Origin of the sequence: Kosakonia sp. R1.Fl (assembly GCF_023516815.1) — a bacterium.
Lineage (GTDB): Bacteria > Pseudomonadota > Gammaproteobacteria > Enterobacterales > Enterobacteriaceae > Kosakonia.
The window spans coordinates 1,426,803-1,484,047 of record NZ_JAMGSQ010000001.1 but is presented as its reverse complement, the minus strand read 5'-3'; the positions used below and the strand labels follow the sequence as shown (position 1 = coordinate 1,484,047).

Genomic DNA, 57,245 nt, shown 5'->3' with positions numbered 1-57,245 from the left:
CGACGCTAACCGCTTTGGACAGAAGAATGGCCTCGGTTTCTGGCGCTATAAAGAAGACAGCAAAGGCAAACCGAAGAAAGAAGAAGACAGCGCCGTGGACGGTATGCTGGCGGAAATCAGCAAAGGCAAAAACGACTTCAGCGACGACGACATTATCGCGCGCATGATGATCCCAATGGTCAACGAAGTGGTGCGCTGCCTTGAAGAAGGCATTATCGCCAGCCCCGCAGAAGCAGATATGGCGCTGGTTTACGGCCTGGGCTTCCCTCCGTTCCACGGTGGTGCGTTCCGCTGGCTGGATACCATCGGCAGCGCGAAATACCTCGATATGGCGCAGCATTATCAGCACCTTGGCCCGCTGTATGAAGTGCCGGCCGGGCTGCGTGAAAAAGCGCGCCACAACGAACCTTACTATCCTGCGGTTGAACCTGCGCGCCCGGTGGGCGATTTGAAAACGGCTTAAGGAGTCACAATGGAACACGTTGTCATTGTCGATGCGATTCGCACCCCGATGGGCCGTTCAAAAGGCGGCGCATTTCGCAATGTGCGGGCGGAAGATCTTTCCGCTCACCTGATGCGTAGCCTGCTGGCGCGTAACCCGGCGCTGGACGCCACCGCCATCGACGACATTTACTGGGGTTGTGTGCAGCAGACGCTGGAACAGGGCTTCAACATTGCCCGTAACGCCGCGCTGCTGGCTGAGATCCCACATTCTGTCCCCGCCGTAACGGTTAACCGTCTGTGCGGCTCCTCAATGCAGGCGTTGCACGATGCCGCGCGCATGATCATGACCGGCGATGCGCAGGTTTGTATGGTCGGCGGCGTGGAACATATGGGCCATGTACCGATGAGTCACGGCGTTGATTTTCATCCGGGCATGAGCCGTAACGTTGCGAAAGCGGCGGGAATGATGGGGCTGACTGCTGAAATGTTATCGCGCATGCACGGCATCAGCCGTGAAATGCAGGATGCCTTTGCCGCTCGCTCCCATGCTCGCGCCTGGGCTGCGACGCAATCCGGTGCGTTCAAAAATGAGTTGATCCCTACCGGCGGCCACGATGCGGACGGCGTACTGAAACAGTTTACCTATGACGAAGTGATCCGCCCGGAAACCACAGTCGAAGCACTGTCAACGCTGCGCCCGGCCTTTGATCCGGTAAGCGGCACCGTTACCGCTGGCACCTCTTCCGCGTTGTCAGACGGTGCATCAGCCATGCTGGTGATGAGCGAGAGCCGCGCCCGTGAGCTAGGTCTGAAGCCGCGCGCGCGCATTCGTTCGATGGCGGTGGTTGGCTGCGATCCGTCGATCATGGGCTATGGCCCGGTTCCGGCCTCTCAACTGGCGCTGAAAAAAGCCGGATTGACCGCCAGCGATATCGACCTGTTTGAGATGAATGAAGCGTTTGCCGCGCAGATCCTGCCGTGTATTAAAGATCTGGGCCTTATGGAGCAGATCGATGAGAAGATCAACCTCAACGGCGGCGCGATTGCGCTTGGTCACCCGCTGGGATGCTCCGGAACACGTATCAGCACCACGCTGCTGAACCTGATGGAACGTAAAGACGCACAATTTGGTCTGGCGACCATGTGCATCGGGTTAGGTCAGGGGATCGCTACGGTGTTTGAACGCGTTTAGCGCTTCAGGCAGGAAAAGTGCTATCTCAATACCATGAACGCCAGAGCAAGGCAGCAACAGAGCGGATCCCCGGCGTGCAGCCGGGGTGAGCAAAAGCAGCCAGCAGTGCGGATGGCGATTAGGGCAAAGAGAAAAGGTCTGTCAAGCCATTGGTGCCAGAGCAAGGCGGCAACTGAATGAATACCCGGCAGCATAGTGGTATGTAACCGGGGTGAGCGAAAGTAGCCAACACGCGATGGCGTCAAGGGTAAAGAGAAGGTTTAGTTGCCGTTCTTCCCGCCTGTCAGGGGCGGGTTTTTTATTTCTGTTATCCGGCAGGCAACCACCGCATAGAGTAAAGAGAAAAGGCGATATCAAAGCTGCTGGCGGCAGATCAGGGCAGGAATAAATCATTCCCCGGCAGCATAGTGAACTATGTGACCGGGGAAAGCGAAGGCAGCCAGCGCGGCCAGAGTGACAAAGGTGAAGACAGGCTTAGATAAACGCAAACGCATCGCCAAACAGGCGATCTTCACGTGCACCGCGCTCATTACAGAACAGATCGCGGGCAATTTTCGCCATCTCGAAACGGCCTGCAATATAGATATCGTGCTCGGCCAGCGAACCGAAATCCTGCAATACCGCAGCCAGCACAGTGCCAGAGCGGCCGCGCCAGCCCGCTTCCGGCTGCTCAACGACGGGCACAACACGCAGATTCGGATGATCCACCGATAACGCTTCCAGCTCGCTTAAATCGTAGAGATGTTTCTCTTCGCGACCACCCCAGTAAATGGTGATGTCACGATTCGGGTTTTGCGCCAGAGAAGTCAGCAAAATAGAGCGGACATACGAGAAGCCGGTACCACCGGCAATCAGCACCATCGGACGCTCTTCATCGTCACGCAGCCAGGCCTCGCCGTGCGGAATATCGATAACGATTTCCCGATCTTTCAGAATGCGATCCATCACCGCCATCGCGTAGAGATTCAGCTCAGACGCGCCAATATGCAGTTCGATAAAATCATGCTGATCCGGCGTCGAGGCCATAGAGAACGGGCGCTTGTCTCGCTCATCCATCACCACCATCAGATACTGGCCCGCGCGGAACGAAAAAGCCGCCTCCGGCACTAAACGGACACGATATACGGTATCAGTGATGGCCTCTACCGAGGTCACTTTACAGCTTAAGGTTGTCATGCGCTCTCTCTGTCGGGTCTATTTTCGTCGTTCAGTATGGCCAGTTCATCCCAGATGGCGTCGATTCTTGCCGTAACTTCCGGGTCTTTCTTGATGGGGCGGCCCCATTCACGCTGGGTCTCGCCCGGCCATTTATTGGTGGCATCCAGTCCCATTTTGGAGCCCAGTCCGGAAACCGGCGAGGCAAAATCCAGATAATCAATCGGCGTGTTTTCCACCAGAACCGTATCCCTCGCAGGATCCATTCGGGTGGTAATCGCCCAAATAACGTCATTCCAGTCGCGGGCGTTCACATCGTCATCGCACACGATCACAAACTTGGTGTACATAAACTGACGCAGGAAAGACCAGACGCCCATCATTACGCGCTTGGCGTGACCGGGATACTGTTTCTTCATGGTGACTACCGCCAGGCGATAGGAGCACCCTTCCGGCGGCAGGTAAAAATCAACGATTTCCGGGAACTGCTTTTGCAGGATCGGCACGAACACTTCGTTTAGCGCCACGCCCAGCACTGCCGGCTCATCTGGCGGACGGCCAGTATAAGTGGAGTGGTAAATCGCATCTTCGCGCTGCGTAATATGGGTAACCGTAAACACCGGGAAATTATCAACTTCATTGTAATAACCGGTGTGATCGCCATACGGGCCTTCCGGCGCCATCTCACCCGGCTCAATATAGCCTTCCAGCACGATTTCTGCACTGGCCGGAACTTCAAGATCGCTTGATACGCATTTCACCACTTCGGTTTTTGTGCCGCGCAGTAACCCGGCGAAAGCATATTCAGACAGCGTATCCGGCACCGGCGTGACCGCGCCAAGAATGGTTGCCGGATCGGCACCCAGCGCCACCGCAACCGGGAAACGTTCGCTAGGATGCGCTGCCTGCCACTCCTGGAAATCGAGCGCGCCGCCGCGATGGGAAAGCCAGCGCATGATTAATTTGTTTTTACCGATCAGCTGTTGGCGATAAATACCCAGGTTCTGTCGCTCTTTGTGCGGGCCACGCGTCACGGTCAACCCCCAGGTGATCAGCGGCGCGGCGTCTTCGGGCCAGCACTGCATAATCGGGATGTTGCGCAGATCAACATCATCACCCTGCACCACTTTTTGCTGGCAAGGAGCACCGCGCAGACGCTTTGTCGGCATGTTCAGCACTTGCTTAAACTGCGGCAGTTTATCAAAGAGATCGCGAAAACCTTTTGGCGGCTCCGGTTCTTTGAGAAATGCCAGCAGTTTGCCCACGTCCCGCAACGCGCTGACATCCTCTTGCCCCATGCCCAGCGCTACGCGGCGCGGCGTGCCAAATAAGTTGCACAGCACTGGCATGGTGTAGCCTTTGGGATTTTCAAATAACAACGCCGGGCCACCCGCACGCAGCGTGCGATCGGCTATTTCCGTCATTTCCAGATAAGGGTCAACCGGAAGAGTGATGCGTTTCAGCTCGCCCTGCTGCTCAAGCAGGGTCAGGAAGTCGCGTAGGTCGTTGTATTTCATGCGGTCTATTATCGCCTCCAGGTAAGGGGCATATTATACGGTGTTCGCCCGGCGGTTGCTGTATTTTTGTTAAATCTGCGTGAATTACAACGACATCTTTTGGCGCAGGTTATAATCAACTTAGCCATCATGCTGCGGTTTTGATATTCTTGCGCCCGAACTTACGGAAAAGAGTCATTATGCGATCCTGGTATCTACTTTACTGCAAACGTGGCCAGCTCCAGCGCGCCCAGGAACACTTAGAACGCCAGGCGGTTAGCTGTCTGACGCCTATGATTGCACTGGAAAAAATGGTGCGCGGCAAACGCACAACAGTGAACGAACCTCTTTTCCCGAACTATTTGTTTGTGGAGTTTGATCCTGAGGTGATTCATACCACCACGATCAACGCCACGCGCGGCGTCAGCCATTTCGTCCGCTTTGGTATGCATCCGGCAACCGTTCCGCAATCCGTTATTCAGCAACTTTCTCTTTATCAGCCAGAAGGGATTACCGACCCTGACACGCCTTATCCAGGCGATGATGTGGTGATCACCGAGGGCGCACTCGAAGGTTTACAGGCAATCTTTAAAGAGCCGGACGGCGAGGCGCGCTCCATGCTCTTACTCCACCTGCTTAACAAGCAGGTACTGCAAAGCGTCAAGAACACCGATTTTCGCAAGGCGTGAGCGTCGCGTTAAAAATCCACGCCGAATAACCGTCGCACGTTCTGATCCGTTACTGAACCTAGCCACTGAGTCTCTTCCCCACGAAGCCCGGCAACTGTGGCAAGAATATGCCCTAACAGGGCCGGTTCATTACGCCGCGACGCAGGCTTTGGTTTGAGATCGCGCGGCAACAAGTAGGGCGCATCGGTTTCAATCAATAGCTGCCCGGCGGGGATCAGCGGAACCACTTCACGTAATTCCAGCCCGCGACGTTCATCGCACACCCAGCCGGTAATGCCTAAGTAGATGCCGCGATCGAGACACTCTCGTGCTTCCTGCGCCGAACCGGTGAAACAGTGCAGCACCGCACCAGGCAACTTATCCAGCCACGGATCCAGCAGCGCCAGGAACCGTTCATGCGCATCGCGGCAGTGCAGAAACACCGGCATGTTTAGCTCGGCGGCCAGCGACAGCTGCGCACCGAAAGCGTACTCCTGCTCCTGCGGCGTCGAAAAATTGCGGTTGAAATCCAGCCCACATTCACCCACGGCAACGACTACCGCTGTAGCGGCCAGCGTGCGGATCGCCTCTGCGGTTTCATCGGTCCAGCCACTACTGTCATGCGGATGCACACCGGCAGTGGACCAGCAATGACGATAGCGTTGAGCAAGTTGCTGTGCCTGCTGGCTTTCATGCAGGTTAGTTCCGGTAATGAGCATACCCGTCACACCCGCCGCTTGCGCCCGCGCCACGATGTCATCCCGCTCTTTTGCAAACTGGCTGCTGGTTAAATTCACACCGATATCAAACATGCTTTTTCCCATACAACAACCGCCCTGTCGGGCGGCTGGTAATTACTCTTCGCTGGTTTCTGTTTCGTTCTCTTCGTCCGGAATGCGGCGCTTGCCGACATAGAAGCGAGCAAAAAAGACGCCGACTTCGAACAGGCAATACATCGGGATTGCCAGTAAGGTCTGCGAGAAGACATCCGGCGGCGTCAATAACATACCGACAACGAACGCGCCGACCAAAACGTACGGACGTTTTTGCCGCAGATCGGCAGGTGTGGTCACGCCCATCCAGCACAGCAGCACAATAGCAACCGGCACTTCAAACGAAACGCCGAAAGCCATAAACAGCGCCATCACGAAGCTAAGATAACTGGCAATATCGGTAGAAACCTGCACGCCTTCCGGCGCGGTGTGTGTCAGGAAACCGAAGGCCAGCGGGAACACTACGAAATAGGCGAATGCCATACCGATGTAAAACAGCAACGAACTGGAAACCAGCAGTGGCACCACCAGACGACGTTCATGCTTGTATAACGCCGGAGCGACAAACGCCCAGACCTGATACAAAATGACCGGCGCGGAAAGGATCAGCGACACCATAAAGGTTAGCTTGATCGGCGTAAAAAACGGTGAGGCCACGTCGGTGGCAATCATCGTCGCGCCCAATGGCATCTGCTTGATGAGCGGTGCTGAAACCAGCTGATAGATATCATTCGCGAAGTAAACCAGCGCGAGGAAAATCACGATAACGGCGATAATGCAGTTCAGCAGACGCTTACGCAGCTCAATAAGGTGTGCGATCAGCGGTTGGGTATCGTCTACAGCCATGTTCAGGATTTATCACTTGAAGAAGGTGTGGAGTCGGAAACCGGCGAGGCCGTTTGCACCGTGGTAGTCACCTGCGGCGCTTTTTTCGTTTCTGCAGCATCGGGGACTTGCTGCGGTGAACTGGCCTGGTTTTCAGCGGCGGCTGGCGTAACGCCTTCATGCTGCGCGTCGTTATCTTTCACCACCGGGTTATGGATGGTATGAGCTTCATCACTGGCTTTTTCGGCATCGTTAGCGCTATAGGAGCGTTTCATCGATTCCGCCGCCTGGCGCAGCTCATCCATCGACTGCTTTAACTCTGGCGTCAGGTTTTCCAGGCTCGCTTTTTCCACCTTTTTCAGGCTGTCCTGGAACTCCTGCAGCTTCAGTTCCTGCGTCAGTTCATTCTGCACCGTCGTTGCCAGCGAGCGCAGCGCGCGAACCCAGCCCGCCACCGTGCGCACAGCCACGGGCAGCCGTTGCGGCCCTAATACCACCAGGCCAATGATGAAAACGAGTAACAGTTCGCCAAAACCTATATCGAACACGAATTACACCTGCTCTTTGTCGTGACGTTTTTCGTCTTTTTTAGCGTCGTCGGATGTCTTGCTGTCGGAAAGAGACTTTGCCGTAAAATCAGCATCTTGTGCCGATTTATCCTGCTTTCCCTCTTTATCGTCATCACCCATGGCCTTTTTGAAGCCTTTAATGGATGCGCCAAGGTCGGAACCAATAGAACCGAGTTTTTTGGTGCCAAACAGCAGCACAACGATGACCGCAATAATCAACAACTGCCAAATGCTGATACCACCCATACATAGTCCTCTGTAACAGATGATGTTAAAAACAGGCCCCAGTATACACTTTATCCATTAAGCTGCCTCTTTGTTGACAGCTTCTGTGCACCAGGCCCACCCGGGCGGCGTTTCGCTTAACGTGTTTTATACCAACCCACAAACCAGGCCAGAACGCCACCTACCATTAGCCATGCAGGCGTTAAACCCCACTCTGGTCGATTAATCAGTAACAATGTGCCGCTCAATAATAAGGTCGCGCCGATACCAAACAGATAACGAGATTGCCCCTGCCGAACATGGTTTACCTGTAATTCATTGGCAATCTTATCCACGCTTTGCTGCAAATGCTTGCCTTGCTGCAACCCGTTGTAGATCAGTTCAGGAATTTCCGGCATTTTCTCGATCCAGAATGGGCCTTTCTCTTTCAGCGCTCTGACCAGCGCTGGAATACCCACCTGATCTTTGATCCACGTTTCAAGGAAAGGTTTCGCGGTTTTCCATAAATCCAGTTGCGGATAGAGCTGACGGCCGACACCTTCGATATAGAGCAAGGTTTTCTGCAACAGGACCAGTTGCGGCTGCACTTCCATATTAAAGCGACGTGCCGTATTGAAGAGGTTGAGCAGCACATGCCCAAAGGAGATTTCCGCCAGCGGCTTTTCAAAGATCGGCTCACACACGGTGCGAATGGCAAACTCGAACTCTTCTACATTGGTATCCGGCGGAACCCAGCCTGAATCCACATGCAGCTCCGCCACTTTGCGATAGTCGCGGTTAAAGAAGGCAATAAAGTTTTCCGCCAGGTAGCGCTTATCTTCTTTGTTCAGCGAACCGACAATACCGCAGTCAATACCGATATATTGCGGATCTTCCGGGTGATCGTAGCTGACGAAAATGTTGCCAGGATGCATGTCGGCATGGAAAAAACTGTCGCGGAAAACCTGGGTGAAAAAGACCTGCACACCGCGTTCGGCCAGCAATTTTAAATTGGTGCCGTTTTTCTCCAGCGCCGCCACATCGGAAACCGGAATGCCATAAATACGCTCCATTACCAGCATATTTTGGCTGCAATAATCCGAGTAGATTTCCGGCACGTACAGCATTGGGCTGTTTTCAAAGTTGCGGCGCAATTGGATCGCGTTAGCGGCTTCACGCAGCAGATCCAGCTCATCAATCAGCGTCTTCTCATACTCTCGCACCACTTCACGCGGGCGCAGGCGACGACCATCCGGTAACAGGCGTGGAACCCAGCCCGCCAGGCGGTAAATCAGTTTCAAATCCGCTTTGATCACCGGCAGGATGTCCGGGCGGATGACCTTAATCACCACCTCTTTGCCACTCTCTTTCAACCGTGCTGTATGCACCTGCGCAATGGACGCAGAGGCCAGCGGTTCAATGGCGAAGTCATCAAACCAGGTTTCCACCGGCAGATCACCCATCGCTTTTTCAATCTGCTTTTTGGCGAGATGACCATCGAAAGGCGCAACGCGGTCCTGCAACATTGCCAGTTGATCGGCAATCAGCGGCGGGAATAAATCGCGGCGAGTAGACAACATTTGCCCGAATTTAATCCACACCGGCCCCAGTTCCTGCAAGGCAAGACGCAGGCGTTCCCCAAGCAATTTTTCTTTGTGCCGGTTTGGCATCCAGAACAGCGTCCGCCGCCATAACCGCAGCGGCAGAGTGATACGCATTTTGGGAATGAGCTCATCAAGCCCGTAACTTAAAAAGGTTTGGATGATGAAATAGAGGCGCCGTAATTCTCCAGGCGTCATTTGCCCTCCAGTTTATCCAGGCGTTTGGCTAAGGCATCCGCAGCCCTTTCCACAGCAGCCGTTTCTTCAGCAAACCAGGCAACTTCCAGTGCGCCCGGCGCAAGGCGCCACTCTTCCGTCAGCACTTCAGCGACATAGCGTTGCTGGCGTTGAAAACCGTGTTGCAGAAAGCGTGCCCCGCCGCGCAGGAATTTACTGATCCCCTCGGCGGCGATATCGCCTGTCCATGGTGCGAGGATCTCGGCAGGATCGAATTCCGCCAAATCCATCAGCGAAACCAGGTTTTGCACCACCTGTATATCGCCCTGCACTTCCAGCTCGCCGCTGCGAATAAGCGCGGTCAGCTGCTGGCGGTCACGCAGCTTCGGCAGTACCCGCAGTTGCGTAATCACGGAACAGTCGGCCTCCCCTTCCCACTCGCCTAATACATCAATCTGGCGCTCACTGAACACCAGCACAAAGGGGGAAGAGAACTCTTGCAGCACTACGCGCAACACCTTGCCATGCAAACGCTGGCGCGCGGGTTTCAGCGCGCCTTCACGGTATAAAAACGTATTCAATACACGTTCAATTCCGGCGGCAACCATCGGCTTAAAAGGCATACGCACTCCTGTCAGAATTTGTAGCCACGGTGCAGAGCAACGATACCGGCCGTCATGTTGTAGTAATCGACGTTTTCGAAACCGGCGTCCTGCATCATCGCTTTCAGGGTGTCCTGATCGGGATGCATACGGATAGATTCGGCAAGATAACGATAGCTTTCCGCATCGTTTGCTACCAGTTGACCAATACGCGGCAGAACGTGGAAAGAGTAAGCGTCATAAGCTTTGCTTAGCGGTTCAATAATTGGCTTGGAAAATTCGAGCACCAGCAGGCGGCCGCCCGGTTTCAAAACGCGGAACATGGAGCGCAGCGCTTTCTCTTTTTCCGTCACATTACGCAAACCAAACGAGATGGTGATGCAGTCGAAAGTATTGTCCGGGAACGGCAAGGCTTCAGCATTTGCCTGCACATATTCTACGTTACCGATCACGCCGAGGTTGCGCAGTTTTTCGCGCCCCATTTTCAGCATCGAATCGTTAATATCGGCCAGCACAACCTGGCCGGTTTCGCCCACCAGGCGGGAGAACTTCGCCGTCAGATCGCCCGTACCACCGGCCAGATCGAGAACTTTCTGCCCGCGACGCACGCCGCTGCAATCAATGGTAAAGCGCTTCCATAAACGGTGAATGCCCATCGACATCAGATCGTTCATCACGTCATATTTTGACGCGACCGAATGGAAGACATGCGCCACCATGTCGGCTTTGTTTTCTTTGGCGACGGTCTGAAAACCAAAGTGTGTTGTCTCTTTTGAATCTTCCGCCATCTTAGTGCCTGCTATTCAAGAAATTGTTTGTGAAGTGTATCAGATTGGAGGCGATTGCCCTACGATTCAACCACCCGAAGAAGCCTTCGATTCAGGCTCATCGCCCGCGGCCATGCTATCTAATGCATTGTCTTCAAAGCAATCGAGGGAATCGTTTTGCCCGGAACGCAAACGGAACTCTTCGTCCTGATCCTCTGCTTGCGCCGCCAATTCCGGATTAATCTCGCGTTTGATTTCGACACCGAGCCCGCGAAACGCCTCTGCCTGAGCCAGCAAATTGCCGCGCCCGGAACTCAGTTTTTTCATCGCCTGACGGTAATTGTCCTGCGCTTTATCCAGACTCTGGCCAATGGATGACATATCGTCAACGAACAGGCGCATTTTGTCATACAGGCGGCTCGCCCGCTCCGCGATCTGCTGCGCATTGCGGCTTTGGTGTTCATAACGCCACAGGTTGGTGATGGTGCGTAGCGCCACCAGCAGTGTCGTCGGGCTGACCAGCATAATGTTGTTTTTCAGCGCTTCGGTGATCAGTTCGGGCTGCCTGTCCAGCGCAATCAGAAAGGCCGGCTCCACCGGGATAAACATCAACACATAATCCAGGCTGCGCAGCCCCGGCAGTTGCTGATAATCCTTACGACCAAGCAGACGAATATGGTTGCGTACCGAGGCGATATGTTCCTGTAACGCGCTTTCGCGCGTAAAGTCGTCGTCGGCATTGAAGTAACGCTCATAGGCAACCAGCGTCATTTTGGCGTCGATAACCACGTCTTTGCCCTGCGGCAGACGCACGATCACATCCGGCTGCATCCGCGCGCGATGGTCATTTTCAATACTGACCTGGGTTTCGTATTCATAACCTTCACGTAAACCAGAGGCTTCCAGCACGCGGGTCAGCACCACTTCGCCCCAGTTACCCTGAGTTTTGTTATCGCCTTTCAGCGCGCGCGTCAGGTTTATCGCTTCCTGCGCCATCTGGGCATTCAGCTGTTGCAGATTGCGAATTTCATGCGCCAGCGTATGCCGTTCACGCGCTTCCTGACCAAAACTCTCCTGCACCTGGCGACGAAAGCCATCAAGCTGCTCGCGCAGCGGCATTAGCAGACCGTTCAGACTTTGTCGGTTTTGTTCATCGACGCGGCGATTGCTCTGCTCAAAGATGCGGTTAGCGAGATTTTCGAACTGTTCGCTCAAGCGCTGCTCGCTGCTGTGCATCTGGCGCAACTTCTCTTCGGCATGTAACTGCGTAGATTCGAGCCGGGTCGTTACCTCGCGCAAATCTGCTTCCAGCGAGCTATTGATATGTTGCAGGCTACGCAGCTCGTTATTGAGCAGCTCGCACTCTTCGCGCCAGTGTTCGTTTTGGGTTATCTGCTGCCGGGCGGCGCTCAGTTCGCTAAAGACATCTCGCTGCTCCGCGAGCAGATCCGCCTGCTGCTGCGCCCCGCGCCAGCTTGCTGCCAGCCAGCCGACCAGTAAACCCGCCAGCGCAACGGCTGCCATGACGATGATTGAAGTGTCCACCACGTCCCCTTCGTGATAACGCATATAGCGGAGGATTGTGCTGTATAAACGTCCAGTTTGGAAGGGGTTTTCCTGCGAAGCAGTACGCAAAAAGAAAAGGCCGAACGCGTCGGCCTTAGCAAATGGGAAGGTGAATTACAGAAGACGACGCGCCGCTTCCACCACGATTTTCACCGCGTGGCTTTCGGTCTGCTTCATGGTTTCCGCATTCGGGATCTCTTGCTGGGTGCGGTTTACAATCACACCGGCAACCATACCGGCACGCAGCCCCTGGCTTGCGCACATGGTCAGCAGCGTGGCGGATTCCATTTCATAGTTCATCACGCCCATGGACTGCCACTCTTCCATGGAACCTTTAAAGCGGTTCACCACGCGACCAGAGAAGGTGTCGTAACGCTCCTGGCCTGGGTAGAAGGTGTCAGAAGAGGCGGTAACGCCGATATGTTTCGTTGCGCCAATCGCATCCGCTGCGGCAACCAGCGCGGTAGTGCACTCAAAATCCGCCACTGCCGGGTATTCCATCGGCGCAAAGTGCAGGCTCGCGCCGTCAAGGCGCACGGAGGCGGTGGTGATCAGCACGTCGCCAACATTAATGTGCGGCTGAATCGCACCGGTGGTGCCCACGCGCAGGAAAGTGCGGATGCCAAGCTGCGCCAGCTCTTCTACGGCGATAGAGGTTGACGGGCCGCCGATGCCGGTGGAGCAAACGATAACCGGTTTGCCATCCAGCTCTGCACGCCAGCTGGTGAATTCGCGGTGGGATGCCAGTTTAACCGGCTTATCCATCAGCGCGGCGATCTTTTCCACACGCTCCGGATCGCCAGGGACGATGGCCAGCGTAGCCCCTTGTAAATCGTTTTTGGTGAGGCCGAGATGAAAAACATCAGACTTGGACATAACAGACTCCTCTGTGGTCGGTTTTATCAGTAGAGGCAAAAAGATACTTTACAGAAGGCACGGACATAATTTCGTGACTGATATCACCATGAATGAAACTGATTGCATTTCATTTCCATAAATTAGTGATTTACATCACATTAACACGCCATATCCCACAACTCAGCAGCAAAGATAGTCTACGGCACGGTGATTTGCGCGCGCGGCAACTCTTCCCGTCTATAGTTATTGAAGCGCTAAAAAAGGTATGGAGAATGCCATGACAACCAACAACACACCAGGCTTTGCACCTGCGGCTTCACCCCTTGCTTCAACCGTTGTTCATACGTCGGAAGACGCCTTAATCGCAGGCGAAACGTCTATTCCGACACAGGGCGAAAATATGCCCGCTTTTCACGCCCGACCGAAAAATGCAGAAGGTCCCTTGCCGATTGTCATTGTGGTACAGGAAATTTTCGGCGTGCATGAGCATATTCGCGATCTGTGCCGCCGTCTGGCGCTGGAAGGCTACCTCGCCATCGCGCCGGAGCTCTATTTCCGTCAGGGCGATCCAAATGATTTTGCCGATATTCAAACCCTGCTGAGCGGCCTGGTAAGCAAAGTACCGGACGCGCAAGTGCTTGCCGATTTGGATCACGTCGCCAGCTGGGCGGCGCGTAACGGCGGGAACGCTCACCAACTCTTAGTGACCGGTTTTTGCTGGGGCGGGCGTATCGCCTGGCTGTACGCCGCGCACAATCCGCAGTTGAAAGCCGCTGTCGCCTGGTATGGCAAGCTGGTGGGGGAGAAATCGCTCAATTCTCCGCGCCATCCGGTGGATATTGCCACTGAACTTACCGCGCCAGTGCTCGGTTTATATGGCGCACAGGATACCGGCATTCCGCTGGAGAGCGTGGAAACCATGCGCCAGTCGCTGAGAGCCGCGAACGCCAAAGCGGAAATCATCGTCTACCCCGAAGCGGGCCACGCGCTTAATGCGGACTATCGTCCGAGCTATCACGCAGAATCCGCCGCTGATGGCTGGCAGCGGATGCTGGCATGGTTTGCGCAGTACAGTAAAAAGTGACGGTGTGCGCCGGAGTAAATGCCCGGCGCAGCTCATGCTGCTTCGAGACGCCAGCCCTGGGTCAAACGTACCGCCACGACCTGTTTGCATTGCAGCGGCGCATGATGAAAGGCACTCAGCGTTTGCCCATCGCGCAGGCGTAAATCAAGCAAATAGCGCTCGCCCTGATAAATGCAGCTTTGTACCTCAGCGCTCAGACCCTCACTCGTTACCTGCACATGTTCGGGGCGAACCAGCACTGGCTGGTGAAGATCCGCGCCAGTATGCGCCAACCCAGCATGCATTTGCGCGCCATCCAGTTGCTGTACCCCGGCGGGCGTCGCCAGCATCAGCACGCTGCCTTTACCAATAAAACGCGCCACCCAACCATTCTGCGGCTGCTGATACAGCGCTTGCGGTGCGCCCCACTGCATCAGTTCGCCCTGGTGCATTACCGCGATATGGCTGGCGAGCGCCATCGCTTCCGCCTGATCATGGGTGACATAGACAAACGTCGCGCCAGTACGGCGATGAAAATCACGGAAAGTCTGTTCCATGGTGGCACGCAGATGGCGATCGAGATTCGCCAGTGGTTCATCAAGCAGCACCACTTGTGGTTCTGCGACCAGACAGCGCGCCAGCGCCACGCGTTGACGCTGACCACCGCTTAACTCTTGCGGCGAACGTGCGGCGTAAGCACCCAGTTCAACCACCTCCAGCGCGTCCATCACCTGCTTGTGACGCGCAGCGCCGTTCACATTGCGCAGCTTTAGCGGGTAGCCAACGTTCTCGGCAACCGTCATATGCGGCCACAACGCGTAAGACTGAAAGACCATCCCCATATCGCGCTGCTCTGGCGGTGTGTGCAGCGTTTTATCCGCCAGCAGACGATCGCCCAGCCATAAGCGCCCTTCGCTCAATGTCTCCAGCCCGGCAAGAATACGCAGCGTGGTGGTTTTGCCGCAGCCGCTTGGCCCCAACAGGGCGGTAAACGCCCCCTGCGGAATGGTCAGATTGATATCCCGCACCACGGTCTGATCGGCAAACGCTTTGCGTAGATGTTCCAGTCTCAGCTCTGCCAAGGGATCACTCCTTTCGGTAAATAGCGGCCAAGCGCGCTGAGTAGCAGCATTACCAGCGCCACCAGAATGACAACCAGCACGGAAAGCGCCGATGCCAGCACCTTATCGCCGCTCTCATCAAGGTTAAAAATCACCACGCCCAGCGTCTCTTTCCCGGCGCTCCACAGCAGCGCCGAGACGGTGAGTTCATTCACCGCTGTGAGGAATACCAGCAACGCCCCGGCAAACGCCGCCGGTGCCAGCAACGGCAGGACGATATGGCGCAGCCGCTGAGAGAAATTCGCCCCGGCAAGGCTGGCGGCTTCTTCCATTGCGGGATCCAGTTGCAGCATGCTGCTGTGCACTGGCTTCAGACAAACCGTGAGGAAACGTGCGAGGTAGGCGAAAAAGATAATGCCCAGCGTGCCGCTAAGGCTGACATCGATCAGCGGCAATGGGCGAGCAAACAGCAGAATACAGGCAATCGCCAGCACCACGCCGGGCAAGGTATAAGGAATGTCGATAATTAAATACAACCAGCGCAACGGCCGGGTCGGGTAGCGCACCAGCAGCCACGCCAGCGGCAGGCTGAGCAGCATCAACACCAGGGCGGCAGAGATCGATAAAAACAGGCTGTTGCTGAGCGCGCGTAACGTGGCGCTTTGCGCATCAAAGATCCCTCTCCAGGCGGCAAAGGTAAGCGTTTCACTATTCAGCGCGACGCCAAGTGTCGGCACCAGCGAGGTGGTAATCAGCGCCAGCAGCGGCGCGAGCAGGATGACACACAACACCGCCGCCAATAATAACTCGACCGCCAGCCGCCATTTGCCGAGGGTGAAACCCAGCGCGCGCCCCGCCATGCCAATCAGCGGCAGCGCATAACGCCGCTGCATGTGGCCTTGCAGCGTGACAATGCCAATTGCCAGCATCCCCATCAGCACCGACAGCGCCGCCACGTCGTTCAGCATCGCCGGGCCAAAGCTGGAAAGCGTCTGATAGATATACACAGGCAGTACAAAGTAGGAAATCGGGATGCCCAGCATCGCCGGAATACCAAAATTACCGAGCGCCGAAACAAACGCGATCGCCGCCCCGGCCCACAATGCAGTACGGCACAGCGGCAACACAATGTCGAAGAACACCCGCCACAACGATGCGCCGTGTAATCGTGCGGCTTCAATATGCTCTTTTGGCAAACACTGTAGCTGGGTGCGCAGCGCCAGAAACACCAGCGGCGTATGCTGAATACCGAGCAGCAGCGCAATTCCCTCGGCAGAATAGAGCGGGTTGCTGCTGCCAAACCCTGGCGCAAGACCAATGCTATTGAGCAAGATGCTGCCCGGCCCCAAAAGTTGCAGCCAGCTTAACGCGGTGACCTGCGGCGGGATCATCATCGGCAGCATAAACAGAAATACCCACAGCTGTTTGAGGCGGATATTGGTCAGCGCCAGGCAAAAAGCGAACAGGCTACCCAGCAGCAGTGACAGCAGCATGCCCAGCCCACTGGTATACAGGCTGTGCCACAGCGCAAGCCAGGTGGAAGGGTTACTCAACACGCGCCACAAACTGCTGTCGCTGCCGTGGCGCCCGTCAACCAGCGCAGAGACCAGCAACCGCAGGCTGGGCAGCAGGCTCAGTAGCGCAACAAGAAACAATAACAGCCAGAGCAGCCCTTTTGCCGGGCCGCCGCTGGCGTGCTGGCGCAGCGTCATACTGGTCATCAACTAGCGGTTTCCGAACAGGTCGGCAAAGCGCTTTTTATTGGCTTCCGTCTCGGCCAACGCTTTTGCTGCATCAAACGGCATCAGCTTGATGCTGTCGCGCGGCGGGAATCCGGCCGGAACCGGCAGGTTGGCATCGGCGGGCAGGTAGCCCTGCTGGAGCACCAGTTTTTGCCCCTCATCCGAGAGCACAAAGTCGATAAACGCTTTCGCCGCCTGCGGGTTTTTCGCGTTTTTCATCATCGCTACCGGCTCGGTAACAATGCTGACGCCCTCTTTCGGGAAGACGAACTCAATCGGTGCGCCTTTGGCTTTTTCGCGGATCGCCATGTAATCCACCAGCACGCCATAGGCTTTGCTGCCGGACGCAATCGCGCTCATCACCGCGCCGTTACCGCTTTGCGGCATCGCACCGTTCTCTTTTAGTTTCTCGTAGTATTGCCAGCCGAGCGCCGGATCGTTCATCAGCGTCGCCTGGTGAATTTGCGCCGCGCCGGAATAGAGCGGGCTTGGCAGCGTGGTCATGTTTTTCAGTTCCGGTTTGAGCAGATCCTGCCAGGAGGTTGGCTTAACCGGGGCTTTGCTGTGATACGCAATACCGGTGGTGATCAGTTTGGTGCCGTAGTAGTAGCCCTCTTTGTCATACAACTGCGCATCAAAACGCGTCGCTTGCGGTGATTTATACGCCGCCAGCAGGTTTTGCTGTTTCAGGGACTCCATGGTCACGCTGTCGGCAATCAGCAGTACGTCCGGGGCGGCGCTACCGGCGGCTAACTCTGCCTGCAAACGCGCGGTCAGCCTGGTAGTTCCGTCGCGGATCCATTTCACTTCAATGTCCGGGTGCGCTTTTTCAAAGGCGCTGACGGTCATTTGCGCATCTTCATTGGGCTGGCTGGTATAGAGCGTCAGCGTGGATTTGGCGAAAGCCGACGTACTGATCACGGCCAGCAGTACCAACGCCAGCGCACTTTTTTTACTCATGGTTCAGTCCCCTGTGTTTTCGTTGCGACGATTAAAACAAGGGAGTTTGACAAAAATGTTACCGAAGCGATGTTGGCTTGTTACAGAGGGATGACGCGCCGCCGGCTTCACACCGGGCGGCGCGGTAAAGCTTACTGTTGGCGCAGGTTCTGCGCGGCTTTCACCATGTTTGCCAGCGCGCTACGGGTTTCCGGCCAGCCGCGGGTTTTCAGACCGCAGTCAGGGTTCACCCACAGGCGTTGTGCCGGGATACGCTGCGCGGCTTTTTGCAGCAGTGCTTCGATCCACTCGACACTCGGTACGTTCGGCGAGTGAATATCATAAACACCCGGGCCGATTTCGTTCGGGTACTCAAACTCTTCGAACGACTCCAGCAGTTCCATATCCGAGCGCGAGGTTTCAATGGTAATCACATCGGCATCCAGCGCGGCGATGGAATCCATGATGTCGTTAAACTCGCAGTAACACATGTGGGTGTGGATCTGCGTGTCATCTTTCGCCACCGCCGCGTTGATGCGAAAAGCCTCCACGCCCCAGGCCAGATAGGCGTCCCAGTCGCTGCGACGCAGTGGCAAACCTTCGCGCAGTGCCGGTTCATCAATCTGGATAATGCCAATCCCTGCCGCTTCCAGATCCGCCACTTCATCACGCAGTGCCAGCGCAATCTGTTTGGCGATGGTTTCGCGGCTCACGTCTTCACGCGGGAACGACCAGCAAAGAATGGTCACCGGGCCGGTCAGCATCCCTTTCACCGGTTTATCGGTCAGCGACTGCGCGTACTTCGCCCACTCAACGGTAATCGCTTCCGGGCGGCTGACGTCGCCGATAACCACTGGCGGTTTCACGCAGCGGGAGCCGTAGCTCTGCACCCAGCCGTTTTGTGTAAAGACGAAGCCGTCAAGGTTTTCACCGAAGTACTCCACCATGTCATTACGCTCCGCTTCACCATGCACCAGCACGTCTAAGCCCAGACGTTCCTGCTCGACAATCGCCTGTTTGATATGTTCGGCGATACCCGTGCGGTAATTACCCGCATCAAGATTGCCTTTTTTGAAATCCAGGCGCAGGCCGCGAATCTCGGTAGTCTGCGGGAAAGAACCGATAGTGGTGGTCGGCCAGGCGGGCAGCTTAAAGCGCTCGCGCTGGGCTTTCGCACGTTCGGGGTACGGGCTGTTACGCTGGCTGTCATGCGCGGTGATCGCCGCCAGACGCTGTGCCACTGCCGTGTTGTGAACGCGCGTAGAGTGGCGACGCGCCTGAATCGGGGCGCTCCATTCCACCAGTTTTTCCGTATTACCGCTGTTCAGCGCATCGCGCAGCAGCGCCAGTTCCTGGCATTTTTGCAGGGCGAAGGCGAACCAGCTTTTCACTTCCGCATCCAGTCGCGTTTCGACACTCAGATCGATCGGGCTGTGCAGCAAAGAGCAGGAAGAGGCAACCCACAGCGGACGTTTACCGACCACTTCGTTGATTTGCGCATATTTCTCGGTGAGATCGGCGCGCCAGACGTTACGACCATTCACCAGACCGGCAGAGAGCAGCCAGTCAGCAGGCAGACGCGAGTGCAGCTCGGCCACGTTGTCCTTGCCGTGTACCAAATCAACATGCAGCCCCTGCACCGGCAGCGCGGTGATCACATCAAGGTTCGGCGTCACACCTTCAAAATAGGTGGTCAGCAGCAGCTTCAGCTGGCCGGAAAGCGCGTCGTAAGCTGGTTTAAACGCATCCAGCCAGGCTTGTGGCAACTCCAGCACCAGCGCCGGTTCGTCGATTTGTACCCACTCAATACCGCGTTTTGCCAGCTCGCCGAGCACCTGTTTGTAGACCGGCAGAATGTCGTTCAGCAGGCTTAACCGATCAAACTGTTCGCCTTTCACTTTGCCCAGCCACAGGTAAGTGACCGGGCCCAGCAGCACAGGTTTCACCTTATGGCCGAGCGCCAGCGCTTCGTCTACTTCGTCCAGCAGTTGCGTCCAGGTCAGTTTGAACTGCTGGCCTTTGCTGAACTCCGGCACCATGTAGTGGTAGTTGGTGTTGAACCATTTGGTCATTTCCGCCGCTGCCGCCGGTTCGCCGGTTGGCGCGCGGCCACGGCCAATGCGGAACAGGGTATCGATATCCACGGAACCGTCGTTGTTCTGATGACGAGCCGGCACATTGCCCAACAGCAGGCTGGTGGTCAGAACATGGTCGTACCAGGCGAAATCGCCCACCGGCAGCAGATCGATACCGGCCTCATTTTGCTGCTCCCAGTGGCGGGCGCGCAGTTCGCGTCCTACCGCCAGCAGCTCTTCACGGGTGGAGTTACCCGCCCAGTAGCTCTCTTGCGCTTTTTTCAGCTCGCGACGCAGGCCAACGCGAGGGAAACCGAGGGTGTGATTAAGAATTGTCATTTTTAGCCTCTTCAATTGGGTTAATCCAAAGGATTTCGGATTAAGGGAAGGCGGCAAGTTCATGAATCCCCAAGAGCTTACTGAAGTAAGTGACTGGGGTGAATGAGCGCAGCCAACGCACTATTAATTCGAAAGACGCAGGATTTTTAGACGTCCAGATGTTTACACATCTATAATTCGCAAGTACTGTATATTCCTCAAGCGCAAAATGTTCATGCCGGAGTGAAGGACTTTCATGATCGAAATTAAACACCTGAAAACGCTACAGGCGTTACGAAACAGCGGGTCGCTGGCGGCAGCGGCGGCAACGCTGCATCAAACGCAGTCCGCGCTTTCCCACCAGTTCAGCGATCTGGAACAGCGCCTTGGCTTTCGTCTGTTTGTGCGGAAAAGCCAGCCGCTACGCTTTACGCCGCAGGGTGAAATTCTGTTGCAACTGGCAAATCAGGTGCTGCCGCAGATTAGCCGCGCGCTGCAGGCCTGCAATGAGCCGCAGCAAGCCACGCTGCGCATCGCTATTGAGTGCCATAGCTGTATTCAGTGGCTGACACCTGCGCTTGAGAACTTCCGCCAGAACTGGCCGCAAGTGGAGATGGATTTCAAATCCGGCGTCACGTTTGATCCGCAACCTGCGCTGCAACAGGGCGAGCTGGATCTGGTCATGACCTCCGACATTCTGCCGCGCAGCGGTCTGCACTATTCGCCGATGTTTGATTTTGAAGTGCGGCTGGTGCTCGCCCCCGATCATCCGCTGGCGGCAAAAGCGCGCATCACGCCGGACGATATCGCCAGCGAAACGCTGCTGATCTATCCGGTACAACGCAGTCGCCTGGATATCTGGCGTCACTTCCTGCAACCGGCGGGCGTAAGTCCGTCGCTGAAAAGCGTTGATAACACGCTGCTGCTGATTCAGATGGTTGCCGCGCGGATGGGCATTGCGGCGCTGCCGCACTGGGTGGTGGAGAGTTTTGAGCGCCAGGGTCTGGTGGTGACCAAAACCCTGGGCGAAGGATTGTGGAGCCGGCTGTACGCCGCCGTGCGCGACGGCGAGCAGCGTCAGCCGGTAACGGAAGCGTTTATTCGCTCAGCGCGGAATCACGCTTGCGACCATCTGCCGTTTGTGCGGAGCGCGGAGCGACCCAACGGCGATGCACCCACAGCGAGGCCATTATCACCGCACCACCAATAATAAAACTCGGCCAGTGCGGCTGTTCCTGCCAGATAGCAAGGTTAACCAGTAACCCGGCGGGAACATGCACATTGTTCATGATGCCGAGCGTCCCGGCGTCCACCTGTGTTGCGCCGTAGTTCCACATAAAATAACCCAACCCGGATGCCACCACGCCAAGCCACACCAGCACGCTCCATTGCAGCGTCGTGGTCGGCAATTTCTGCGGATTACCCATCACAAACCACGCCACAACGGCGACCACGAATGCGCCAAGATAAAACCAGGCGAACGCGTTGTGTTGCGGCATCGGGCGCGTCTCCATCAGGCGTTTGTAGCCGACCATACCAATGGCAAAGCTGATATTCGCCAGTTGCACCAGAATCAGGCCAATCCAGAAGTGATCGCTCACTTTGTCGTAGCGAATAATCGCCGCGCCAATTACCGCCAGCCCGGCGCTCAGCGCGTAGCTCCAGCGCAGCCCGCGCTTACTGAGCAGATCGTAAATCAGGGTGACATACAGCGGTGTGAAAACGGTAAACAGCAGGAATTCAGACACCGTCAGGTAGAGATACGCCTGGAAGCTGAACAGGTACATAATGCCCAGCTGCAACGCGCCCACCAGCATGTACAAACCAATGGTCTTGAGGTTATGCCCACGCGCACGCAGAAACGGTAAAAAGACCAGCGCCGCCAGCCCAACGCGCATCAGCACGGAGAAATAGCTGTCGACATGGCCCGCAAGGTATTCGCCAATCAGGCTAAAAGAGAAAGCCCACAAAATAGTGGTGATGATGAGTAACGCCACAATGAATGTCTCTTCGATGAGTGGACAGGCATTGTAGCGAACTCAGTTGCGCAAAGTTTGAGTATTTAGTTGACGAGTGGTTAATTTAAGACCACTCGTCAATCTTATTCGAGGAACAGCTTACGCAGGTAATGCGGTACGGCGTTATCGGCGTTGGTGCCAATCACTTCCAGCTCCGGGTGCAGTTCTTTCAGACGCTGGTGAGCGTTACCCATAATGCAACCTTTGCCCGCCATCGACAGCATTTCCGCGTCGTTCATGCCGTCACCAAAGGCGATGCACTCTTTCAGGCTATAACCCAGCGCGCCTGCGACAGCTTCCAGCGCATGGCCTTTCGACACGCCGCCCGCCATCACTTCCAGGCAGGTTAAGGTAGAGAAACTGACGTTCACGCGATCGCCCCAGCGGGCGTTGATGGCCTGTTCCAGCGGCAGCAGTTTTTCATGGCTTTCACATGTGAAGAAGACTTTGCTGATCCCTTCCGGCTCAAGCAAACCCGGCTCATACAGCGAATACTGGAATACCGCTTCTTTAAAGAAACGCATCTCATCCGGGCGGTGGCGATTCATGAACCACTCATCGTTGCGGTAGACGTTGGTAATGATATCCGGCTCGTTATGCACCACGCCGAACAGATCGGTGGCGATGTCGCGATCCAGGTTATGGGTGAACACCAGATTGCCATCGGTGTCGTGTACCCGCGCACCGTTGGAGGTGATCATATAGGCTTTAATGCCCAGATTGTCGCGGATTTGCCCGACATCCACATGGTGGCGGCCGGTGGCGAAGACGAAGTTGACGCCGCGCGCGGTAAGCAGTTTTAACGTTTCTTTGGCAAAGGGCGACAGTGTGTGGTCGGGGGAGAGCAATGTGCCATCTAAATCAGATGCAACAACCTGGTACATAAGAAAATTTAACCTCAATAATTCATCAGTTATGCCGGTCGAAGAATTCGACGATGGCGTTGAGCGCGACCGAGCGCATGGCGTCCTTTTCAAAAAGGATCTCATGGTACGCGCCTTGTATGACCAGCGGTTTCCCCCCTTCACAAGGGTGGCCCGCTGCGGCGCGTCGTTCACAGAAGCGTTGATGCATGCGGTTATCCACCACGTGCTCCTCTTCTGCCTGAATAATCAATGTCGGCGTGGCGTCTTTTTCCGCCCCCGCCAGCGCGTGTTCACCGGCTAAGATCCCTTCGCGTACCCAGTGCCAGGTGGGCCCGCCAACGCGAAGCTGCGGTTCATCGGCATAAAAACGCAAATTACGGCGATAGCGCTCGCGGCTGTGGGTTAACACGTTTATCGCGAACGGCAACGGGCGCCAGCTCCCGGTGCCAATAGCGTAACCTTCACGAAGACTCGGGTAGCTTTCAGCCCAGTCCAGCAACGGGCGCACCATCCATTCAGGCAGGCGAATGATAATGCCGAACATGGGCGCGCACAGGGCAATCGCATCGCAGGCTTGCGGATAGCGCTGTAAAAACAGGGTGGAAATGGCACCACCCATCGAATGGGCAAGAATATAGCGTTTGCGCCACGGCCCGCTGGCCACTTCCTGATCCCAGAACGCCGCCAGATCGTCGACATAATCGCTGAATTTCACCACATGGCCACGATGCGTGTCCGGCAACATTCGCCCGGAACGCCCCTGGCCGCGATGATCGATAATCAACACGTCATAACCGAGGTGGAACAGGTCATACGCCAGCTCTGCGTATTTTACGTAGCTTTCGATGCGGCCGGGACAAATCACAATAACGCGGTCGTTACTTTGCGCGCGAAAACGGACAAAACTGACCGGCACATCGTCCACGCCGGTAAAGACCGCTTCTTCCCGCGAACGCCAGAAATCCATCAGCGGTCCCATGGTAAAAGCCGCGAACGCTTTTTCTCTGGTTTCCCATGTCGATTTGTGCCGAAACATTGGGATTTCGCCCCTTTTAGCCATGTAAAATCGTTTTTTTGTGACCAATAGCAAATTCCGCTGCCAATAGCGTATTGTGGCATAAAAACCGATATCCAGGGAGTTTCTCATGACCTTCGAATGGTGGTTCGCCTACCTGCTGACATCCTTAATCCTGAGCCTGTCCCCCGGCTCCGGCGCGATTAACACCATGTCCACGTCCATCAGCCACGGTTATCGCGGCGCGGTGGCGTCGATTGCCGGGCTACAAACCGGTTTAGCCATTCACATCGTGCTGGTCGGTGTCGGTTTAGGCACATTATTTTCACGCTCGGTGCTGGCCTTTGAAGTGCTGAAATGGGCGGGCGCGGCTTATCTGATTTGGCTTGGCATCCAGCAGTGGCGCGCCGCGGGCGCTATCGATCTCAATACGCTGGCAAAAACCCAAACGCGCGGGCATTTGTTTAAACGCGCCGTATTCGTCAACCTGACCAATCCGAAGAGCATTGTTTTTCTCGCCGCGCTGTTCCCGCAGTTTATTGTCCCGCATCAACCGCAAGTGATGCAGTACGTGGTACTCGGCGTCACCACCATTGTGGTGGATATCATTGTGATGATTGGCTACGCCACGCTGGCGCAGCGCATTGCGGCATGGATCAAAGGCCCGCGCCAGATGAAAGCGCTGAACAAAGTGTTCGGTTCGTTGTTTATGCTGGTCGGCGCGCTGCTGGCATCGGCAAGACACGCCTGAGAAGAGAGCCGGATAGGGCTATCCGGCGTTTATCGCTTAGCGGGAAATAATCAGGTGAATACCAAAACCGGCGAACAGTGCGCCAGCAAAACCATCAATCCACTTCGCCAGACGCTGATAACCCCGACGGATTTGCGGTAAGGCGAACAGGCTGGCGACCACGGTAAACCAGGCAAAAGTTTCCACCGCAATCAGCATAAAAATACCCCAGCGCGCGCCAGCGCCCACGCTATCGCCAACAAACAGTGAAAACACTGAGCCAAAGTAAATGATCGCTTTCGGGTTAGCGAGATTGGTCAGCAACCCTTTGATAAAGCTGCGTCCGCTGGCGGCCAGCTCAACCTGCGGCGCGTCGCTACTTTGCGGACCTTTTTTCAGCGCGCCGCGCAACATCTGATAGCCCATCCAGCATAGATACAGGCCGCCGCCGACCATAATGATGTTATGCAGCCACGCCATTTTTGCGAGGATCAGGTTCAGGCCGAGCAGTGCCACGCCTGCCCAAATCATGACGCCGGTGGTGATACCGAGCACGCCCATCATCGCTTCTTTGCGCGAGCGGCTGACGGCGGTTTGTGAAACGAAGAAGAAATCGGGGCCGGGGCTCATCAGTGCGACGATATGCACCAGCGCCACGGTGAGAAATAACATCAACATAGATAACTCGCGGGAAAATAGTTCAGGGGGAAACCATCCTCCCATTTTTTTCGCAGGCTGACTACTCTTCTTCGCCGTCAACATGCGCGCGAATCAACGCCATGAACTCCTGGCCGAAGCGTTCAAGTTTGCGCGTACCCACCCCGTTGACACTGAGCATCTCACCGGGAGAGAGCGGCATCTGTTCGGCCATTTCAATCAGTGTGGCGTCGTTAAAGACCACGTACGGCGGAATGTTCTCTTCATCGGCAATCGCTTTACGCAACTTGCGCAGCTTGGCGAACAGCTTGCGGTCGTAATTGCCAACCGCCGCTTTCTGCATCACTTTTGGTTTCAGCGCCACCATACGCGGCACCGCCAGCATCAGTGGGACTTCACCGCGCAGCAGCGGACGCGCCGCTTCGGTGAGTTGCAATGCCGAGTGCTGAGCAATGTTTTGTGTGGCGAAGCCTAAGTGAATCAGTTGGCGGATCACGCTCACCCAATGTTCGTGGCTCTGCTCGCGACCAATTCCATACACCGGTAATTTGTCGTGACCAAACTCGCGGATGCGCTGATTATTCGCCCCGCGCAGCACTTCCACCACATAGCCCATACCGAAACGCTGATTCACGCGGTAAATAGCCGACAGCGCTTTTTGCGCGTCCTGTAAACCGTCGTACTGGCGCGGCGGATCGAGGCAAATATCGCAGTTACCGCAGGGCTCCTGGCGACCTTCGCCAAAGTAGTTCAGCAACACCAGACGGCGGCAGGTTTGCGCTTCGGCAAACGCGCCCATCGCATTGAGCTTGTGTCGTTCGATATCCTGCAACGGCCCGGCGGGTTTTTCTTCCAGGCAGCGGCGCAGCCACGCCATATCCGCCGGATCGTAAAACAGCATCGCTTCCGCAGGCAGGCCGTCACGTCCGGCGCGACCGGTTTCCTGATAATAGGATTCGATATTGCGCGGAATGTCAAAATGCACCACGAAGCGCACGTTGGGCTTGTTGATGCCCATACCAAACGCCACCGTCGCCACGACAATTTGCAGGTCGTCGCGCTGGAACTGTTCCTGTACGCGCGCCCGCACCTCGTTTTCCAGCCCGGCATGGTAAGCCGCCGCGCTAAAACCGCGGCTTTGTAAACGGGCGGCGGTGTCTTCCACTTTCGCCCGGCTGTTGCAATACACGATGCCGCACTTGCCGCGCTGCTCCTGCACATAACGCAGTAGCTGATCGAGCGGCTTAAATTTTTCCATCAGCATGTAGCGAATGTTCGGGCGGTCGAAGCTGCTGACCTGAATCAGCGGATCGTGAAGCCCCAGCAAACGTTCAATGTCGCGGCGGGTTGTGTCATCGGCGGTGGCGGTGAGCGCCATAAACGGCACGGAAGGCAGCATCTGGCGCAACTGACCCAGCGCGGCGTATTCCGGGCGGAAATCATGGCCCCACTGGGAAATACAGTGGGCTTCGTCCACGGCCAACAGCACCGGATTCCACTGGCGCAGCTGATCGAGGAAGTTGTCGAGCATCAGGCGCTCGGGAGCGATATAAAGCAGGCGAATCTGGCCGTTGCGACAGCCGTTGATCACCTCAAACTGCTGTTCGCGACTCTGGGTAGAGTTCAGGCATGCTGCAGCAACACCGTTTGCCAGTAGCTGATCGACCTGATCTTTCATCAGAGAGATGAGCGGTGAAACCACCACCGTCAGGCCATCTAATACTAGCGCCGGAATTTGGTAACACAGGGATTTCCCACCGCCGGTCGGCATCACCACCAGGCAGTCGCGGCCGCTGAGCACGGTGTCGATAATATCCTGCTGGCCCGGGCGGAATTGCTGGTAGCCGAAGGTCTCTTGCAGAACCTGTTTCGCCAGCGATTCCTGATTCAATACTTCCGCCTGTGCCACTCTGACCCCATTTGCCTGAAATAAAAACAGGCGCTATTTTCAGCGCCTGAGAGAGAAACTGCAACGCTTAAAACAGATCGTTAAGCATCACGCCCACGCCGACACGTGTCTGATTGAAATTGTAGTCAATCAACGATTCGCCGTACCCGCTGTAGACCTGCGTATAAAGACGTACGTGTTTAGTTACTGGGTAGCTTAGACCGAGTTCCGCGCCGCCGTAACCGGTATTCCAGTTATATTGTCCTTTTGCGCTGAGGATCGCATCGCCCAGTTGGTAGCCAATTTTCAGCTGGTAATAACCCATATATTTGGTGATATCCGGGTTGTCATCAACCGATCCCACCACATACCAGGGTTTGACTTCCACCAGCCAGTTGCCGCTTTGCGCCATCAAGCGCGTATAGGCGCGGTTCCAGCTGCGTGAAGTCGGGTCGGAACGCCCGTTCGAATCGTGGTTAAAGCCAAATTCCACGTCGCGCAGCGTCCAGCCAGCAAATTCGTAATCGGTGGCGAAACCAAGGAACAGTTGCGGTTCGTAGTTGGTTTCACGGAATGGAGAAGACTCTCCGCTGTTTGACAACTGCCACCAGGATTTTTGCGTGTAGGAACCACCGAACACCGAGTTTGGCCCCAGAATCCCGCGCCAGAACGGGAACGCCAGGCTGAGCTGAAACTTCACTTCATCTTTGCGTGCATTATCCGCCCAGTTATAAGAGCGAATCGCTTCTTTGTTCAGATCGCTGGTATCGGTGTAGATAACGTAGTTGGATTCATACGGATAGAGCGTGAACGGATTGTCGTGCTCCTGCAATAAATTGGCGATGATACTGCCGCGCACGGCGGGTGCATCATGAACTTCTTTTACCGTCGCTTCTTGTGCGTAAGCCATAAACGGCAGTGCAAGCACTGCGAAAAACCAACCCAGAGAGGTCCGCATCGGTTTGCTGCTCCAAATCATATTGTTGAATTGACGAATTTCCCCGCAAGTATTCTACATATTTATTGAGTCACTGCTCATGTATCGGTTCCGAAAGTGGAAATCAACAATCGATAAGCATAAAATCAACATTTCATTAACTCATCGGATCAGATAGCCATGTCAGTTGTTCTCACAGCGGAAGAAGTCCTGAAAACGGTCGGCGAGATATTCGTGTACCACATGCCGTTTAATCGTGCGTTAGGGCTGGAGCTGGAGCGCTATGAAAAAGAGTACGCGCAGCTGAGTTTTAATAACCAACCTATGATGGTCGGCAACTGGGCGCAAAGCATTTTACACGGTGGCGTGATTGCTTCCGCGCTGGATGTCGCCGCGGGTCTGGTTTGCGTGGGCAGCACGTTAACCCGCCATGAAACCATTAGCGAAGAGGAGCTGCGCCAGCGTTTAGCACGGATGGGCACGATCGATTTACGCGTCGATTACCTGCGACCGGGTCGCGGTACGCGCTTTACCGCCAGTAGCAGCTTGCTGCGCGCGGGTAATAAAGTTGCCGTCGCGCGCGTAGAGCTGCACAACGAAGAACAGCTCTACATCGCCAGCGCGACCGCCACCTATATGGTGGGGTGAGCCGGTCAGAAAAATCGGGTACCATGAGGATTCATTTCAGCTACGAGCTTTCCCGATGGATGCAAAACAGACGCGGCTGGGCGTGCTTCTTGCCCTGGCCGCATATTTTATTTGGGGCGTTGCCCCGGCTTACTTCAAAACGATCTGGTTCGTTCCGGCCGACGAAATTCTTACACATCGCGTGATCTGGTCCTTCTTCTTTATGCTGGCGTTGATTAGCGTGAGCCGCCAGTGGAGCAGCGTGAAAGCCCTGCTGCAAACGCCGAAAAAGATCCTGCTGCTGGCGCTCTCTGCGGTACTGGTAGGGGGAAACTGGTTGTTGTTTATCTGGGCGGTAAACCATAACCATATGCTGGAAGCGAGCCTGGGCTACTTTATTAACCCGCTGGTGAATATTCTGCTGGGGATGCTGTTTTTGGGCGAACGTTTTCGCCGCATGCAGTGGCTGGCGGTGCTGCTGGCGGCGATCGGTGTGCTGGTACAACTGTGGACATTTGGTTCGCTGCCGATAATCGCGCTTGGCCTGGCCTTCAGCTTTGCTTTTTACGGCCTGCTGCGCAAAAAGATTGCGGTGGAGGCACAAACCGGCATGTTGATAGAAACGCTGTGGCTGCTGCCGGTAGCGGCGATTTGGTTGTTCGGCATTACCGACAGTCCGACCAGCCATATGGGGCAAAACAGTCTGTCGCTTAATCTGCTTTTAATGGCCGCAGGTGTCGTAACCACGGTACCGCTGCTCTGTTTTACCGGTGCGGCAACGCGTCTGCGCCTGTCGACGCTCGGCTTCTTCCAGTACATTGGCCCGACATTGATGTTCGTGCTGGCGGTGCTTTTTTACGGCGAACATCCCGGCGCGGATAAAATGGTGACCTTCGGCTTTATCTGGGTTGCGCTGGCTATCTTTGTCCTCGACGCGGTTTATACGCAGCGCGGGTTACGCAAAAAAGCCTGATTAAACACATGGGCGGAATAGCCGCCCAATACCTACAAAAATTTAGAGGTAAGGATTTACCCAATCGCGTAATGCGCAATGGAATGCTATGTTTGCCCCTTCGTCATTACGTTATTCAGGATGAATCAGCGATGATCCGCAGGATTTTTTTGCCATCGGGCAAAACGTGCCTCGCGCGTGGGCCGTATATCCTTATCTTTTTACTTCTGCATATTCTCTTTTTAGTTGTCGCCTTTAATGTGGCCGAACTGCCTGTTCTGCCGCTGGTGTGCTTTCTGCTTTACACCTATTTAAAGCTAAATATTAACGCGCAACGCTGCAGAGATAGCGGTGCCAAAGGCCGCTATGTGGTCATTTTTTCATTGCTGGTCTACCTGGCCTCGCTGGCGGTTGCCGCCACCGGTGTTGTCAGCGATGTAGAGTGCGTGAGCTTAGGTATCAGAATCTATTTCGGTTACGACGTGCTGGTATTTTTCGTCTTTATGCTCGCACCGACGCAGTTAAAGCAACAAATTAATTCGACGGACCACGTGTCTATTTCAGGAGGGGAAAATGAGTAACATCAACACTTATGATTATAAAAGCGACCATTCATTAAGCGACAAATGGAAGTATCGTTTCGCATTCTATGAGAAGAATGGCTACCCCTCTTTTTGGGGGATGAGCCCGGCATGGAAAAACGCCTATAAAGAAATGACTTTCGGGCAGAAGATAAAAGTCTCTTTCAATTTCTTCGCCTGGTTTTTTTCTATTATCTATTTGCTGATCCTTGGTTTGTGGAAGAAAGCCCTGTTAGTTTTAGTTATCAACATAGTCGTTATCATGGTTGCGGTTATTTTTAACATTGGCTTCCTGGGTTATATGGTCAACGCCATCATCGCCTGTCGAGCCAACATTTGGTATTACGATCTAAAAGTGAAGGGCAAACAGGACTGGAGCCTGTAATAAAAAAGGTTCAGCGCGATGCTGAACCTTTTTGTTTTATAGCCAGTTACGGCGTTTGAAGTAGAGATAAGGCGCGAGCCCCGCGAGGATCATAAAGATGATTGCGCCAGGGTAGCCAAAGCTCCAGTGCAGTTCGGGCATAAATTCAAAGTTCATGCCGTAGCTGGAAGCCACCAGCGTCGGCGGCAGGAACACGACCGATACCACCGAGAAGATCTTGATGATGCGGTTCTGCTCGATATTGATAAAGCCCATCGCCGCCTGCATCAGGAAGTTCACTTTCTGGAACAACGATTCGTTGTGCGGCAGCAGGGATTCGATATCGCGCAGGATCTCGCGCGCCTGCTCAAGCTGACCGGCCGGTAAACGCGCCTTACGCACCAGAAAGTTCAACGCGCGCTGGGTATCCATCAGACACAGGCGCACCTTCCAGCCGATATCTTCCTGTTCCGCCAGCGTCGAGAGCGCGTCGTCATACTCGTCGCCCTGCTGGCCTTCCATAATGACGCGGCTCAGCTTTTCCAGATCGCTGTAAATGTTTTCGATTTCATCCGCCAGTTGCTCAATTTTGGTTTCGAACAGATCCAGCAGCAGTTCATAAGCGTTACCGTCGACCATCTCCTGGCTGCGGGCGCGCATACGGTACAGGCGAAACGCAGGCAGCTCGCGCTCACGCAGGGTGAACAGGCGACCTTCGCGGATGGTAAATGCTACGGTTGAGTTTCCTGCGTGATCTTCAGCATCTTCAAAAAAGAAGAAGGAGTGGATGTGCAGGCCGTCTTCGTCTTCAAAAAAACGCGCCGACGCCTCGATGTCTTCCAGTTCAGGTCGGGTGGCCAGGTTCTGGCCCAATTCCGTTTGCACGCGGGTACGTTCTTCATCGTCCGGCTCGACCAAATCAACCCAAACAGAGCTGGCGAGATGTTTGATTTCGTCAGCCTCAAGGCGGGTTAAACGATTGTTTTCCAGTTGAAATGCGCTCAGCATAGCCGGGACTCCCAATGCAAAAAATATCGGACAGTTCGGTGGGCACACAGAGAAACAAATTGGGTTTCAGACCATTAAACAGCCTGACTCAGCGCGACGGGGAATACAGCGGGTCGCTGACAACCTCTAAGGCCATCAGCATGAGGAGATAGCCTTAGGAGTTGTTCCTGAAAACCAGGAAATTGAGCCAGTATCTACTGGGTGTGTCCAAGGCGAATGTCCTCTTAGCGTGATCGTGCGCGCATGTTACGCCAGCACTCAAAAGGCGTCAACACGCAACGAAACGCTAAAGAGCAATATTTGCCCTTCAGCGTATAAGGCTAGCAGAATATTACAAAATAATGATATTTTTCTGAAAGTTACACGGTTTCGAGCTTGGCGTAAGCCGCCACCAGCCATTTGATACCTTGCCCCTGGAAAGCCACCTGTAAACGGCTGTGCTCACCGCTGCCTTCCATGTTCACCACCGTGCCTTCGCCAAACTTGGCATGGCGTACGCGCTGGCCAAGTTTATAGCCGGTATCGCTTTGCGCAACTGGCGTACCCATGCGCTGATGGCTAACCGGGCGGCTGATGCTGGCGCGCAAACGCACCTCTTCAATGCACTCTTCAGGCAACTCGCCAATAAAGCGCGACGGGCGGTGATACACCTCTTTACCGTATAACCGACGCGTTTCCGCATAGGTTAAGGTCAGTTTTTGCATCGCGCGCGTCACGCCGACATACGCCAGACGGCGCTCCTCTTCCAGCCGCCCGCCTTCATCCAGCGACATCTGGCTGGGGAACATGCCCTCTTCCATGCCAACAATAAACACCTGCGGAAACTCCAGCCCTTTCGCCGAGTGCAGCGTCATTAACTGCACCGCATCCTGCCAGGTATCCGCCTGCCCTTCACCCGCTTCCAGTGCGGCGTGGGAGAGAAACGCCTGCAGCGGCATCAAATCTTCGTCTTCTTCGTTGTAGCTGAACTGGCGCGTCGCGGTAACCAGTTCCTCTAAGTTCTCAATACGCGTCTGGCCTTTTTCGCCTTTTTCCTGCTCGTACATCATGCGCAGGCCGGAATCGCTGATCACCCGGTCGGTTTGCACATGCAACGGCATATCCGCCGTTTCCTGTGCCAGCGCGTCAATCAGTTCCAGGAAACGTTGCAGCGCGCTCGCCGCACGACCCGCCAGCGCTTTCTCCTGTAACAACTCGCGCGTTGCCTGCCATAACGTCAACTGGCGATCGCGCGAGGTTTGGCGCACCACGTCCAGCGTACGGTCGCCGATGCCGCGCGTTGGCGTATTCACCACGCGCTCAAAAGCGGCGTCATCATTGCGGTTGGCGATCAGGCGCAGGTAGGAGAGCGCATCTTTAATTTCCTGACGTTCGAAGAATCGCATACCGCCATAAATCCGGTACGGCATGCTGGCTTGCAGCAACGCCTCTTCCAGCACGCGCGACTGGGCGTTGCTGCGATAGAGAATGGCGCACTGCGTCAGTTGCCCGCCGTTATCCTGCCAGGCTTTAATGCGATTGACGACATAACGCGCTTCATCCAGCTCGTTAAAGGCGCAGTAAAGTGAAATCAGCTCGCCATCGACGCCATCGGTCCACAGCTTTTTACCCAGACGCCCGTTGTTGTTCTCAATCAGGGCGTTCGCCGCGCTCAGGATATTGCTGGTCGAACGGTAGTTCTGCTCCAGGCGGATCGTCTGCGCGCCGGGGAAATCTTTCAGGAAGCGCTGGATGTTTTCCACCTGCGCACCGCGCCAGCCGTAGATGGACTGGTCATCGTCGCCGACGATCATCACTTTGCCGGTATCGCCCGCCAGCAGGCGGATCCACGCGTATTGAATGTTGTTGGTATCCTGGAATTCGTCCACCAGGATATTGGTAAAGCGTTCGCGGTAGTGCTGCAAAATATGCGGCTTGTTGAGCCACAACTCATGGGCGCGCAGCAGCAGCTCGGCGAAATCCACCAGCCCGGCGCGGTCGCAGGCTTCCTGATAGGCCTGGTAAACTTTCTGCCAGGTTTGTTCCACCGGGTTACCGAAACTTTGAATATGGTGCGGACGAATGCCTTCGTCTTTCTGGCCGTTGATGTACCACATCGCCTGGCGCGGCGGCCATTGCTTCTCATCGAGGTTCATCGCTTTGATCAAACGTTTGAGTAAACGCAGCTGATCTTCGCTGTCCAGAATCTGGAAATCCTGCGGCAGGTTGGCATCCATATGGTGCGCGCGCAGCAAACGGTGCGCGAGGCCGTGGAAGGTGCCAACCCACATCCCGCCCTGCGAAGTGCCCATTAACTGGCCGATACGGTGGCGCATTTCCGCCGCCGCTTTGTTGGTGAAAGTCACCGCCATAATCGAGTATGGCGAGCAGTTTTCCACGGTCATCAGCCAGGCGATACGGTGTACCAGTACGCGCGTCTTACCGCTCCCCGCCCCTGCCAGCACCAGCATATTGCTGCGCTCGGCGGCTACGGCGTCGCGCTGTTTGTCATTGAGGCTGTCGAGCAGATAAGAAACGTCCATTGGCACCGCCGCGAAATATTACTGGGAATTTATACAGAACAGCTGGTGATTATATCAGCGTAGTGAGGGATGCCAACCGCGAAATTTCCACATGCGGCAGTAACCGGCTGTCGCTGGCTTGCAGCAGATCGGCGCCTTCCGGCTTAATCCAACAGGCCTGCATACCGCAGCGCACCGCCCCGGCGACGTCGGTGGTTAAATCATCGCCGACATGCAGAATATCGCCAATCGCCACGCCGAGACGCTCAGCCGCAAGGTGATACATATCGCTAAACGGTTTTGACCGACCGTCCGGCCCGGCACGCAACACGAATTCAAAGTAGTCGCCCAGACCGAACAACTCCGGCTGCGCGTTACCATTGGTGATCGCCACCAGCGGCCATTTTTTGGCGAGCTTCGTCAGTGTGTCGTGGGTTTCCTCCGGCACATCAATGCGGCTGCGCCATTTGGCAAAATTGACCATCGAGGCATTTGCACCGGCCGCCGCTTCTTCCGCGGTCAGACCGGCGTCCAGCATCGCACGTTCGACGGCACGCCGGCGCCACTCGGTGACATCGTGGTAAATATCCGGTTCGGTTTCCCGCAGCGACTGGCGCAGGCGATGGAATTCTCTGTTTTCCAGGTTGCTTAACGCCGGGTGATAACGCTGCACAAACGCCAGCGCTTCCTGTTCAGTGCGCTGGATAACCAACCGGTTGTCGTAAAGGGTGTCGTCCAGGTCGAAGGTGATCGCGGAGATCTGACCTAATGGGCGGTAAAAACGCATTATTTCCCCCGTTTGGCGCGCGGGTGCGCCGCATCGTATACCGAAGCAAGGTGTTGAAAATCAAGATGAGTATATATCTGAGTGGTGGACAGATTAGCGTGACCGAGCAGCTCCTGCACACCGCGCAAATCGCCACTCGATTCGAGCATATGGGTGGCGAAAGAGTGGCGCAGCTTATGTGGATGCACGTGGCTGTTCAACCCTTGCTTAATGCCCCATTCAGCGAAACGCTTTTGCACATTGCGCGCCGAGATGCGTTTGCCGAGCTTCGACAGAAACAGCGCATCGTCTTCTGCGCCAAACAAACCGCGTAAATCAAGCCAGTGTTCAATCCAGGCAACCGCATTGCGACCAATCGGCAAACGGCGTTCTTTGCTGCCTTTGCCCAGCACCCACACTTCGCCGCTTTCCAGATCCAGATGCTTAATATCCAGATTCACCAGTTCAGACAAACGCAGACCCGCGCCATACATCACTTCAAGCATCGCGCGATCGCGCACGGCGAGCGGATCGTTAAGATCGATATCCAGCAGTCGGTTAATATCATCAACATCGATATTTTTCGGCAGATGGCGCGGCGCTTTTGGCGCGGAAATGCCTTTTGCCGGGTTAGCGGGCAACTCGCCCTGGCTGACCATCCAGTCAAAGAAACTGCGCAGCGCCGAGAGCCGTAGCGCCAGGCTCGCGGCCCCCAGCCCTTTGCGTCGGCTGCGCACGGCAATAGTACGCACCATCGCAGCATCACATTGTTGCCAGCTTTTCAGACCCGTTTCTTCGGTCAAAGCAATAATGGCATCAAGCTGATACTGATAATTTAAAAGCGTGATGGGGCTGAGCTGACGTTCAACGCTAAGGTAGCGCAGAAAACGGGTGACGAATGAAAACAGCGGAGAATCGGTCATACGCGCTCAATCCAGCGCTCCAGCAGATCCGGCAGCATCTGCGCGATCTCTTCCAGCAACTGAGTGCCTTGTCCCTGTTGATAATGGTGAACGTCGCGACTGCTGAACAACACAACGCCCAGCGCGCCATCATGCCCCATCAGCGACATCGCGACGGAGCCAATCGCTTTCGCTTCCGGCAACAGCAGCAGTAACTCCGGCCCATTTAGTGGCCCAAGATAGTGATGCTGCTGGCCAAGGCGCTGGATACGCAGCGGTTCAAACGCCTGTCGGGAGAGCGCAAGATGGGTAAATTTCGACGGCGCGCCAAGACGCCAGCGATCGGGAAACAGGCGGATAGTGGCGCCCGCCAGCCCTAAATCACGCGCCCAGCGATGGAAACGGTTGAGCATTTCGTCAAGGCTCGGCGCAGACGCCAGCCGCCCCTGTAAACGCAGCAGGCGATAGAACAGACCTTCGTTAGCGCTGGCCTGCTCCATCAACAGCGTCATGTTCTCTTCCAGCGCATTGATGTGATTGCGCGAACGCGCCATGTGCCATTCCACCAGTGAAACGGTGTCGCGCACCGCATGCGGCACGCGCATCTGTTCCACCAGCCGTGCATTGCGGATAAAGAAATCAGGGTTACGCAGCAGATAATCAACGACATCGCTGTCATCCAGCTGTGTAAAGGTGTCCTGTAGTTCTTCCCCTGGCTGCTTCATAACTGAATAAACCCGTCGTAGACATGTGCCGCCGGGCCAGTCATATACAGTGGTTGGCCCGGGCCTTTCCATGCGATATCAAGTCGACCGCCTGGTAATTCCACGCGAACATTTTCCGCCAGCAACCCCTGCGAGATGCCGACAGCAACCGCTGCGCAAGCACCGCTGCCGCAGGCCTGAGTTTCCCCGGCACCGCGCTCATAAACGCGCAGGCGAATGTTGTCCGGTTTAACAACTTGCATAAAGCCGATGTTCGCGCGCTCAGGAAAACGTTCGTGGCTTTCCAGAACCGGCCCCAGTGTTTCGACGGGGGCGGTGTTGACGTCGTCCACCTGAATCACACAATGCGGGTTGCCCATCGAGACAACACCGCACAATACTGTTTGCTCTGCCGCGCGCATAATATAGGTCTTTTCCGCTTTGTTGGCGCGAAACGGCACCTGCGACGGTTCAAAGTTCGGCTCGCCCATGTTCACGCGCACTAACTCATCTTCCGTTACGCTCAATACCATACGACCGTTCGCCGTACTGACGCGGATATCACGTTTATTGGTCAACCCTTTCAGGCGCACAAAACGGGCGAAGCAGCGCGCGCCGTTGCCGCACTGCGACACTTCGCTGCCATCGGCATTAAAGATCCGATAGTGAAAATCAAGTTCAGGATCGTAGGGAGGCTCAACCACCAGCAACTGGTCGAACCCTACGCCAAGATGGCGATCCGCCAGACGACGGATCAGCTCCGGGGAAAAAAAGACATTCTGCGTTACCGCGTCGACGACCATAAAATCGTTGCCAAGGCCATGCATTTTTGAGAACTGCATCATCTACTCCATTTGCGCGGATACAGAACGGTAACGTCAGTAATTCACCTGCGTCGGCGAGCCGTCATCACCACGATCGTTTTTATCCGGCGTGGCCGGCTGAATCGTGCTGGTTTGCGTTTTGGTTGGCGGCGGCGCGTTTTTATCTGCGGGCGGGAAGTAGAGTGGGCCTTTCAGACCACAGCCCGTCAGGCTAAACAGAGTCAGCAGTACGGCCAGCGTGCGAAACACATCTTTCATTATAAGTTGCCTGTAAGTTCGTTCTTTCTGCTTTCTATCATCGCAGGAGAAGACACAAAAGCAAGAGTTTGCGCGTTTAGGGCATCGGGAAATGTTTCGCGTTATACTGCTGCCATCATAAAAAACGGGATAAGAGAATGAACGACAGTGAATTTCATCGCCTCGCAGACGGCCTGTGGCTGACCATCGAAGAACGCCTGGATGACTGGGACGGCGACAGTGATATCGACTGCGAGATCAATGGCGGTGTGCTGACCATCAGCTTTGAAAACGGCAGCAAAATCATTATTAACCGCCAGGAACCGCTACACCAGGTCTGGCTGGCAACCAAACAGGGCGGCTACCATTTTGACCTGAAAGGTGACGAATGGGTGTGCGACCGCAGCGGTGAAACATTCTGGGATCTGCTTGAACAGGCGGCAAGCCAACAGGCGGGAGAAACCGTCAGCTTCCGCTGACATTCATTGCCCGGTAACATGCCGGGCAAATCGCTTAAGAGAAGTACTGCTGCAGCAACGGCGCATCGTTATCCTGATTTGCCGGCGTCGCGGTGCTGATTGCCTGATTACGGAACGGAATCACCTGCGCGCGACCTTCAACATTCACAATCTGGTAGAACTGCGGCAAGTTAAAGTTGATAAAGCTCGAACCGTAAGTAAAGCGATCGTGAGATGAAGAATAGAAACGGCTGACATCGCGCACCAGCTCTTCTTTGCTGCCTTCGCAGTGGTGATAGACTTCCGCACGGTTGCTCTCATCTAAGATATAGATGTTAAAGCCCTCTTCGCCGGTCTCTTCAAAGAAGAATTGAATAATCCCTTCACTGGCAAAACCATCTACCACCGCAGGTAACTCAACGTGATTGGTTTCCACCTGCACCGAAAGGCCATGCAGCTTGTTGTGAGAAATCGCGCCGTAAAACTCAATCGCGTTTTCCAGCTTCTGCACGGAGACATTGAGACGTTCAAAGAACAGCCCCCAGGTTTGCCCGGCAACACGCAACGCTTTGAAACGCCCGGTTTCCTGCCGCGTGCTGGAGAGGCGAAGCTCAATACACTCCGACACCAGTTGCTGCACACGCGTACGAATAAGACCACGTAAATGCTGGCTGTAGCAGAACACTTCCACGCTATCTGGCGGCGCGGCATCCTGGTGCATTTTCCCCAGAATGGTTTTCAGCGCTTCGGTCATCGCCTGCTCGCCATTAAAATGCAGGGTTCGCACTTCATTCCACGAGTTGCGATAGAGCAAATCGACGCTGCCAACGAGGCAGTTTTGCTGCTCACCAAAGCTGAACACATCAAGTTTGCGGAAATCAAAATGCACCACCTGGTTACGGAACGCCGCCGTTGGGTCGTATTCCAGGTTAACGATGATCGCCAGGTGACGGATTTCGCAAGGGCTGTAGAGCGCTTTTGGCGTCGGTGCAGGCAGCCGCAGCGGGAAGTGATGGGAAACATCCGCCACCATCTCCTGCAACTTCGGCAGATCAACAATGCCGTTGCCTTTAATAAACAAATGCGTACGCGAAGTCAGCAGACCATTAAACCACGCCCAGGCGACCAGCTTATTAAGGTAGCGGTTATATTCCAGCGGTTGGTGGCTAACGATCGAATCCATATTTGGCGCGCGGTTGTAAAGATACCAACCCGTACGGTTGGCGCGGCCCGGCGGCACATGGATAAAGGTTAAATTCGGTTCGGAGAGATCCGGTGAAATTTGCGGGTTCACCAGCGTTACTTTACCCGGCAGCGCTTCAAACGCCGCGTACAGCTTACGGGTTAATACGCCGATATCCTGCGGGCTGGCGGAAACACTCAGATTGTTGCGACGCGCAAAGCGAATCAGGTTGCGGTAACTCTGCATCATCGCGTCGAGCAGTTCGTTGTGCGCTTCGCGAACCTGATCAATTTTCCAGTTCGCGCGGTTATCCAGCATCGCTACACGCGCGTCATCCCAGCCCCACTCTTTCACCAGCTGCGAAATCACTTCACGACGCCAGCCAACGCAGGCGCGCTCGCGGCTCAGCTTCTCGCACACTTTTAAATAGAAACATCGACGAGCAAGATCGAGACGCGCGGTGTCTTCAATCGCGATCAGGTATTCCGTCACGCGCTCCAGCATCATGCAGTAGTGATCGAGACCAAACGAGACAATCTCGCCATCGTGCAAACGCTGTTTAATATCTTTCGCCAACAGACGCGTGTTGGGGTATTCCCAGGAGTAGGCTTCCAGCAGCAGCGTTTTCAGCACCGCTTTGTACGGTGAATCAATACTTTTATAGAGCTGCCACAGGCTGGCACCGAAGTACTCTTCCGCCGAAAGGGAACTTAAGCCACCCAGATCCAGCCATTCGTTCGGCGTTAAAACGCCCTGTGCATAGAGCGTCATGACGTAATCGTCGTAATGCTCTTCTTCGTCTCCTGGCACCATATTCCACAGAATACGTTTACCGGCCAGGCGCACGGCGGTGCGGTAAAATTCGTCAAGCAACAGGATATGCTGTGTAGAACCGCAGTCTTCACCGCCGAGGCTGCCGCTTTCATTGTGGCGGAAACGGTTTTCATCAATCAGAAAGAAGCTCACTTCAACGCCGAGCGAGGCCGCCCAGCTTTCCAGCAGGCTGCACTTACGCTGCAACAGCTGGCGCTCTTCATTATCAAGCCAGGATTGATGGCAGACCCAGATATCGAGATCCGACGAACAGCTTTGCCCGACCGATGAGGTACTGCCCATAGAATAGACGCCGGTGATCGGCAGTTCGCCTTTTGGCGAAACCTGCGGCGGCATGCCACGGTGCAGCTCAAGTTCGTTCAGGTAGTGAAGTTGGTTTTCATCAGGCGTGTAAAAGCAAATGCCCTGGGGAACGTTACCTTCAAGGTAGCCCGGCATTAGCGGATGGTGGTAATGCAACAATGTAGGCAGCAGACTGTAAACCTGCTGGAAAGCAGGCCCCATGGCAGCAAGCGCGCGATCCACACGCAATTGATTGATGGCATCCAGTCTCTGTTTCAGAGTCTCAATATAGAGGTACAAGACATATCGCCTGATGTTTACAGAAAATCCAAAATAGCCGTCACCTTTTTTCGCCCTTATCTTTATAGGGGGAACGACGAAAAAATGGTCTAAAACGTGATCAATTTAACACCTTGCTCATTGACCGTAAAGAAAGATGCGCTACAAACCAGTGTAGCAGCAAACGCTCTCTGTAAAGTCCGAATTACAGCCCGGTTGCGCCTGCATTGCAGAGGTGTCGCCTTCTCGCCCCCCATGCAATCTACCGCGAGCACTGACACCCTAATGCAACAATGTTAGGATGGTCAACGGACGATAACGACGGTAACAAGCATGTTAGACAATGTTTTAAGAATTGCCACACGGCAAAGCCCTCTTGCGCTCTGGCAGGCACATTACGTTAAGGAACGCCTTGAGGCGAGCCACCCTGGGCTTACAGTTGAACTGGTGCCGATGGTCACTCGCGGAGATGTGATCCTCGATACACCGCTGGCAAAAGTGGGCGGTAAGGGCCTGTTTGTCAAAGAACTCGAACTGGCACTGCTTGAAAACCGTGCCGATATCGCTGTGCATTCAATGAAGGATGTACCGGTCGATTTCCCGCAGGGGCTTGGCCTGGTGACCATCTGTGAGCGCGACGATCCACGCGACGCTTTTGTATCAAATCGCTATAACTCGCTGGATGAATTACCCGCTGGCAGCATTGTCGGCACCTCCAGCTTACGCCGCCAGTGTCAGTTAGCGGAGCATCGCCCGGACCTGGTGATCCGCTCCCTGCGCGGAAATGTCGGCACGCGTCTTAGCAAGCTCGACAACGGTGACTATGACGCGATTATTCTCGCGGTTGCCGGTCTTAATCGCCTTGGACTAGGTTCCCGCGTTCGCACTGCGCTGCCGCCGGAAACTTCGCTGCCAGCTGTCGGCCAGGGCGCGGTAGGTGTTGAGTGTCGCCTGGACGATACGCGTACGCGTGCCCTGCTCGCGCCGCTCAACCACGACGACACCGCCGTTCGCGTGAAAGCCGAACGCGCCATGAATACGCGTCTTGAAGGCGGCTGCCAGGTGCCAATTGGCAGCTATGCTGAACTGATTGATGACGGGATCTGGCTGCGCGGTCTGGTTGGCGCGCCAGATGGTTCCATCATGGTACGCGGCGAACGTCGCGGCCGTCTGGAGGATGCCGAGCAGCTTGGTATCTCACTGGCGGAAGAGCTACTCGATAATGGCGCACGCGCCATTCTGGCCGAAATTTATAACGGAGACGCCCCCGCATGAGCATTCTGGTCACCCGCCCGTCCCCCGCAGGGGAAGAATTAGTGAGCCGACTGCGCACACTGGGGCTGGAGGCCTGGAGCTTTCCGTTGATCGAATTTACACCGGGCCGTGAGTTGAATTCGCTCCCCGCCCGGCTTGCCGCGTTAACCGCAGACGACATGGTGTTTGCGCTGTCGCAACATGCCGTTTCATTCGCTCACGCGCACCTGCAACAACAAGGTCTGCGCTTTCCGGGCGAACCACACTATTTCGCGATTGGTCGCACCACTGCTCTGGCACTGCACACCGTCAGCGGAATTGACGTGCGCTATCCCCTCGATCGGGAAATCAGTGAAGTGTTGCTACAATTACCTGAATTACAAAGTGTTCAGGGCAAGCATGCGCTAATCTTACGAGGTAACGGCGGGCGCGAAGTGCTGGCGGAAACGCTGGCGGCGCGCGGTGCCGAGGTTGAGTTTTGCGAGTGCTATCAACGCAGCGCGAAATGTTATGACGGCGCGGAAGAAGCGATGCGCTGGCACACACGCGGCGTGACCACGCTTGTGGTCACCAGCGGTGAAATGATGCAACAACTGTATTCACTTATTCCTCCCTGGTATCGGGAGAACTGGTTACTTCGCTGCCGCCTGGTGGTGGTAAGCGAACGTCTGGCGCACCTCGCCCGGGATCTGGGCTGGCAGGATATTCAGGTCGCTGACAATGCCGATAACGATGCGCTGCTTCGCGCATTACAATAACTCTCATAATGGGAAGCCATAATGACGGAACAACAACACTCCTCCGCTGAGGTTGAAGAGACCAAAGCGGCTGACGGCGCAACGCCGCCGCCGGAGAAAGCAGAGAAAAATGCACGCGCTAACAGGACCAGCCTTGCACTCAGCGCGATCGCCATCGCGATTGCACTGGCATCTGGCGCAGGGCTTTATGGCTGGGTGAAACAGCAGACCGCAACCCTGAACAACAACAATGGCGAACTCGCCGACCAGATTATAGCACTACAACAGTCGCAGGATAAGCAGCGTGCGGAGCTGGAAGGCGTAATCAAGCAGCAATCCAGCGAGCTTGCAGCGGCCAAACACCAGAATGACGTGCTGGCAAAAGAGCTGAATGAAGTGCAGCAGAAAGTGGCGACCATTTCCGGTTCCGACGCCAAAACCTGGCAGTTGGCTCAGGCTGATTTTCTGGTGAAACTGGCCGGTCGCAAACTGTGGAGCGATCAGGACGTCACCACCGCTGCGGCACTGCTGAAAAGCGCCGATGCCAGCCTCGCGGATATGAACGATCCGAGCCTTATCACCGCCCGCCGGGCGATTACTGACGATATCGCCAGCCTTTCCGCTATTACCCAGGTGGACTACGACGGCGCCATTCTGAAGTTAAATCAGCTTTCCAACCAGATTGATAACCTGCGTCTGGCGGACAATAACGATGACGACTCCCCGATGGACGCTGACAGCAGCGAGCTGTCCGGCTCGATCAGCGAATGGCGGGTAAACCTGCAAAAAAGCTGGCAGAACTTTATGGACAGCTTTATTACCATTCGTCGCCGTGATGAAACAGCCGTGCCGCTGCTCGCGCCGAATCAGGATATCTATCTGCGTGAGAACATCCGTTCGCGCCTGTTGGTTGCCGCGCAGGCCGTTCCGCGTCACCAGGAAGAGACTTACAAGCAAGCGCTGGATAATGTCTCCACCTGGGTGCGGGCCTACTACGATACCGATGACGCCGCGACCAAAGCGTTTCTTGAGGAAGTGGACAAGCTGAGCCAGCAAACCATCGCCATGGATTTGCCGGAATCACTGCAAAGCCAGCCGATTCTGGAAAAACTGATGCAGACGCGCGTACGCAATCTGATGGCTCAGCCAGCGCCAGCCGCTCCTGCTGAACAGCCACCTGCACCTGCCGCGCCTGCAGCTCCTACAACGCAAGGAGAGTAACCATGTTAAAAGTGTTATTGCTCTTTGCATTGTTGATCGCCGGGATCGTGCTTGGCCCTATGCTCGCCGGGCATCAGGGATATGTGCTGATCCAGACCGATAACTACAATATTGAAACCAGCGTTACCGGGCTGGTCATTATTCTGGTGCTGGCGTTAGTGGTTATCTTCGCTCTCGAGTGGGTGCTGCGCCGCATTTTCCGTACCGGCTCGCATACGCGTGGCTGGTTCGTCGGCCGTAAGCGGCGTCGCGCCCGTAAACAGACTGAGCAGGCGCTGCTGAAACTGGCGGAAGGCGATTATCAGCAAGTTGAAAAGCTGATGTCGAAGAATGCCGATCACGCTGAGCAACCGGTGGTTAACTATCTTCTGGCGGCAGAAGCGGCGCAGCAGCGCGGCGATGAAGTGCGTGCGAACCAGCATCTGGAACGCGCCGCAGAGCTGGCGGAAAACGATCCGATCCCGGTAGAAATCACCCGTGTGCGCCTGCAACTGGCGCGTAACGAAAACCATGCCGCGCGTCATGGCGTGGATAAGCTACTGGAAATCACCCCCCGCCACCCCGAAGTACTGCGTCTGGCGGAACAGGCTTACATTCGCACCGGCGCGTGGACGTCGCTGGTGGATATCATCCCGTCGATGGCAAAAGCCAACGTTGGCGATGATGAACACCGCGATCTTCTGCAGCAGCAGGCGTGGATCGGCATGATGGATCAAGCGCGTGCCGATCAGGGCAGCGAGGGGCTGAAAACCTGGTGGAAAAACCAGAGCCGCAAAACCCGCCAGCAGGTGGTATTGCAGGTAGCCATGGCTGATCACTTAATTGAGTGTGACGATCACGATACTGCGCAAGAAATCGTGCTTGATGGTCTGAAGCGCCAATATGACGATCGCCTGGTACTGGTCATCCCCCGTCTGAAAACCAATAACCCGGAGCAGATCGAAAAAGTCCTGCGCCAGCAAATCAAAACGCAGGGCGATCGCCCGCTGCTGTGGAGTACGCTGGGGCAATCGTTGATGAAGCACGGTGAATGGCAGGAAGCTTGTCTTGCGTTTCGCGCCGCGCTGAAACAGCGTGCGGACGCGTTTGATTATGCCTGGCTCGCCGACTGCCTCGATCGCCTGCATCAACCGGAAGAAGCCGCCACCATGCGCCGTGACGGTTTGTTACTGACGCTGCAAAATAACCCGCCTCACTAACACACATTGACTCGAGTTGCAGGAAAGCCAAAGCACCTGCAACTCGAAGCATGGAGTGTTACGACATAAAAAAACGCCTGCCGGAATACTCAGGCAGGCGTTAAAACAGGTCTTTGACAACTAAATGGGTGCTTCACTCAACGTTATGTCCATGGTGTTTAATGAGGCCGAAGCGACATCTGTCTGTGGACGATAAGCACCGTAAACGGCTCTGCATCATTCCTGAGTTTATGAGGCCTGAAGGCGAACATAAGAGATGGAATGAGCATCTACGCGTAGATTATTGCACATACCGTGCCACAACTGCATTAACTAATGTTACCGAGCGCAAACTTTTAAAATACCAGCAAATTCAGCGTTTCTCGCCCCGCAACCACGCCTTAGCCATCTTTCCCAAAAGCCGATATGTCGCCAGCTAGCGACAAATAGCAGACTAATCATTCTAGCCATTTAAAATCAGCAAGTTACATGTCACCATTAAGCGACAAAGCAGGTGCACATTGTCGCTCAGAAGCAACACAGGCAAAAGGGATGATGGAAAGGCGCGAAATGCAGAAGAAGTGGCAGGAAAGACAAAAACAAAAAACCCCGCTTACGCGGGGTTCAAAATTGGTCGGCGAGAGAGGATTCGAACCTCCGACCCACTGGTCCCAAACCAGTTGCGCTACCAAGCTGCGCTACTCGCCGTTTTACTGCTTTTTGAATTTTTTGTTCAATCTAAGTTGTGGTGCGAGGGGGGGGACTCGAACCCCCACATCCTAAGGACACTAACACCTGAAGCTAGCGCGTCTACCAATTCCGCCACCTTCGCATTCCACGAAACTTGTACTGCAAAATAATGGGGTGGCTAATGGGACTCGAACCCACGACAACTGGAATCACAATCCAGGGCTCTACCAACTGAGCTATAGCCACCACTGTAAATCTGTTCACGCGGTATCGTGATATTTCACGAACCACCGCAGCTCAAGCGCCGGGTTTAAATGGCGCGCCCGACAGGATTCGAACCTGAGACCTCTGCCTCCGGAGGGCAGCGCTCTATCCAGCTGAGCTACGGGCGCGTAGCGCCGTTGCGGGGGTGGATAGTACGGACTTCGGGCGCGGCTGTCTAGTGCTTTTTTTAAAGAAAATGCGCGTTTGGTTATGCTTTGCGCATTTTGCCTCTTATTCACCCACCCGTTGCGTAACAGCATGCCGATGGAAGCCAAATACCTTATACGCCACCGTTACCGCAGCGAGGAAGATAATGCCGACAAACAGCGACATACGCGTGTCATTGTTGAAGCCCATCCCCACCAGCACGCAAATCAGAAATGCCATGGTTAACCAGTTTGCCCACGGGAACAACATCGAGCGGAACGGATGGCTGGCAATCGCTTCTTTATGTGCCTTACGAAAACGCAGTTGGCTTATCAAAATCACGAACCACGGCACCATACCTGGCAATACGCTGGCGCTGTAGACGTAAACAAACACGCGTTGTGGGTTCGGAATCACGTAATTCAGGCAGGAGCCGACCAGCAGAATAATGATGGAAATGGTCACACCCATCGCCGGAACGCCGCTTTTGGACACTTTAGCCACCGCAGCCGGCAACTGGCGGTTCTTCGCCAACGCGTAAAGCATACGCCCACAGCTATACATACCGCTGTTACAACCGGACAGCGCCGCCGTCAGCACAACAAAGTTAATGATACCTGCCGCCGCGGTGATACCGATTTTGGCAAAGGTCAGCACAAACGGGCTGCCATTGGTGCCAATTTCATTCCACGGGAAGATGGTGACGATGACAAAAATGGCGCCCACATAGAAAATCAGAATGCGCCACAGCACCTTGCTGACCGCGCTACGCAGCGTTACTTGCGGGTTTTTCGCTTCACCTGCGGTGATACCAATCAACTCGACACCCTGGTATGAGGCCACAACGATACAGAGCGCGGTTAAAAAGCCTTTCCAGCCGCCGGCAAAGAAACCGCCATGTTCGGTCAGGTTGCCAAAACCGATAGAGTGACCACCATTACCAAAGCCGAAGAAAATCACGCCCAGGCCCACGACAATCATCACGATAATGGTGGTGACTTTGATCATCGCAAACCAGAATTCAATTTCACCATACAAACGCACTGCAGCCAGGTTGGCCAGGGCGACCAGCCCCACCGCAATCAGCGCGGGTATCCACTGCGCAAGATCCGGGAACCAGAACTGGACATACACGCCAATCGCGGTGATTTCCGAGATGCCAACCGCCATCCACATAAACCAGTAAGACCAGGCGGTGAGATAGCCAAAAAACGGGCTCATATAGCGATGCGCATAAACCGCGAAAGACCCGGCGACCGGCTCCAGAAACAGCATTTCGCCCATCGAGCGCATAATAAAGAAGACGAAAATCCCGGCGATAATATACGCCAGCAATACCGACGGACCAGCCCATTTCAGCGTACTGGCAGCCCCCATAAACAGGCCTACGCCTATGGTGCCCCCGAGGGCAATTAATTCGATGTGACGAGACTCCAGACCACGCTGAAGCTCTGGTTTGTTTTCGGCCATAAATCCTCTGTTGTGTTTGCTTCTTTCTTTGCCCGCTCTGCGGGTTATTGTTATGAGTTTTTCCTCAGCTCATAACAGGCCATGCTGCACCGACCCGGAAATGGTTGGCGCAAAAAACACCACGGCACTGCAATGAGTGAGCGAATGGTTTCTTAAAATGAGGAAAATGGCAAACGATGTATAAAAAAAACATGTGCAATGCACAATAAAACAGCAACAGGAAGGAAAAAGGCAGCGCATTACGCCGCCGGGGGAGAGTCAGAGTTTTCCGCTGTAGTGCCAGCGCAGATAACGCAGCAAGCGTAACTGGCGTTTCAGCCGCGTCGGTTGCGACAATAAGCGATACAGCCACTCCAGCCCTGATTTCTGCCAGAGTTTCGGCGCGCGCTTCACATGGCCGGTAAAGACATCGTAAGTGCCACCCACGCCCATATACAGCGCATCCGGCCAGACAGCACGGCAGTCGCGCATAAAAATCTCCTGTTTTGGCGAGCCCATTGCGACGGTGACGATTTTCGCCCCGCTATCGCGGATCCGCTCAAACAGCGCTTGTCGCTGCGTCGGACTAAAGTAGCCGTCCTGGCTTCCCACAATATTCACCTGCCATTGCGCACGTAGTTTCTGCTCTGTTTGTGCCAGCACTTCGGGTTTGCCACCGACCAGAAACACCGGCGTGCCCGTTTTTCCTGCCCGTGCCATCAGTTGCTCCCAGAGGTCGGCACCCGCAACGCGAGAAACCTGCGCCTGCGGGAATTTCTTGCGCAGCGATCGAACGACGCTGATGCCATCGGCGTATTTATATTCCGCCGCCTCAATCAACGCGCGAACTTGCGCGTCATCTTCCAGCGTCAGCATTTTCTCGGCGTTGATCGCCACCAGCGTGCCCTGTTTGATTTGCCCATCCGCACAGAGAAAATCCAGCGCGTGTTGCATATCGCGCCAGCCGACCAGTTTCAGACCGCGCAGGTCATACAGCGGCGCTGCCGTCTTATCCGTCATGTTAAATCCTTTTTCACACCTGGGAGAGGGGTTTCACTACGCGCGTATCGCGACGATGTATAAGCCCTGCACTGTCAAACAGCCAGTACAGCAGTTTCGCCATCAGCAGGCAGAAGCCGAAAATGGCAAGGAAGAACACCACCCGCGAGGCAAACGCATCCAGCCCTTCGCGCGCCAGCACAATCATGTTGAAAATAGCGCCAAAGCAGAAACTATGAAGAATTGCGGCCTTATAACGGTTGGTTTCCCGGTTTCCTAAAGTATATAACCAGTCGAACCATTTAATGATCAGGCCCACCACCACCGCGCCCAGCGGGATAAACCACGCGCCGCCCATCACCACTAACGAACCAATCAGCGTGGGCGAAATTGCCAGCCCGGAGTGGTTGTTGAGCACTTCCCAGGTGAAGTAGTTCGCCGTGTTGAGCACAATGCCAGGCCGCGAAGGCCATAACCAGGAAGGGATAAACACGTAGAAGTCGCGCACAATTGGCGCCAGTCCCTGAAAATCAATCTTGTCGTAGTTTTGCAACAGCAGCGACAAGTTTTCCCACGGCGAGAAGGTGTCGCGCGTCAGGTATAAAAAGGTGTAAAACGCCTCGTCACCGCTGACATTTAAGCCATAGCGTTTCAGCGCCAGCCAGAACATACCGACAATCCCCAGCACGCCCGCTGCCGCCAGCATCCAGAGCGAAATCCAGCCGCGAATAATGCCGATAAACAGGAAAATCGCGAACGCGATAATGATATTGGCGCGCGTACCGCCAACAATCATGTAGGTCAGCAGGCCAAACGCCACGGTGCTGACCAGAAAGAACAGCCATGCCTGTGCGCTCTGACGCAGAAAGTAGACCACCAGCATCGCCGGAATAAAGAAGTAGAAGAAACGTTTTAACGCGACGCCGGAAACTTCGCTGGAGAAGATCTGGCTATAGGAGTGCAAGCGGAATAAGAGAAAGCCGTTGTGCATGAAGAAGATCCCCACGCTCACCAGCGCGATGATCATCAGCATCACCCATGTGAGATGCGCCTCCACCCGGTTAATGGTGAACAATGGGCGACGGGTCGCCTGTTCGGCTTTCGCCCGCAACCGCGTTTTGTACGTCACGTAATAGATGCCATAGAAACATGCAGCCGCCAGCAATGACTGCATCATAATTCCCGGCGGTGCCACGGTGACGTTAAAACGGAACACCAGCACGCAGGTCAGCGGAAAACCAAAGAAAAAGGTCAGCAGAAACAGCAGCGAAAAGAAAACGTTAAAATTAAACCGCACACGGCGGAATTCAAACCAGGTCAGCGTGGCGATAAACAGCGTCGCCAGCAGCCAGATGATAAACAGTCCGCAAAACTCAAGTGGGCTCATCCGACGATCCCCGCAGCCATACGCAGCGTTTTATGCCAAAGCGTAATGTAATTCGGGCTAAAGAACGTAATGGCATGCTTATCCACTGCCACCAGCTGCCGCCGTGCTTCGCGGATCACCGCTTCGCTTAGCGCATCGCTGGTAAACAACACCGGAATATCTTCTGCCACCATATCGCGCCAGAACGGATTCTCCCGGTTCAGTACGCAGGGAACGCCAGCCTGAATTAGTAAGCAGAGCGTGCCAATCCCCTGCTGACGGGCGAAAATAAAGTAACCTAAATCGCATTGCGCCAGCAGTGCCAGATAAGCGTCAAAGTCCATTTTTTCGCTCAGAATACGCAAGTTATCTGCGCTAAATAGCGCCAGACCGGCGTTGCGGACCGCGGTGATATAGCTGTCGTTATTCGCCGGATACCCCATCGGCACAATGATATTAACCGTGTCGCCAAACTGGCGGTGAATCGCGCGCAATGCAGCAATGTGCTCGTTGCTCGGGTCGCCGGAGTTACCCACCAGAATCGTCAGTTTGCCTTCCCGTTGCAGTTCGTGCGCCATGGTATTCAGCGCCGGATCCATACGCGTTGGGAAATAGAGCAGCTCGCCGCGCACGCCAGGGTTACGTTGCCCGAACCAGGCCAGATCGCCACGGGTAGCAAAAATGCAGCCCACCCGGCGTTGCGCTAAACGGCGCAGCGGATAAAAAAGACGGAATTTAAGGCTGCGCGACACTTCATACAGATCGGCGCCCCAGGCATGCCAGTAGAACTGTTCGCGCTTAATGGCACCGCGCAACAACGCCAGCCACAGGCCGAAGTTAAACTGACCGTGAAAGAAGAAGCGTTGCTGACGATCGGCTTTTGCACGCGCAACAACGGCCTTTGCCAGCGCGTTTTTATCAGCATAGAAGTGCAGTGTTAATTCCGGATACGCCGCGCGTTGCCCTTCGTCGCGGCCGACAACCATAAATTCACGGGCATACGCGCCCGCGGCCGCAAGGTTTTCGTTAAAAAACCGCAGAACAGTCTGGTTATGGTGTGGGATATCCGATCCCAATACGTGAATCAGTGCAGTCATGCCTTCTTACGCCAAATCAAAAAAGCGCCGCAACAAGCGGCAAAATAACAAATGTAGGTCGCCATATAGGCCTGCGCCGCGCCGATAGCGCCATGCGCCGGGATGAGCACGCGCGAAAAGAGCGTTAACAGCGCGAACTGGCTTACTTCCGCCAGAATATAAAAGCGCAGCGACGCTTTGGCGATAACCAAATAACCAAATACGTAAGCGCCCACTTTCAATACATCCCCGACCAACTGCCAGGCGAACAGATCGCGCATCGCCGTAAATTTGTCAGAAAACAGCAGCCAAATCGCCACATCGCGTAGCAACCAGACGCAAAGGCTTACTGCCGCTACCGCCGGTAACACAAAACGCAGCGATTTAACGATTTCACGCGAGATCTCTGCTTTTGTGGTCAATCTGGACAATGTTGGCAACAGATAAACGCTGAACGAGGCGGTGATAAATTGCAGATAAGCATCGGAGATACTGCTGACCCCTTGCCAGATTCCCACGTCATCCCAGCTGTAATGTGCCGCCAGTTGGTTTCGCATCATCACGTAAGCGAGTGGCATGGTCGCCGAGGTGATCAGCGCCATCAGCGTAAATTTGCTTAACTGCCCCGCTAATCCGTTGTCCCATTTCGGCGCAAAGTACGCCAGCGGAACACTGCCACGCCGCATCAGCATGAATATTGCCGGGATAACCACCAGCGCCGGAACCAGCGCCATTCCCAGCAACGCGCCCTGATAGCCGCCCAGTTTGAAACAGAGAAACCATGCCAGCACACCGATCACGCTACCAATAATCAGAGAGAGTGCGTTACTTGCTGCGTCGCGGAACCCTTTCATCACCGCCAGCAGCAGGTTGGCCCATGCAATGCCCATCTGCACCAACGCCACCAGGCGCACCAACCCCTGATAATCTTTATGCCCGAATAACCCCTGGCTGATGGGTGCTGCCGCCAGCAGGAAAATCAGCGCCAGCAGCGTCGAAAAGCCCAGCACCATCGCGGACGACGTGCCCACAGCCATGCGCAAGCGAGCCGGATCGTCATGGTATTGCGCGACAAATTTCGTTACGCCGTTAAAAATCCCGGCGCCTGCCAGCACACCCAGCACGGTGATAAGCTGGCGGAAATTCCCCGCCTGCCCGACGCCTGACGGCCCAAACGCCACCGCAAGCAATTTGACTACCAGCAAGCCCGCGCCAATCTTGACCAGCGTGCTGGCGGCCGTCCATATCGATGCTTTTGCCAGCGACATGTCAGTTGAAGTAGCTCAGAAGCGTGCTGATAACGGTGCGCTGATTAACCGGTGCCAGGTTGTAGAACAGCGGCAGACGAAGCAAACGCTCACTTTCTTGTGTGGTGTAACGATCTTCGCCGTGGAATTCGCCGAATTTTTCACCGGCTGGTGAAGCATGCAGCGGGATATAGTGGAACACCGCGAGGATTTCCGCTTCTTTCAGGAAGGCAATCAGCGCACTGCGGTCGGCTTCATCGCGCAGCTTGATATAAAACATATGCGCATTATGGCTGCACTCCGCAGGGATAGAGGGCAGCTCAATGCGACCCGCGCGCGCCAGCGGTTTTAACGCGTCGTAATAGGTTTGCCACAGCGCCAGGCGCTGCTGGTTGATGCGTTCTGCCGCTTCCAGTTGCGCCCATAAATAGGCCGCCTGGAGATCCGCCATCAGATAGCTGGAACCGATATCCCGCCAGGTGTATTTATCCACCTGCCCACGGAAGAACTGGCTGCGGTTGGTGCCTTTCTCACGAATGATTTCCGCCCGCTCTACCAGCGCGCGATCATTAATCAGCGTCGCGCCGCCTTCGCCACCGGCGGTGTAGTTTTTGGTTTCATGGAAACTAAAGCAACCAATATGGCCGATGGTGCCCAGCGCCCGCCCTTTATAGGTCGACATCACGCCCTGTGCGGCATCTTCCACCACATACAAATTATGGTGTTTGGCAATCGCCATGATGGTATCCATTTCGCAGGCGACACCCGCGTAATGCACCGGCACAATGGCGCGAGTATTTTCGGTGATGGCGGCTTCGATCAGCGTTTCATCAATGTTCATGGTATCCGGGCGGATATCAACAAAGACGATTTTCGCACCGCGCAGGACAAACGCATTGGCGGTCGAAACGAAGGTGTAGCTCGGCATGATCACTTCATCGCCGGGCTGGATATCCAGCAGTAGCGCGGCCATTTCCAGCGATGCCGTGCAGGAAGGCGTCAGCAAGACTTTCGCGCTGCGAAAACGCTGCTCCATCCACTGCTGACAACGGCGGGTAAAACCGCCATCGCCGCACAACTTACCGCTGCCCATCGCCGACTGCATGTAGTCGAGTTCCGTTCCCACCACCGGTGGAGCGTTAAAGGGGATCATAGAGTCACCTGTATAGCCACAAGGCGGTGCTTTCAATATTCGCCCCGCTCTGAATATAGCGTTTAAGTGCGGCAGTGTTCCCAAGCTGAGTCGCTACCCGCACACGTTTTAGCTCGCGCTGGCGCGCCCAATGACACGCCGCCTGCATTAATTTTTCGCCCGTACCGCGTCCGGCCAGCAGACCAATACGGGCTTCCTGTTCGTTGAGCTGGCGCAGCGAGACAAAGCCAGCGATAGCGCCATGCACATTACGGAAGACCAAACATTGATGGTCGAACTCGCCTTTTACCGCGTTTTCAATCCATTGCGCATAAAAACGCCCGCTCGCCTCTGCTGGATACCAGGGTGCGCGGAACCGGCTCTGCACAAAGATTTCAGCGGCCATCTGGCGTAGCACAGGGATATCCGCAAGCGTCGCCTCTTCAGCCGCCGGATCGACGCCCTGTTCCTCTACCGCCAGCGAAAGGTCGATCTCGCCTTCAACCAGTTGAAAACCGAGCTGCTGCAACGCATCCAGCATCCCGGGCTGCGATGCCGGCAGTTTCACCTGCACACGCTCCCAATTAGCAAAATCCGCGCGGGTCAGCGCAGGAGCAGAGGGTTGCAGGCGAACAATCGCGCTACGCAAGCTAAAAAAGCGACTTTCCCAGGTCAGCTCTTCTACCGTACCGTGAATATTCATGCTGTTTCCTTTATGCACGCTCGCTTAGCGCCAGACACCTTTGGTATCAACAACGAACTGCTGACTAATGCTGGCGCTCTCCACCGCTTTAAACTCGTTATGATCAACCAGCATCACCAGCACATCGGCCTGCGCCAGCGCATCATGGGTATTTACCAGCGTGGCGTGTCCGGCGAATTTAGCTGGCAGTTGATGAATATTCGGTTCCACCACCAGCGTTTCACCGCTGTGCCACTGTGCGATATCGAGGGCAATTTCCATTGCCGGGCTTTCACGCAAATCATCGATATTGGGCTTAAAGGCCAGCCCGAAACAGGCGATTTTGATTTCACTGGCGCGTTTGCCGCTGGCCGTCAGACAATCGGCAACCATCGCCTTAACCTGATTCAACACCCAGTGCGGCTTAAAGTCGTTAACTTCACGCGCGGTGCGGATAAGCCGCGACTGCTGCGGGTTCTGCGCGACAATAAACCACGGATCAACAGCGATACAGTGCCCGCCGACGCCAGGCCCCGGCTGGAGAATATTGACACGCGGATGGCGGTTCGCCAGGCGAATCAACTCCCAAACATTGATCCCCTGATCGGCGCAAATCAGCGACAGTTCGTTGGCAAACGCAATGTTGACATCACGGAAACTGTTTTCGGTAAGTTTGCACATTTCAGCGGTACGCGAGTTGGTCACCACGCATTCGCCTTCGAGGAAAATTTTGTACAGCTCGCTGGCTCGCGCCGAACAAACCGGCGTCATCCCGCCAATCACGCGGTCATTTTTAATCAGCTCAACCATCACTTGCCCCGGCAGCACGCGCTCCGGGCAGTAGGCGATATTAATGTCGGCGTTTTCACCCGCCTGCTGCGGGAAAGTGAGATCCGGGCGCGCTTCAGCAAGCCACTGCGCCATCTGTTCTGTTGCCCCTACCGGTGAGGTCGACTCAAGGATCACTAACGCGCCTTTGCCGAGCACTGGCGCGATGGATTTAGCCGCCGCCTCAACATAGGCCATATCCGGCTCGTGCTCGCCTTTAAACGGCGTTGGCACGGCGATCAAGTAAGCATCTGCGACGACCGGTGTGGTGCTCGCGCGAAGATAACCGCCGTTTACCGCCGATTTCACTACATTTCCCAGTTCCGGCTCGACGATATGGATTTCGCCACGGTTAATGGTTTCCACCGCATGGGCATTGATATCGACACCAACAACCTGCTTCTGCCGTGACGCAAACGCCGCTGCGGTAGGCAGACCAATATAGCCCAGGCCAATAACGGAAATGGTTTTAAAGCTCATAGTGTTACCCGATTATTTTTAAGTGCGTGCAAAATGCGGCCACAGGCCAGCCCGTCACCATAAGGGTTGTGCGCGCGGCTCATCGCCTGCCAGGCATCGTTGTCATGAAGCAGGCGCGAGACCTCTTCCACAATGCGCTGGCGATCCGTGCCAACCAGTTTAACCGTGCCCGCATCGACGGCTTCCGGGCGTTCGGTGGTATCACGCATCACCAGCACCGGCTTGCCGAGCGAAGGCGCTTCTTCCTGTATGCCACCCGAATCCGTCAGGATCAGCCAGGCATGATTCATCAACCACAAAAACGGCAGGTAATCCTGGGGTTCTATCAGGGTAACGTTCTCGACGTGACCAAGAATTCGGTTTACTGGCTCGCTGACATTGGGATTCAGATGGACCGGATAGACAATTTGCACATCATCGTGTTGCGCGGCGATATCCGCCAGCGCATGGCAAATCTGTTCAAAACCAAGCCCAAAACTCTCACGGCGATGCCCGGTGACAAGAATGAGTTTTTTATCTCTGTCGAGGAACGGATAACGCGCCGCCAGCTCCTCGTAGCGCGAAGGATTGTTCATCACGCTGTCGCGAACCCAGAAAAGGGCATCAATAACGGTATTGCCAGTGACAAAAATACGGTTATCCGCAACATTCTCACGGCGTAAATTGAGGCGGGAGTTTTCCGTCGGCGCAAAGTGATACATCGCCAGGTGGCCCGTCAGCGTGCGGTTTGCCTCTTCTGGCCATGGCGAAGAGAGATCGCCAGTACGCAGGCCCGCTTCAACATGCCCGACAGGAATACGCTGATAAAACGCGGCAAGGCTCGCCGCAATCGTCGTTGTCGTGTCGCCATGCACCAGCACCACATCCGGACGGAAAGATTCAAGGATGGGTTTTAAGCCCTCAAGGATGCCGCAGGTAATTTCCGTAAGCCCTTGTCCTGGCCGCATAATGTTTAGATCGTAATCCGGAACAATAGAGAAGAGCGTTAATACCTGATCAAGCATCTCCCGATGCTGCGCAGTGACGCAAACTCTTGCTTCAAAGTCTGGATCCTTTGCCAGCGCATGTACCAGCGGAGCCATTTTGATGGCTTCTGGCCTCGTGCCAAATACGGTAAGTACTTTCACAACGATTCTCTTCGATTAGAGGATGAAGGCACGAAGCCTTCATCTCAGACGGCGTTTAATTCGAACGGCGGCGTGTTAATGCAATTCCGGAGCCGATTAACGCACCAACAATTCCCCACATGATCATCAGGAAAGCACGACGCGGGCTGTCGCGTTTTACCGGTTCTTCCGGCGTACGCAAATAACGATATGTCTGAAAACGGGGATCAAGGGTCGGACCGACGTTAAGCGTATTCAGCATTGCCCGATTTTGATCATAGTCCAGATCAAACTGCGGCCCCACTGCCTGCAGGTTTTCCAGCCGCGCTTGCAGCATTGGGCGACCCAGCATAAACAGTTCTGAATCTGGCAATTCATCTGGCGGAACTTCTGTCTCAGTGCGGGAAATGTTGTGCTGTTGAGCGATTTGAAGTGCTTGCTCAACGCTGTGCAGACGGCGGTTAAAAATTGCCTTTGCTACTTCTTCCTGGCGTTTAACCTGTGCTTTCATCTGGATAGTACGCGCGGCCCAGGCACCTTTCAGCTCATCGTTAAGATGGCTGGCAGCACGCTGGCTGGCAAAAGCGACATACTGGCGTAGCAGGTTGTTGGCATCGGGCGCAGTTTCAGCAATCAACTTAACGTTGTCATTAAGGTTGCGAACAACGTCTCCTGGCGTGT

At 55.2% G+C, this 57,245-nt stretch carries 55 protein-coding genes and 4 tRNA genes (2 of these 59 cut by a window edge); 15 read left to right on the top strand and 44 right to left on the bottom strand.

Going from position 1 to position 57,245, the window contains the following annotated elements; all coding sequences use genetic code 11:
* Positions 1-463 carry the 3' portion of a fatty acid oxidation complex subunit alpha FadB gene (gene fadB, locus M8Q36_RS07035; RefSeq protein ID WP_249880430.1) on the top strand. Its footprint begins 1,727 nt before the window's first position, so 463 of the gene's 2,190 nt are visible here — the last part of the coding sequence; the start codon falls outside the window, past its left edge; the stop codon is at positions 461-463.
* Positions 464-472: 9 nt separating this feature from the next.
* The gene (gene fadA / locus M8Q36_RS07030; RefSeq protein WP_020456046.1) at positions 473-1,636 is read left to right on the top strand and encodes an acetyl-CoA C-acyltransferase FadA; all 1,164 of its coding nucleotides are present in this window, start codon (positions 473-475) and stop codon (positions 1,634-1,636) included.
* A 474-nt stretch (positions 1,637-2,110) separates the two neighbouring features.
* On the opposite strand, the gene fre is transcribed toward fadA, so the two are convergent.
* Entirely contained in the window at positions 2,111-2,812 is a 702-nt protein-coding gene (fre, locus tag M8Q36_RS07025) for an NAD(P)H-flavin reductase (RefSeq protein ID WP_017459763.1), read from the bottom strand.
* Positions 2,809-4,317, bottom strand: a complete 1,509-nt coding sequence (gene ubiD, locus M8Q36_RS07020) for a 4-hydroxy-3-polyprenylbenzoate decarboxylase (RefSeq protein ID WP_249882727.1) — start codon at positions 4,315-4,317, stop codon at positions 2,809-2,811. Before ubiD ends, fre begins: the two co-directional genes overlap by 4 nt.
* Before the next feature lie 170 nt (positions 4,318-4,487).
* Here ubiD and rfaH point away from each other — a divergent pair, with 170 nt between their 5' ends.
* Positions 4,488-4,976 carry a transcription/translation regulatory transformer protein RfaH gene (gene rfaH, locus M8Q36_RS07015; protein ID WP_017459761.1) on the top strand — a complete coding sequence of 163 codons (489 nt, stop codon included), beginning with the start codon at positions 4,488-4,490 and terminating at the stop codon, positions 4,974-4,976.
* A gap of 8 nt (positions 4,977-4,984) precedes the next feature.
* On the opposite strand, the gene tatD is transcribed toward rfaH, so the two are convergent.
* From tatD to udp, 9 genes are all read right to left on the bottom strand, one after another.
* Positions 4,985-5,767 (bottom strand): 3'-5' ssDNA/RNA exonuclease TatD, encoded by a 783-nt coding sequence (gene tatD, locus M8Q36_RS07010; protein ID WP_249880429.1) that lies wholly within the window; start codon positions 5,765-5,767, stop codon positions 4,985-4,987.
* Positions 5,768-5,809: 42 nt separating this feature from the next.
* The gene (tatC, locus tag M8Q36_RS07005) at positions 5,810-6,574 is read right to left on the bottom strand and encodes a Sec-independent protein translocase subunit TatC (protein ID WP_017459759.1); all 765 of its coding nucleotides are present in this window, start codon (positions 6,572-6,574) and stop codon (positions 5,810-5,812) included.
* A gap of 2 nt (positions 6,575-6,576) precedes the next feature.
* Positions 6,577-7,101, bottom strand: coding sequence for a Sec-independent protein translocase protein TatB (gene tatB, locus M8Q36_RS07000; protein WP_249880428.1), 525 nt, complete (start codon positions 7,099-7,101; stop codon positions 6,577-6,579).
* Positions 7,102-7,104: 3 nt separating this feature from the next.
* Positions 7,105-7,368, bottom strand: coding sequence for a Sec-independent protein translocase subunit TatA (gene tatA, locus M8Q36_RS06995; protein WP_249880427.1), 264 nt, complete (start codon positions 7,366-7,368; stop codon positions 7,105-7,107).
* Between the two features lie 116 nt (positions 7,369-7,484).
* Positions 7,485-9,125, bottom strand: a complete 1,641-nt coding sequence (gene ubiB / locus M8Q36_RS06990) for a ubiquinone biosynthesis regulatory protein kinase UbiB (RefSeq protein WP_249880426.1) — start codon at positions 9,123-9,125, stop codon at positions 7,485-7,487.
* A complete protein-coding gene (ubiJ, locus tag M8Q36_RS06985) occupies positions 9,122-9,727 on the bottom strand; it encodes a ubiquinone biosynthesis protein UbiJ (protein WP_020456039.1) in 606 nt (201 codons plus the stop codon). Before ubiJ ends, ubiB begins: the two co-directional genes overlap by 4 nt.
* Positions 9,728-9,738: 11 nt before the next feature.
* On the bottom strand, positions 9,739-10,494 hold the full coding sequence (ubiE, locus tag M8Q36_RS06980; protein ID WP_020456038.1) for a bifunctional demethylmenaquinone methyltransferase/2-methoxy-6-polyprenyl-1,4-benzoquinol methylase UbiE: 756 nt from the start codon (positions 10,492-10,494) through the stop codon (positions 9,739-9,741).
* A gap of 66 nt (positions 10,495-10,560) precedes the next feature.
* Positions 10,561-12,018 carry a DNA recombination protein RmuC gene (gene rmuC / locus M8Q36_RS06975; protein WP_249880425.1) on the bottom strand — a complete coding sequence of 486 codons (1,458 nt, stop codon included), beginning with the start codon at positions 12,016-12,018 and terminating at the stop codon, positions 10,561-10,563.
* A gap of 135 nt (positions 12,019-12,153) precedes the next feature.
* The gene (gene udp, locus M8Q36_RS06970; RefSeq protein ID WP_193821550.1) at positions 12,154-12,915 is read right to left on the bottom strand and encodes a uridine phosphorylase; all 762 of its coding nucleotides are present in this window, start codon (positions 12,913-12,915) and stop codon (positions 12,154-12,156) included.
* 259 nt (positions 12,916-13,174) lie between these two features.
* On the opposite strand from udp, the gene M8Q36_RS06965 reads away from it, so the two are divergent.
* A complete protein-coding gene (locus M8Q36_RS06965) occupies positions 13,175-13,981 on the top strand; it encodes a dienelactone hydrolase family protein (RefSeq protein ID WP_249880424.1) in 807 nt (268 codons plus the stop codon).
* 32 nt (positions 13,982-14,013) lie between these two features.
* Here M8Q36_RS06965 and M8Q36_RS06960 read toward each other — a convergent pair whose 3' ends face one another.
* The 4 genes from M8Q36_RS06960 to metE form a co-directional block, all read right to left on the bottom strand.
* Complete coding sequence (locus M8Q36_RS06960) at positions 14,014-15,042, bottom strand: ABC transporter ATP-binding protein (protein ID WP_249880423.1); 1,029 nt, start codon at positions 15,040-15,042, stop codon at positions 14,014-14,016.
* Positions 15,030-16,742: an ABC transporter permease gene (locus M8Q36_RS06955; RefSeq protein ID WP_249880422.1), complete on the bottom strand. Its 1,713-nt coding sequence runs from the start codon at positions 16,740-16,742 to the stop codon at positions 15,030-15,032. The genes M8Q36_RS06960 and M8Q36_RS06955 overlap by 13 nt, the downstream gene beginning before the upstream one ends.
* 3 nt (positions 16,743-16,745) lie before the next feature.
* On the bottom strand, positions 16,746-17,723 hold the full coding sequence (locus M8Q36_RS06950; protein ID WP_249880421.1) for an ABC transporter substrate-binding protein: 978 nt from the start codon (positions 17,721-17,723) through the stop codon (positions 16,746-16,748).
* A 131-nt stretch (positions 17,724-17,854) separates the two neighbouring features.
* On the bottom strand, positions 17,855-20,116 hold the full coding sequence (gene metE / locus M8Q36_RS06945; protein ID WP_249880420.1) for a 5-methyltetrahydropteroyltriglutamate--homocysteine S-methyltransferase: 2,262 nt from the start codon (positions 20,114-20,116) through the stop codon (positions 17,855-17,857).
* A gap of 235 nt (positions 20,117-20,351) precedes the next feature.
* On the opposite strand from metE, the gene metR reads away from it, so the two are divergent.
* Positions 20,352-21,305, top strand: a complete 954-nt coding sequence (metR, locus tag M8Q36_RS06940; protein WP_017459749.1) for an HTH-type transcriptional regulator MetR — start codon at positions 20,352-20,354, stop codon at positions 21,303-21,305.
* Here metR and M8Q36_RS06935 read toward each other — a convergent pair.
* The 3 genes from M8Q36_RS06935 to pldB form a co-directional block, all read right to left on the bottom strand.
* Positions 21,193-22,092, bottom strand: a complete 900-nt coding sequence (locus M8Q36_RS06935) for a carboxylate/amino acid/amine transporter (protein ID WP_249880419.1) — start codon at positions 22,090-22,092, stop codon at positions 21,193-21,195. The genes metR and M8Q36_RS06935 overlap by 113 nt on opposite strands.
* Before the next feature lie 104 nt (positions 22,093-22,196).
* The gene (gene yigL, locus M8Q36_RS06930; protein WP_020456028.1) at positions 22,197-22,997 is read right to left on the bottom strand and encodes a sugar/pyridoxal phosphate phosphatase YigL; all 801 of its coding nucleotides are present in this window, start codon (positions 22,995-22,997) and stop codon (positions 22,197-22,199) included.
* Between the two features lie 25 nt (positions 22,998-23,022).
* Positions 23,023-24,015 carry a lysophospholipase L2 gene (pldB, locus tag M8Q36_RS06925; RefSeq protein ID WP_020456027.1) on the bottom strand — a complete coding sequence of 331 codons (993 nt, stop codon included), beginning with the start codon at positions 24,013-24,015 and terminating at the stop codon, positions 23,023-23,025.
* Positions 24,016-24,124: 109 nt separating this feature from the next.
* On the opposite strand from pldB, the gene rhtB reads away from it, so the two are divergent.
* A complete protein-coding gene (gene rhtB, locus M8Q36_RS06920; protein ID WP_249880418.1) occupies positions 24,125-24,745 on the top strand; it encodes a homoserine/homoserine lactone efflux protein in 621 nt (206 codons plus the stop codon).
* 36 nt (positions 24,746-24,781) lie between these two features.
* On the opposite strand, the gene rhtC is transcribed toward rhtB, so the two are convergent.
* The 3 genes from rhtC to pldA all read right to left on the bottom strand — a co-directional run bounded on the left by rhtC (position 24,782) and on the right by pldA (position 28,227).
* Positions 24,782-25,402, bottom strand: coding sequence for a threonine export protein RhtC (gene rhtC / locus M8Q36_RS06915; protein ID WP_020456025.1), 621 nt, complete (start codon positions 25,400-25,402; stop codon positions 24,782-24,784).
* A 61-nt stretch (positions 25,403-25,463) separates the two neighbouring features.
* Complete coding sequence (recQ, locus tag M8Q36_RS06910) at positions 25,464-27,290, bottom strand: ATP-dependent DNA helicase RecQ (RefSeq protein ID WP_045512953.1); 1,827 nt, start codon at positions 27,288-27,290, stop codon at positions 25,464-25,466.
* 67 nt (positions 27,291-27,357) lie between these two features.
* Positions 27,358-28,227 carry a phospholipase A gene (gene pldA / locus M8Q36_RS06905; protein ID WP_249880417.1) on the bottom strand — a complete coding sequence of 290 codons (870 nt, stop codon included), beginning with the start codon at positions 28,225-28,227 and terminating at the stop codon, positions 27,358-27,360.
* 159 nt (positions 28,228-28,386) lie between these two features.
* On the opposite strand from pldA, the gene yigI reads away from it, so the two are divergent.
* Genes yigI through M8Q36_RS06885 form a run of 4 tightly spaced genes read left to right on the top strand, consistent with a single transcriptional unit; the run spans position 28,387 to position 30,751 of the window.
* On the top strand, positions 28,387-28,854 hold the full coding sequence (yigI, locus tag M8Q36_RS06900; RefSeq protein WP_017459741.1) for an acyl-CoA thioesterase YigI: 468 nt from the start codon (positions 28,387-28,389) through the stop codon (positions 28,852-28,854).
* A 55-nt stretch (positions 28,855-28,909) separates the two neighbouring features.
* Positions 28,910-29,806, top strand: a complete 897-nt coding sequence (gene rarD, locus M8Q36_RS06895) for an EamA family transporter RarD (RefSeq protein ID WP_020456021.1) — start codon at positions 28,910-28,912, stop codon at positions 29,804-29,806.
* A gap of 8 nt (positions 29,807-29,814) precedes the next feature.
* A complete protein-coding gene (locus M8Q36_RS06890; protein ID WP_233500434.1) occupies positions 29,815-30,366 on the top strand; it encodes a hypothetical protein in 552 nt (183 codons plus the stop codon).
* Positions 30,359-30,751: a DUF2628 domain-containing protein gene (locus M8Q36_RS06885; RefSeq protein ID WP_249880416.1), complete on the top strand. Its 393-nt coding sequence runs from the start codon at positions 30,359-30,361 to the stop codon at positions 30,749-30,751. Before M8Q36_RS06890 ends, M8Q36_RS06885 begins: the two co-directional genes overlap by 8 nt.
* A 36-nt stretch (positions 30,752-30,787) precedes the next feature.
* Here the strand turns inward: M8Q36_RS06885 and corA are convergent, their stop codons facing one another.
* The 8 genes from corA to lptM form a co-directional block, all read right to left on the bottom strand.
* Positions 30,788-31,738: a magnesium/cobalt transporter CorA gene (gene corA, locus M8Q36_RS06880; protein ID WP_017459737.1), complete on the bottom strand. Its 951-nt coding sequence runs from the start codon at positions 31,736-31,738 to the stop codon at positions 30,788-30,790.
* A 154-nt stretch (positions 31,739-31,892) separates the two neighbouring features.
* Positions 31,893-31,949, bottom strand: coding sequence for a YsgD/CorL family protein (ysgD, locus tag M8Q36_RS25565; RefSeq protein WP_353609977.1), 57 nt, complete (start codon positions 31,947-31,949; stop codon positions 31,893-31,895).
* Positions 31,950-32,097: 148 nt separating this feature from the next.
* Entirely contained in the window at positions 32,098-34,260 is a 2,163-nt protein-coding gene (gene uvrD, locus M8Q36_RS06875; protein ID WP_249880415.1) for a DNA helicase II, read from the bottom strand.
* Positions 34,261-34,309: 49 nt separating this feature from the next.
* Positions 34,310-35,026, bottom strand: a complete 717-nt coding sequence (gene yigB, locus M8Q36_RS06870; protein ID WP_175274389.1) for a 5-amino-6-(5-phospho-D-ribitylamino)uracil phosphatase YigB — start codon at positions 35,024-35,026, stop codon at positions 34,310-34,312.
* Positions 35,026-35,928 (bottom strand): tyrosine recombinase XerC, encoded by a 903-nt coding sequence (gene xerC / locus M8Q36_RS06865; protein ID WP_249880414.1) that lies wholly within the window; start codon positions 35,926-35,928, stop codon positions 35,026-35,028. Before xerC ends, yigB begins: the two co-directional genes overlap by 1 nt.
* Positions 35,925-36,632 carry a DUF484 domain-containing protein gene (locus tag M8Q36_RS06860; protein WP_249880413.1) on the bottom strand — a complete coding sequence of 236 codons (708 nt, stop codon included), beginning with the start codon at positions 36,630-36,632 and terminating at the stop codon, positions 35,925-35,927. Before M8Q36_RS06860 ends, xerC begins: the two co-directional genes overlap by 4 nt.
* Positions 36,629-37,453, bottom strand: coding sequence for a diaminopimelate epimerase (dapF, locus tag M8Q36_RS06855; protein WP_017459732.1), 825 nt, complete (start codon positions 37,451-37,453; stop codon positions 36,629-36,631). Before dapF ends, M8Q36_RS06860 begins: the two co-directional genes overlap by 4 nt.
* A 36-nt stretch (positions 37,454-37,489) precedes the next feature.
* The gene (gene lptM / locus M8Q36_RS06850) at positions 37,490-37,693 is read right to left on the bottom strand and encodes an LPS translocon maturation chaperone LptM (RefSeq protein ID WP_020456014.1); all 204 of its coding nucleotides are present in this window, start codon (positions 37,691-37,693) and stop codon (positions 37,490-37,492) included.
* 137 nt (positions 37,694-37,830) lie between these two features.
* On the opposite strand from lptM, the gene cyaY reads away from it, so the two are divergent.
* Positions 37,831-38,151, top strand: a complete 321-nt coding sequence (gene cyaY, locus M8Q36_RS06845; RefSeq protein WP_017459730.1) for an iron donor protein CyaY — start codon at positions 37,831-37,833, stop codon at positions 38,149-38,151.
* A gap of 34 nt (positions 38,152-38,185) precedes the next feature.
* On the opposite strand, the gene cyaA is transcribed toward cyaY, so the two are convergent.
* Entirely contained in the window at positions 38,186-40,729 is a 2,544-nt protein-coding gene (gene cyaA, locus M8Q36_RS06840) for a class I adenylate cyclase (protein WP_249880412.1), read from the bottom strand.
* Between the two features lie 312 nt (positions 40,730-41,041).
* On the opposite strand from cyaA, the gene hemC reads away from it, so the two are divergent.
* Genes hemC through hemY form a run of 4 tightly spaced genes read left to right on the top strand, consistent with a single transcriptional unit; the run spans position 41,042 to position 45,119 of the window.
* Positions 41,042-41,983, top strand: coding sequence for a hydroxymethylbilane synthase (hemC, locus tag M8Q36_RS06835; RefSeq protein ID WP_249880411.1), 942 nt, complete (start codon positions 41,042-41,044; stop codon positions 41,981-41,983).
* Positions 41,980-42,720, top strand: coding sequence for a uroporphyrinogen-III synthase (gene hemD / locus M8Q36_RS06830; protein ID WP_249880410.1), 741 nt, complete (start codon positions 41,980-41,982; stop codon positions 42,718-42,720). Before hemC ends, hemD begins: the two co-directional genes overlap by 4 nt.
* A gap of 21 nt (positions 42,721-42,741) precedes the next feature.
* Positions 42,742-43,920: a uroporphyrinogen-III C-methyltransferase gene (gene hemX, locus M8Q36_RS06825; RefSeq protein WP_249880409.1), complete on the top strand. Its 1,179-nt coding sequence runs from the start codon at positions 42,742-42,744 to the stop codon at positions 43,918-43,920.
* 2 nt (positions 43,921-43,922) lie between these two features.
* Positions 43,923-45,119 carry a protoheme IX biogenesis protein HemY gene (gene hemY / locus M8Q36_RS06820; protein WP_097407606.1) on the top strand — a complete coding sequence of 399 codons (1,197 nt, stop codon included), beginning with the start codon at positions 43,923-43,925 and terminating at the stop codon, positions 45,117-45,119.
* 610 nt (positions 45,120-45,729) lie between these two features.
* Here hemY and M8Q36_RS06815 read toward each other — a convergent pair.
* The 14 genes from M8Q36_RS06815 to wzzE form a co-directional block, all read right to left on the bottom strand.
* A tRNA-Pro gene (locus M8Q36_RS06815) sits at positions 45,730-45,806 on the bottom strand.
* Between the two features lie 38 nt (positions 45,807-45,844).
* Positions 45,845-45,930, bottom strand: a tRNA-Leu gene (locus M8Q36_RS06810).
* A gap of 28 nt (positions 45,931-45,958) precedes the next feature.
* Positions 45,959-46,034, bottom strand: a tRNA-His gene (locus M8Q36_RS06805).
* A gap of 69 nt (positions 46,035-46,103) precedes the next feature.
* Positions 46,104-46,180: transfer RNA gene (locus tag M8Q36_RS06800), tRNA-Arg, on the bottom strand.
* A gap of 103 nt (positions 46,181-46,283) precedes the next feature.
* Entirely contained in the window at positions 46,284-47,669 is a 1,386-nt protein-coding gene (gene thrP / locus M8Q36_RS06795) for a bifunctional threonine/serine APC transporter ThrP (protein ID WP_249880408.1), read from the bottom strand.
* Between the two features lie 258 nt (positions 47,670-47,927).
* The gene (gene wecG / locus M8Q36_RS06790) at positions 47,928-48,668 is read right to left on the bottom strand and encodes a lipopolysaccharide N-acetylmannosaminouronosyltransferase (protein WP_249880407.1); all 741 of its coding nucleotides are present in this window, start codon (positions 48,666-48,668) and stop codon (positions 47,928-47,930) included.
* A gap of 13 nt (positions 48,669-48,681) precedes the next feature.
* A complete protein-coding gene (wzyE, locus tag M8Q36_RS06785; RefSeq protein WP_249880406.1) occupies positions 48,682-50,034 on the bottom strand; it encodes an ECA oligosaccharide polymerase in 1,353 nt (450 codons plus the stop codon).
* Positions 50,031-51,110 carry a TDP-N-acetylfucosamine:lipid II N-acetylfucosaminyltransferase gene (locus tag M8Q36_RS06780; RefSeq protein WP_249880405.1) on the bottom strand — a complete coding sequence of 360 codons (1,080 nt, stop codon included), beginning with the start codon at positions 51,108-51,110 and terminating at the stop codon, positions 50,031-50,033. The genes wzyE and M8Q36_RS06780 overlap by 4 nt, the downstream gene beginning before the upstream one ends.
* Positions 51,107-52,357, bottom strand: a complete 1,251-nt coding sequence (gene wzxE / locus M8Q36_RS06775; protein ID WP_249880404.1) for a lipid III flippase WzxE — start codon at positions 52,355-52,357, stop codon at positions 51,107-51,109. The genes M8Q36_RS06780 and wzxE overlap by 4 nt, the downstream gene beginning before the upstream one ends.
* A gap of 1 nt (position 52,358) precedes the next feature.
* Positions 52,359-53,489, bottom strand: coding sequence for a dTDP-4-amino-4,6-dideoxygalactose transaminase (gene rffA / locus M8Q36_RS06770; protein ID WP_086868443.1), 1,131 nt, complete (start codon positions 53,487-53,489; stop codon positions 52,359-52,361).
* Between the two features lie 4 nt (positions 53,490-53,493).
* Positions 53,494-54,171, bottom strand: coding sequence for a dTDP-4-amino-4,6-dideoxy-D-galactose acyltransferase (rffC, locus tag M8Q36_RS06765; RefSeq protein ID WP_249880403.1), 678 nt, complete (start codon positions 54,169-54,171; stop codon positions 53,494-53,496).
* A 24-nt stretch (positions 54,172-54,195) separates the two neighbouring features.
* Complete coding sequence (wecC, locus tag M8Q36_RS06760) at positions 54,196-55,458, bottom strand: UDP-N-acetyl-D-mannosamine dehydrogenase (protein WP_249880402.1); 1,263 nt, start codon at positions 55,456-55,458, stop codon at positions 54,196-54,198.
* Positions 55,455-56,585: a non-hydrolyzing UDP-N-acetylglucosamine 2-epimerase gene (gene wecB / locus M8Q36_RS06755; protein WP_249880401.1), complete on the bottom strand. Its 1,131-nt coding sequence runs from the start codon at positions 56,583-56,585 to the stop codon at positions 55,455-55,457. The genes wecC and wecB overlap by 4 nt, the downstream gene beginning before the upstream one ends.
* Before the next feature lie 55 nt (positions 56,586-56,640).
* On the bottom strand, positions 56,641-57,245 hold the 3' portion of the coding sequence (wzzE, locus tag M8Q36_RS06750) for an ECA polysaccharide chain length modulation protein (protein WP_249880400.1). It continues 442 nt past the right edge of the window; the window shows 605 of its 1,047 coding nt (coding positions 443-1,047); its start codon lies off the right edge, out of view; the stop codon is at positions 56,641-56,643.

What these genes read in the sequence shown, in the direction of transcription:
- fadA (WP_020456046.1), top strand. Translation starts at nt 473, where the DNA reads ATGGAACACGTTGTCATTGTCGATGCGATTCGCACCCCGATGGGCCGT.
- fre (WP_017459763.1), bottom strand. Translation starts at nt 2,812, where the DNA reads ATGACAACCTTAAGCTGTAAAGTGACCTCGGTAGAGGCCATCACTGAT.
- rfaH (WP_017459761.1), top strand. Translation starts at nt 4,488, where the DNA reads ATGCGATCCTGGTATCTACTTTACTGCAAACGTGGCCAGCTCCAGCGC.
- tatD (WP_249880429.1), bottom strand. Translation starts at nt 5,767, where the DNA reads ATGTTTGATATCGGTGTGAATTTAACCAGCAGCCAGTTTGCAAAAGAG.
- tatC (WP_017459759.1), bottom strand. Translation starts at nt 6,574, where the DNA reads ATGGCTGTAGACGATACCCAACCGCTGATCGCACACCTTATTGAGCTG.
- tatA (WP_249880427.1), bottom strand. Translation starts at nt 7,368, where the DNA reads ATGGGTGGTATCAGCATTTGGCAGTTGTTGATTATTGCGGTCATCGTT.
- ubiB (WP_249880426.1), bottom strand. Translation starts at nt 9,125, where the DNA reads ATGACGCCTGGAGAATTACGGCGCCTCTATTTCATCATCCAAACCTTT.
- ubiJ (WP_020456039.1), bottom strand. Translation starts at nt 9,727, where the DNA reads ATGCCTTTTAAGCCGATGGTTGCCGCCGGAATTGAACGTGTATTGAAT.
- ubiE (WP_020456038.1), bottom strand. Translation starts at nt 10,494, where the DNA reads ATGGCGGAAGATTCAAAAGAGACAACACACTTTGGTTTTCAGACCGTC.
- udp (WP_193821550.1), bottom strand. Translation starts at nt 12,915, where the DNA reads ATGTCCAAGTCTGATGTTTTTCATCTCGGCCTCACCAAAAACGATTTA.
- M8Q36_RS06965 (WP_249880424.1), top strand. Translation starts at nt 13,175, where the DNA reads ATGACAACCAACAACACACCAGGCTTTGCACCTGCGGCTTCACCCCTT.
- M8Q36_RS06955 (WP_249880422.1), bottom strand. Translation starts at nt 16,742, where the DNA reads ATGACCAGTATGACGCTGCGCCAGCACGCCAGCGGCGGCCCGGCAAAA.
- M8Q36_RS06950 (WP_249880421.1), bottom strand. Translation starts at nt 17,723, where the DNA reads ATGAGTAAAAAAAGTGCGCTGGCGTTGGTACTGCTGGCCGTGATCAGT.
- metE (WP_249880420.1), bottom strand. Translation starts at nt 20,116, where the DNA reads ATGACAATTCTTAATCACACCCTCGGTTTCCCTCGCGTTGGCCTGCGT.
- metR (WP_017459749.1), top strand. Translation starts at nt 20,352, where the DNA reads ATGATCGAAATTAAACACCTGAAAACGCTACAGGCGTTACGAAACAGC.
- yigL (WP_020456028.1), bottom strand. Translation starts at nt 22,997, where the DNA reads ATGTACCAGGTTGTTGCATCTGATTTAGATGGCACATTGCTCTCCCCC.
- pldB (WP_020456027.1), bottom strand. Translation starts at nt 24,015, where the DNA reads ATGTTTCGGCACAAATCGACATGGGAAACCAGAGAAAAAGCGTTCGCG.
- rhtB (WP_249880418.1), top strand. Translation starts at nt 24,125, where the DNA reads ATGACCTTCGAATGGTGGTTCGCCTACCTGCTGACATCCTTAATCCTG.
- rhtC (WP_020456025.1), bottom strand. Translation starts at nt 25,402, where the DNA reads ATGTTGATGTTATTTCTCACCGTGGCGCTGGTGCATATCGTCGCACTG.
- pldA (WP_249880417.1), bottom strand. Translation starts at nt 28,227, where the DNA reads ATGCGGACCTCTCTGGGTTGGTTTTTCGCAGTGCTTGCACTGCCGTTT.
- yigI (WP_017459741.1), top strand. Translation starts at nt 28,387, where the DNA reads ATGTCAGTTGTTCTCACAGCGGAAGAAGTCCTGAAAACGGTCGGCGAG.
- rarD (WP_020456021.1), top strand. Translation starts at nt 28,910, where the DNA reads ATGGATGCAAAACAGACGCGGCTGGGCGTGCTTCTTGCCCTGGCCGCA.
- M8Q36_RS06890 (WP_233500434.1), top strand. Translation starts at nt 29,815, where the DNA reads ATGGGCGGAATAGCCGCCCAATACCTACAAAAATTTAGAGGTAAGGAT.
- M8Q36_RS06885 (WP_249880416.1), top strand. Translation starts at nt 30,359, where the DNA reads ATGAGTAACATCAACACTTATGATTATAAAAGCGACCATTCATTAAGC.
- corA (WP_017459737.1), bottom strand. Translation starts at nt 31,738, where the DNA reads ATGCTGAGCGCATTTCAACTGGAAAACAATCGTTTAACCCGCCTTGAG.
- uvrD (WP_249880415.1), bottom strand. Translation starts at nt 34,260, where the DNA reads ATGGACGTTTCTTATCTGCTCGACAGCCTCAATGACAAACAGCGCGAC.
- yigB (WP_175274389.1), bottom strand. Translation starts at nt 35,026, where the DNA reads ATGCGTTTTTACCGCCCATTAGGTCAGATCTCCGCGATCACCTTCGAC.
- xerC (WP_249880414.1), bottom strand. Translation starts at nt 35,928, where the DNA reads ATGACCGATTCTCCGCTGTTTTCATTCGTCACCCGTTTTCTGCGCTAC.
- M8Q36_RS06860 (WP_249880413.1), bottom strand. Translation starts at nt 36,632, where the DNA reads ATGAAGCAGCCAGGGGAAGAACTACAGGACACCTTTACACAGCTGGAT.
- dapF (WP_017459732.1), bottom strand. Translation starts at nt 37,453, where the DNA reads ATGCAGTTCTCAAAAATGCATGGCCTTGGCAACGATTTTATGGTCGTC.
- lptM (WP_020456014.1), bottom strand. Translation starts at nt 37,693, where the DNA reads ATGAAAGATGTGTTTCGCACGCTGGCCGTACTGCTGACTCTGTTTAGC.
- cyaY (WP_017459730.1), top strand. Translation starts at nt 37,831, where the DNA reads ATGAACGACAGTGAATTTCATCGCCTCGCAGACGGCCTGTGGCTGACC.
- hemC (WP_249880411.1), top strand. Translation starts at nt 41,042, where the DNA reads ATGTTAGACAATGTTTTAAGAATTGCCACACGGCAAAGCCCTCTTGCG.
- hemD (WP_249880410.1), top strand. Translation starts at nt 41,980, where the DNA reads ATGAGCATTCTGGTCACCCGCCCGTCCCCCGCAGGGGAAGAATTAGTG.
- hemX (WP_249880409.1), top strand. Translation starts at nt 42,742, where the DNA reads ATGACGGAACAACAACACTCCTCCGCTGAGGTTGAAGAGACCAAAGCG.
- hemY (WP_097407606.1), top strand. Translation starts at nt 43,923, where the DNA reads ATGTTAAAAGTGTTATTGCTCTTTGCATTGTTGATCGCCGGGATCGTG.
- thrP (WP_249880408.1), bottom strand. Translation starts at nt 47,669, where the DNA reads ATGGCCGAAAACAAACCAGAGCTTCAGCGTGGTCTGGAGTCTCGTCAC.
- wecG (WP_249880407.1), bottom strand. Translation starts at nt 48,668, where the DNA reads ATGACGGATAAGACGGCAGCGCCGCTGTATGACCTGCGCGGTCTGAAA.
- wzyE (WP_249880406.1), bottom strand. Translation starts at nt 50,034, where the DNA reads ATGAGCCCACTTGAGTTTTGCGGACTGTTTATCATCTGGCTGCTGGCG.
- M8Q36_RS06780 (WP_249880405.1), bottom strand. Translation starts at nt 51,110, where the DNA reads ATGACTGCACTGATTCACGTATTGGGATCGGATATCCCACACCATAAC.
- wzxE (WP_249880404.1), bottom strand. Translation starts at nt 52,357, where the DNA reads ATGTCGCTGGCAAAAGCATCGATATGGACGGCCGCCAGCACGCTGGTC.
- rffA (WP_086868443.1), bottom strand. Translation starts at nt 53,489, where the DNA reads ATGATCCCCTTTAACGCTCCACCGGTGGTGGGAACGGAACTCGACTAC.
- rffC (WP_249880403.1), bottom strand. Translation starts at nt 54,171, where the DNA reads ATGAATATTCACGGTACGGTAGAAGAGCTGACCTGGGAAAGTCGCTTT.
- wecC (WP_249880402.1), bottom strand. Translation starts at nt 55,458, where the DNA reads ATGAGCTTTAAAACCATTTCCGTTATTGGCCTGGGCTATATTGGTCTG.